The 57539-nt window shown below is 62.8% G+C and carries 49 protein-coding genes and 1 pseudogene (2 of these 50 cut by a window edge); 17 read left to right on the top strand and 33 right to left on the bottom strand.

What is annotated here, in order from left to right; all coding sequences use genetic code 11:
• Positions 1 to 1085, bottom strand: partial view of a TldD/PmbA family protein gene (locus tag NKJ73_RS13840; protein ID WP_352457105.1) — the 5' portion only. 259 nt of this gene lie to the left of the window's left edge; the window shows 1085 of its 1344 coding nt (coding positions 1–1085); its start codon is at positions 1083 to 1085; the stop codon falls past the left edge of the window.
• Between the two features lie 167 nt (positions 1086 to 1252).
• Entirely contained in the window at positions 1253 to 2299 is a 1047-nt protein-coding gene (epmA, locus tag NKJ73_RS13835) for an EF-P lysine aminoacylase EpmA (RefSeq protein WP_023674375.1), read from the bottom strand.
• Between the two features lie 114 nt (positions 2300 to 2413).
• Here epmA and efp point away from each other — a divergent pair, with 114 nt between their 5' ends.
• Positions 2414 to 2980 carry an elongation factor P gene (efp, locus tag NKJ73_RS13830; protein ID WP_352569791.1) on the top strand — a complete coding sequence of 189 codons (567 nt, stop codon included), beginning with the start codon at positions 2414 to 2416 and terminating at the stop codon, positions 2978 to 2980.
• A 131-nt stretch (positions 2981 to 3111) separates the two neighbouring features.
• On the opposite strand, the gene NKJ73_RS13825 is transcribed toward efp, so the two are convergent.
• Positions 3112 to 4119, bottom strand: a complete 1008-nt coding sequence (locus tag NKJ73_RS13825; protein WP_023674373.1) for an AraC family transcriptional regulator — start codon at positions 4117 to 4119, stop codon at positions 3112 to 3114.
• Between the two features lie 224 nt (positions 4120 to 4343).
• Here NKJ73_RS13825 and NKJ73_RS13820 point away from each other — a divergent pair, with 224 nt between their 5' ends.
• Both NKJ73_RS13820 and NKJ73_RS13815 read left to right on the top strand, forming a co-directional pair.
• Positions 4344 to 5726 carry an FAD-binding oxidoreductase gene (locus NKJ73_RS13820; RefSeq protein ID WP_352569790.1) on the top strand — a complete coding sequence of 461 codons (1383 nt, stop codon included), beginning with the start codon at positions 4344 to 4346 and terminating at the stop codon, positions 5724 to 5726.
• Positions 5727 to 5936: 210 nt separating this feature from the next.
• A complete protein-coding gene (locus NKJ73_RS13815; RefSeq protein WP_352569789.1) occupies positions 5937 to 6677 on the top strand; it encodes a gamma-glutamylcyclotransferase in 741 nt (246 codons plus the stop codon).
• On the opposite strand, the gene NKJ73_RS13810 is transcribed toward NKJ73_RS13815, so the two are convergent.
• The 7 genes from NKJ73_RS13810 to NKJ73_RS13780 all read right to left on the bottom strand — a co-directional run bounded on the left by NKJ73_RS13810 (position 6664) and on the right by NKJ73_RS13780 (position 19114).
• Positions 6664 to 8646: a glycoside hydrolase family 127 protein gene (locus NKJ73_RS13810; RefSeq protein WP_352569788.1), complete on the bottom strand. Its 1983-nt coding sequence runs from the start codon at positions 8644 to 8646 to the stop codon at positions 6664 to 6666. The genes NKJ73_RS13815 and NKJ73_RS13810 overlap by 14 nt on opposite strands.
• A 27-nt stretch (positions 8647 to 8673) precedes the next feature.
• Positions 8674 to 9531, bottom strand: coding sequence for a carbohydrate ABC transporter permease (locus tag NKJ73_RS13805; protein WP_254817449.1), 858 nt, complete (start codon positions 9529 to 9531; stop codon positions 8674 to 8676).
• Positions 9531 to 10460 carry a carbohydrate ABC transporter permease gene (locus NKJ73_RS13800; RefSeq protein ID WP_352452309.1) on the bottom strand — a complete coding sequence of 310 codons (930 nt, stop codon included), beginning with the start codon at positions 10458 to 10460 and terminating at the stop codon, positions 9531 to 9533. The genes NKJ73_RS13805 and NKJ73_RS13800 overlap by 1 nt, the downstream gene beginning before the upstream one ends.
• A gap of 297 nt (positions 10461 to 10757) precedes the next feature.
• Positions 10758 to 12011: an ABC transporter substrate-binding protein gene (locus NKJ73_RS13795; protein ID WP_352569787.1), complete on the bottom strand. Its 1254-nt coding sequence runs from the start codon at positions 12009 to 12011 to the stop codon at positions 10758 to 10760.
• 83 nt (positions 12012 to 12094) lie between these two features.
• The gene (locus NKJ73_RS13790; protein WP_352569786.1) at positions 12095 to 13150 is read right to left on the bottom strand and encodes a LacI family DNA-binding transcriptional regulator; all 1056 of its coding nucleotides are present in this window, start codon (positions 13148 to 13150) and stop codon (positions 12095 to 12097) included.
• A gap of 316 nt (positions 13151 to 13466) precedes the next feature.
• Positions 13467 to 17972 (bottom strand): NACHT domain-containing protein, encoded by a 4506-nt coding sequence (locus NKJ73_RS13785; RefSeq protein WP_352569785.1) that lies wholly within the window; start codon positions 17970 to 17972, stop codon positions 13467 to 13469.
• A gap of 242 nt (positions 17973 to 18214) precedes the next feature.
• Positions 18215 to 19114 (bottom strand): HNH endonuclease, encoded by a 900-nt coding sequence (locus NKJ73_RS13780; RefSeq protein ID WP_352569784.1) that lies wholly within the window; start codon positions 19112 to 19114, stop codon positions 18215 to 18217.
• Positions 19115 to 19332: 218 nt separating this feature from the next.
• On the opposite strand from NKJ73_RS13780, the gene NKJ73_RS13775 reads away from it, so the two are divergent.
• From NKJ73_RS13775 to NKJ73_RS13765, 3 genes are all read left to right on the top strand, one after another.
• Complete coding sequence (locus NKJ73_RS13775; protein WP_352569783.1) at positions 19333 to 19653, top strand: dihydrofolate reductase family protein; 321 nt, start codon at positions 19333 to 19335, stop codon at positions 19651 to 19653.
• A 107-nt stretch (positions 19654 to 19760) separates the two neighbouring features.
• On the top strand, positions 19761 to 21491 hold the full coding sequence (locus NKJ73_RS13770) for an adenylate/guanylate cyclase domain-containing protein (RefSeq protein ID WP_352569828.1): 1731 nt from the start codon (positions 19761 to 19763) through the stop codon (positions 21489 to 21491).
• A gap of 230 nt (positions 21492 to 21721) precedes the next feature.
• Positions 21722 to 22264: a dihydrofolate reductase family protein gene (locus NKJ73_RS13765; RefSeq protein ID WP_352569782.1), complete on the top strand. Its 543-nt coding sequence runs from the start codon at positions 21722 to 21724 to the stop codon at positions 22262 to 22264.
• A 172-nt stretch (positions 22265 to 22436) separates the two neighbouring features.
• On the opposite strand, the gene NKJ73_RS13760 is transcribed toward NKJ73_RS13765, so the two are convergent.
• Positions 22437 to 23342, bottom strand: coding sequence for a LysR family transcriptional regulator (locus tag NKJ73_RS13760; protein ID WP_352569781.1), 906 nt, complete (start codon positions 23340 to 23342; stop codon positions 22437 to 22439).
• Positions 23343 to 23372: 30 nt separating this feature from the next.
• Complete coding sequence (locus NKJ73_RS13755) at positions 23373 to 23504, bottom strand: hypothetical protein (protein ID WP_023674354.1); 132 nt, start codon at positions 23502 to 23504, stop codon at positions 23373 to 23375.
• On the opposite strand from NKJ73_RS13755, the gene NKJ73_RS13750 reads away from it, so the two are divergent.
• Positions 23482 to 24378: an MBL fold metallo-hydrolase gene (locus NKJ73_RS13750; RefSeq protein WP_352569780.1), complete on the top strand. Its 897-nt coding sequence runs from the start codon at positions 23482 to 23484 to the stop codon at positions 24376 to 24378. The genes NKJ73_RS13755 and NKJ73_RS13750 overlap by 23 nt on opposite strands.
• 168 nt (positions 24379 to 24546) lie before the next feature.
• On the opposite strand, the gene NKJ73_RS13745 is transcribed toward NKJ73_RS13750, so the two are convergent.
• The 5 genes from NKJ73_RS13745 to NKJ73_RS13725 all read right to left on the bottom strand — a co-directional run bounded on the left by NKJ73_RS13745 (position 24547) and on the right by NKJ73_RS13725 (position 30731).
• Positions 24547 to 25416 carry a patatin-like phospholipase family protein gene (locus tag NKJ73_RS13745; protein ID WP_352569779.1) on the bottom strand — a complete coding sequence of 290 codons (870 nt, stop codon included), beginning with the start codon at positions 25414 to 25416 and terminating at the stop codon, positions 24547 to 24549.
• Positions 25413 to 26663: a M16 family metallopeptidase gene (locus NKJ73_RS13740; RefSeq protein WP_502905374.1), complete on the bottom strand. Its 1251-nt coding sequence runs from the start codon at positions 26661 to 26663 to the stop codon at positions 25413 to 25415. The genes NKJ73_RS13745 and NKJ73_RS13740 overlap by 4 nt, the downstream gene beginning before the upstream one ends.
• Before the next feature lie 166 nt (positions 26664 to 26829).
• A complete protein-coding gene (locus NKJ73_RS13735) occupies positions 26830 to 28194 on the bottom strand; it encodes a M16 family metallopeptidase (RefSeq protein WP_352569777.1) in 1365 nt (454 codons plus the stop codon).
• 97 nt (positions 28195 to 28291) lie between these two features.
• Positions 28292 to 28846, bottom strand: coding sequence for a 16S rRNA (guanine(966)-N(2))-methyltransferase RsmD (gene rsmD / locus NKJ73_RS13730; RefSeq protein ID WP_352569776.1), 555 nt, complete (start codon positions 28844 to 28846; stop codon positions 28292 to 28294).
• Positions 28827 to 30731, bottom strand: coding sequence for a pseudouridine synthase (locus NKJ73_RS13725; RefSeq protein ID WP_352569775.1), 1905 nt, complete (start codon positions 30729 to 30731; stop codon positions 28827 to 28829). Before NKJ73_RS13725 ends, rsmD begins: the two co-directional genes overlap by 20 nt.
• A gap of 76 nt (positions 30732 to 30807) precedes the next feature.
• Here NKJ73_RS13725 and NKJ73_RS13720 point away from each other — a divergent pair, with 76 nt between their 5' ends.
• Positions 30808 to 31260 (top strand): nucleoside deaminase, encoded by a 453-nt coding sequence (locus NKJ73_RS13720; RefSeq protein WP_352479909.1) that lies wholly within the window; start codon positions 30808 to 30810, stop codon positions 31258 to 31260.
• Between the two features lie 85 nt (positions 31261 to 31345).
• Here the strand turns inward: NKJ73_RS13720 and NKJ73_RS13715 are convergent, their stop codons facing one another.
• Both NKJ73_RS13715 and ileS read right to left on the bottom strand, forming a co-directional pair.
• Entirely contained in the window at positions 31346 to 32026 is a 681-nt protein-coding gene (locus tag NKJ73_RS13715; RefSeq protein WP_352458053.1) for a hypothetical protein, read from the bottom strand.
• Between the two features lie 194 nt (positions 32027 to 32220).
• Positions 32221 to 35211 (bottom strand): isoleucine--tRNA ligase, encoded by a 2991-nt coding sequence (gene ileS, locus NKJ73_RS13710; RefSeq protein ID WP_352569774.1) that lies wholly within the window; start codon positions 35209 to 35211, stop codon positions 32221 to 32223.
• Between the two features lie 298 nt (positions 35212 to 35509).
• Here ileS and NKJ73_RS13705 point away from each other — a divergent pair, with 298 nt between their 5' ends.
• Positions 35510 to 35725 (top strand): antitoxin Xre/MbcA/ParS toxin-binding domain-containing protein, encoded by a 216-nt coding sequence (locus NKJ73_RS13705; RefSeq protein WP_352569773.1) that lies wholly within the window; start codon positions 35510 to 35512, stop codon positions 35723 to 35725.
• 35 nt (positions 35726 to 35760) lie between these two features.
• Here NKJ73_RS13705 and NKJ73_RS13700 read toward each other — a convergent pair whose 3' ends face one another.
• The gene (locus tag NKJ73_RS13700; protein WP_352569772.1) at positions 35761 to 36573 is read right to left on the bottom strand and encodes a MipA/OmpV family protein; all 813 of its coding nucleotides are present in this window, start codon (positions 36571 to 36573) and stop codon (positions 35761 to 35763) included.
• A 198-nt stretch (positions 36574 to 36771) separates the two neighbouring features.
• Positions 36772 to 37677, bottom strand: a complete 906-nt coding sequence (locus tag NKJ73_RS13695) for an alpha/beta hydrolase (protein ID WP_352569771.1) — start codon at positions 37675 to 37677, stop codon at positions 36772 to 36774.
• A 343-nt stretch (positions 37678 to 38020) separates the two neighbouring features.
• Here NKJ73_RS13695 and NKJ73_RS13690 point away from each other — a divergent pair, with 343 nt between their 5' ends.
• Positions 38021 to 38575 (top strand): HdeD family acid-resistance protein, encoded by a 555-nt coding sequence (locus NKJ73_RS13690; protein WP_352569770.1) that lies wholly within the window; start codon positions 38021 to 38023, stop codon positions 38573 to 38575.
• A gap of 78 nt (positions 38576 to 38653) precedes the next feature.
• On the opposite strand, the gene NKJ73_RS13685 is transcribed toward NKJ73_RS13690, so the two are convergent.
• Complete coding sequence (locus NKJ73_RS13685) at positions 38654 to 39637, bottom strand: bifunctional riboflavin kinase/FAD synthetase (RefSeq protein ID WP_352569769.1); 984 nt, start codon at positions 39635 to 39637, stop codon at positions 38654 to 38656.
• Positions 39638 to 39646: 9 nt separating this feature from the next.
• Complete coding sequence (locus tag NKJ73_RS13680) at positions 39647 to 40507, bottom strand: TIGR01459 family HAD-type hydrolase (RefSeq protein WP_352569768.1); 861 nt, start codon at positions 40505 to 40507, stop codon at positions 39647 to 39649.
• Between the two features lie 331 nt (positions 40508 to 40838).
• Here NKJ73_RS13680 and NKJ73_RS13675 point away from each other — a divergent pair, with 331 nt between their 5' ends.
• Positions 40839 to 42794 (top strand): pilus assembly protein TadG-related protein, encoded by a 1956-nt coding sequence (locus NKJ73_RS13675; RefSeq protein WP_352569827.1) that lies wholly within the window; start codon positions 40839 to 40841, stop codon positions 42792 to 42794.
• A 119-nt stretch (positions 42795 to 42913) separates the two neighbouring features.
• On the top strand, positions 42914 to 43546 hold the full coding sequence (locus tag NKJ73_RS13670; protein WP_023674336.1) for a LysE family translocator: 633 nt from the start codon (positions 42914 to 42916) through the stop codon (positions 43544 to 43546).
• Positions 43547 to 43552: 6 nt separating this feature from the next.
• Here the strand turns inward: NKJ73_RS13670 and NKJ73_RS13665 are convergent, their stop codons facing one another.
• On the bottom strand, positions 43553 to 44377 hold the full coding sequence (locus NKJ73_RS13665; protein WP_352569767.1) for a DUF2189 domain-containing protein: 825 nt from the start codon (positions 44375 to 44377) through the stop codon (positions 43553 to 43555).
• 133 nt (positions 44378 to 44510) lie between these two features.
• Positions 44511 to 45260, bottom strand: coding sequence for an SDR family oxidoreductase (locus tag NKJ73_RS13660; RefSeq protein ID WP_352569766.1), 750 nt, complete (start codon positions 45258 to 45260; stop codon positions 44511 to 44513).
• A 95-nt stretch (positions 45261 to 45355) separates the two neighbouring features.
• Between NKJ73_RS13660 and NKJ73_RS13655 the strand changes: the two genes are divergently transcribed.
• Positions 45356 to 45727, top strand: a complete 372-nt coding sequence (locus NKJ73_RS13655; protein ID WP_352569765.1) for a winged helix-turn-helix transcriptional regulator — start codon at positions 45356 to 45358, stop codon at positions 45725 to 45727.
• 101 nt (positions 45728 to 45828) lie between these two features.
• Here the strand turns inward: NKJ73_RS13655 and NKJ73_RS13650 are convergent, their stop codons facing one another.
• Positions 45829 to 46533 carry a glutathione S-transferase family protein gene (locus NKJ73_RS13650; RefSeq protein ID WP_352569764.1) on the bottom strand — a complete coding sequence of 235 codons (705 nt, stop codon included), beginning with the start codon at positions 46531 to 46533 and terminating at the stop codon, positions 45829 to 45831.
• 108 nt (positions 46534 to 46641) lie between these two features.
• On the opposite strand from NKJ73_RS13650, the gene NKJ73_RS13645 reads away from it, so the two are divergent.
• Positions 46642 to 47007 carry a winged helix-turn-helix transcriptional regulator gene (locus NKJ73_RS13645; RefSeq protein ID WP_023674333.1) on the top strand — a complete coding sequence of 122 codons (366 nt, stop codon included), beginning with the start codon at positions 46642 to 46644 and terminating at the stop codon, positions 47005 to 47007.
• A gap of 276 nt (positions 47008 to 47283) precedes the next feature.
• Here NKJ73_RS13645 and NKJ73_RS13640 read toward each other — a convergent pair whose 3' ends face one another.
• On the bottom strand, positions 47284 to 47733 hold the full coding sequence (locus tag NKJ73_RS13640; protein WP_352569763.1) for an SgcJ/EcaC family oxidoreductase: 450 nt from the start codon (positions 47731 to 47733) through the stop codon (positions 47284 to 47286).
• Between the two features lie 62 nt (positions 47734 to 47795).
• Between NKJ73_RS13640 and NKJ73_RS13635 the strand changes: the two genes are divergently transcribed.
• Together NKJ73_RS13635 and NKJ73_RS13630 are read left to right on the top strand one after the other, a co-directional pair.
• A complete protein-coding gene (locus NKJ73_RS13635) occupies positions 47796 to 48290 on the top strand; it encodes a MarR family winged helix-turn-helix transcriptional regulator (RefSeq protein ID WP_051406070.1) in 495 nt (164 codons plus the stop codon).
• Positions 48291 to 48485: 195 nt separating this feature from the next.
• Positions 48486 to 49004 (top strand): CAP domain-containing protein, encoded by a 519-nt coding sequence (locus NKJ73_RS13630; RefSeq protein ID WP_352569762.1) that lies wholly within the window; start codon positions 48486 to 48488, stop codon positions 49002 to 49004.
• Positions 49005 to 49048: 44 nt separating this feature from the next.
• Here the strand turns inward: NKJ73_RS13630 and NKJ73_RS13625 are convergent, their stop codons facing one another.
• The 6 genes and pseudogenes from NKJ73_RS13625 to NKJ73_RS13600 form a co-directional block, all read right to left on the bottom strand.
• Positions 49049 to 51736, bottom strand: a complete 2688-nt coding sequence (locus tag NKJ73_RS13625; RefSeq protein WP_352569761.1) for an EAL domain-containing protein — start codon at positions 51734 to 51736, stop codon at positions 49049 to 49051.
• Positions 51737 to 51909: 173 nt separating this feature from the next.
• Complete coding sequence (locus NKJ73_RS13620) at positions 51910 to 53445, bottom strand: DHA2 family efflux MFS transporter permease subunit (protein WP_352517860.1); 1536 nt, start codon at positions 53443 to 53445, stop codon at positions 51910 to 51912.
• 304 nt (positions 53446 to 53749) lie between these two features.
• A complete protein-coding gene (locus NKJ73_RS13615) occupies positions 53750 to 54928 on the bottom strand; it encodes an HlyD family secretion protein (protein WP_352569760.1) in 1179 nt (392 codons plus the stop codon).
• On the bottom strand, positions 54925 to 55404 hold the full coding sequence (locus tag NKJ73_RS13610) for a MarR family winged helix-turn-helix transcriptional regulator (protein WP_352517870.1): 480 nt from the start codon (positions 55402 to 55404) through the stop codon (positions 54925 to 54927). Before NKJ73_RS13610 ends, NKJ73_RS13615 begins: the two co-directional genes overlap by 4 nt.
• Before the next feature lie 156 nt (positions 55405 to 55560).
• Entirely contained in the window at positions 55561 to 56181 is a 621-nt protein-coding gene (locus NKJ73_RS13605; RefSeq protein WP_352453719.1) for a LysR substrate-binding domain-containing protein, read from the bottom strand.
• A 148-nt stretch (positions 56182 to 56329) separates the two neighbouring features.
• A pseudogene (locus NKJ73_RS13600) lies at positions 56330 to 56410 on the bottom strand (LysR family transcriptional regulator); the annotation flags it as partial.
• Between the two features lie 197 nt (positions 56411 to 56607).
• On the opposite strand from NKJ73_RS13600, the gene NKJ73_RS13595 reads away from it, so the two are divergent.
• Positions 56608 to 57539, top strand: the 5' portion of a protein-coding gene (locus NKJ73_RS13595) for an FAD-binding oxidoreductase (protein ID WP_352569759.1). The gene runs 457 nt beyond the window's last position; 932 of the gene's 1389 nt are visible here — the first part of the coding sequence; it begins with the start codon at positions 56608 to 56610; its stop codon lies off the right edge, out of view.

The following is a 57539-nucleotide window of genomic DNA, read 5'->3' as shown; positions in this document are numbered from 1 at the left end:
ATCAGCTCTTCCGGCGTATTTTCCCCGGGCTCGATGGCGAGATTGGTCGACGACGGCGAGACCGACGAGCCGCTGCGCGAGCCGCGCCCATTGGTGACGAGGCCGAGTTCCCGAGCCGCCGAAGTCGACAGGAACCAGTGGTTGAGCACGCCCTTGTCGACCATGAACAGTTTTTCGCCCTCGACGCCTTCGCCGTCGAACGGGCGCGAGGCCTGTCCACGGCGCCGGAGCGGCTCGTCGGTGACGGTGATTGCGGCCGAAGCCACCTTCTTGCCCATCATGTCGCGGAGAAAGCTGGTCTTGCGCGCGACCGCGGCGCCATTGATGGCACCGGCAAGGTGGCCGGCAATGCCGCGCGCCACACGCGGATCGAACACCACGTCGACAGGCCCGGTCGCCGCCTTGCGCGCGCCAATGCGGCGTACGGCGCGCTCACCGGCCTTGCGGCCGATGTCTTCCGGCGCGTCGAGATCGGAAAAATGCTGGCGCGAGGAGAATTCGTAGTCGCGCTCCATGCCGGTGCCCTCGCCGGCGATCACGCTGGTCGAGCGTGAAAAACGCGAGGCGACGTAATGGCCGACGAAGCCGTGAGAGGTGGCGAGCACCAGGCCGCCGAGCCCGGCACTGGCGCCACTGCCGGCCGAATTGGTGACGCCCTTGACGGCAAGCGCCGCCGCTTCGGCGGCAAGCGCTGCTTCCTTCAACTGGTCCGCCGACACCTCGGTGGCGTCGAACAGATCGAGGTCGCGCGGTTTCTTGACCAGCAAGGCCGGGTCGGCGAGGCCCTGATAGGGATCTTCGGGGGACACCTTGGCCATGGCGACGGCGCGCTCGGCCAGCATATTGGGGTCGGATGCCGCCGTTGCCGAAACGCTCGCTACCCGCTTGCCGACGAAGACGCGCAGCGAGACGTCCTCGCTCTCGGACGCCTCTGTGCCTTCGACCTTGCCAAGCCGCACCGACACGCCGGTCGAGCGGCCGCGTACCGCAACGGCATCGGCGGCATCGGCGCCGGCCCGTTTGGCAGCCTCGACCAGGGCCGCGACGCGATCGGTCAGTTTCGCTGCGTCGAGCGTATCGGTCATGCGCATGATCCTGTTATTTCCGGCCGGCTGAAGGGCAGCCGCTGCTGCACCATCTATTGTCCCGATGCGCCTTCTGCAATGGCGAAGCGGGCAAACCGGGTGCATCAAGCGCCGAAACAGGACCGCAGGCCGCAGGCGGATGAACGGCGAGCGAGATCGACAATCCCTCAGGAAGCGGCCACCGGCGTCCAGATCACGTCGTCGATCCTGAGCGCGCCGGTGGCAAGCATCACCAGCCGGTCGAAGCCGAGCGCGGCGCCGCTCGCCTGCGGCATGATGGCGAGCGCGGCGAGGAAGTCCTCGTCGATCGGGTAGCGTTCGCCATAGACGCGCTGCTTCTCATCCATTTCGGCGGCAAAGCGCAGGCGCTGCTCGGCCGGATCGGTCAACTCGCCAAAGGCGTTGGCGAGTTCGACGCCGCAGCAATAGAGCTCGAAGCGCTCGGCGGTGCGCGGATCGTCGGCGCTCGGCCGGGCCAATGCCGCCTCCGAGATCGGATATCCGAAAAGAATGGTGTTGCGCCCCTGCCCAAGCGCCGGCTCGATTTTTTCGACCATCACCCGGCTGAACAGGTCGGCCCAATTGTCGTCGGGCGCGGTCCGCAATCCGGCCTGGACCAGGGCGGCATGCAACCCCGCGCGGTCGGTGCTGCCATCGGCTGCAACCGTCGCCAGCAGATCGATGCCGGCATGGCGCATGAAAGCTTCGGCGACGCTCAACCGTTCCGGCTCGGCGAACGGATCGGCTTCACGGCCGCGGAAGCTAAAACGCTTCGCTCCGGCCCGTTCGGCCGCCAGCGCTACGAGCTCGGCGCAATCGCGCATCAGGCTCTCATAGGTCTCGCCGACGCGGTACCATTCGAGCATGGTGAACTCAGGATGGTGCAAGGGGCCGCGCTCGCGGTTGCGCCAGACAGCCCCGAGGCTGAAGATGCGCTCCTCGCCGGCGGCAAGCAGCTTCTTGCAGGCGAATTCCGGCGACGTGTGGAGGTAGAGCGGCTGGCGCTGCCCGTCCGGCCCGATCGCCTCGGTGGCAAAGGCCGACAGGTGCGCTTCATTGCCGGGCGAGACCTGCAGGGCCGATGTCTCCACCTCGACGAAGTCGCGGCGGCCGAACCAATCGCGCATCCCGGCGGCAATGGCATTGCGCAGGATCAGCCGCGGCCGGCGGTCGGCGTGGACATGCGGCGTCCACCACGGCGAGGCGGCGGTCATCGGCTTCAGGGGAATTGCACAGAGGGCTGGCGATTGCGGCCAAGATGCGCTAGGCCGCACGCAACGGCCTCTCCAGCCGATTTGCGCCAACAAATTTTATCAGGATGGAAACCCGTGAAGGTCATCGCCAGCTCCTTACGCAAAGGCAACGTCGTCGAAAAGGACGGCAAGCTTTATGTGATCCTCTTTGCCGAAAACATTCATCCTGGCAAGGGTACGCCGGTCACCCAGCTCGACATGCGGCGTATCTCCGACGGGGTAAAGGTTTCCGAGCGTTACCGCACCACCGAGCAGGTCGAGCGCGCCTATGTCGAGGAGCGCGAGCACACGTTCCTCTACCGTGACGGCGAAGGCTTTCACTTCATGAATCCGGAGAGCTACGACCAGGTCGCGGTGCCGGAAAGCGTGATCGGCGACATGGCGCCCTATCTGGTGGAAGGCATGCCGGTGCAGATCTCGCAATACAACAACATCGCCATCTCGCTGGTACTGCCGCAGCGCGCCACTTTCGAGGTGGTCGAGACCGAGCCGGTGACCAAGGGCCAGACGGCGTCCTCGTCCTACAAGCCGGCAACGCTGTCCAACGGCGTGCGTACCCTGGTGCCGCCACACATCAGCGCCGGCACCCGCGTGGTGGTGATGACGGCCGATGGCGCCTATGTCGAGCGCGCGAAGGATTGAGGCGCGAAGTCTGACACGCCTCGCCGAAAGCGTCGCGGCGGCCGGTCATCGTCTACCGCTTTGTGCCAGGGGCTTTCGAGCATTGGGACGCTGCACGCAGACCGAAGCGTCAACGCCCTGCCAGTTCTTTCCTATTGTACGACGCCAGCGGGCAATCTCTGAGCCTCGAGCAACGCCGACCGTCCCTTTCGCCAGGTGCCAGGTGGAATGCCGACGAACTTTTTGAAGGCGCGATTGAAGGCGGCTTCCGACTCGTAGCCGACCTCGGCACCCGCTTGCGCGATGCTCATTTCGGGCCGTTCGAGCAAGCGTCCTGCCAGTTGCAGACGCCAGCGAGCAAGATAATGCATGGGGGAGACCTCGACATAGTGGGTAAAGCGGCTCGCAAACGCCGTGCGCGAGAGCCCTACTTCGCGGGCGAGCCGGTCCAATGTCCATTCCTCCCTTGGGCGAGCGTGGATGAGCCGGAGCGCCTCGCCGACGTGTGGATCCCGTAGGCCTGACAGCCAGCCGCGCGAATCGTCGGGGAGGGTCTCGAGATGGCGGCGGATGATCTCGACAAACATCAGCTCGCTCAGCTTGGCGAGTATCGTTTCACAGCCCGCCCGCCCACTGCCGCCTTCGGCCAGCGCCAGCCGAAAAAGGTCGATAACCCAACTGCTTCCATCGGCGGGCTTGCGGGCACACAGGATGGCCGGCAATGCGGCCAGGAGAGGATTGAAGGGACGCGCATCGCAGCCAAGATACCCGCAAATGAATCGGGTCCGCTCGTCTCCGCCGCCACCATGGATCACCGCGAACGGCAGGCTCTCGTCTATCGGCCGATAATACATCGCCATATTGGGTTCGCCCCGCGCCCCCGGCGAGGAGCTCAACACGTTCGGAACACCACCGGGGAAGACAACGACATCACCGGCGTTCACGAGCACCGGCGGCACCGAATCGTCTCCCAGCGCGGCCCAGCACGAGCCCGACATCACGGCATGAAAAGAAATGATGTGCTCTGCCTCCGGCATGACGGCGGCGGCAATGTCGGCCGTGCCCGGCGACTCGCCAACCCAGGGAGAGCTGGCGTCGACGTCGAAATAGATCGCACCGGTGAGGCGAACGGCTCGGAGCACATCGGAAAGGACATCCATGCACTGCACCTCCGGAAACGATCGGCTACTCCCTTTGACAACGAGTTTTTCGGTCAGGCATCGAACTATCCGGCAATATGGCCGCCCGGGCAACCATCCATCTGGTCTAATCCTACTCTGAACGATCGGGCAACAGAAATGGACGATGTGACATTTGCGGGAACAGCGGACGAGACTAGCGTTTCATCGACCGGCCGACAGGTCCAATAATAGGGAGGAATGTCATGAACGATGAAGACATCACCAAATTCGCAGCAAGCCTGCGAGGCGAAGTCATCCACGCCGGCGACGCCCGCTATGACGAGGCCCGCAAGCTCTACAACGGCATGATCGACAAGCGGCCGCTGATCATCGCCCGCTGTGTCGACGTCGCCGACGTAATCACAGCGGTGAATTTCGGCCGCGACAACAATTTGCTGGTTGCGGTACGTGGCGGCGGCCATAACGGACCAGGATTGGGGAGCTGCGACGACGGTCTGGTGATCGACCTGTCGGCGATGAACGGCGTGCGCGTCGATCCGGATGCCCGCACGGCGCGGGTAGGCCCGGGCTGTACTCAGGGCGACCTCGACCATGCCACCCATGCCTTTGGCCTGGCCGTACCGGCGGGCATCATCTCGACCACCGGGGTCGCCGGACTGACGCTGAGCGGCGGCCATGGCTATCTGACGCGCAAATATGGCCTGACCATCGATAATCTGATCGAGGCCGATGTCGTGCTTGCCGATGGAAGCTTCGTCACCGCCAGCAAGGAGCGGAACCCCAACCTGTTCTGGGCGCTTCGCGGCGGCGGCGGCAATTTCGGCATCGTCACCAGCTTTGTGTTCAAGCTCCACCAGGTCAGCATGGTCTTTGCGGGGCCGATCGCATGGGATCAGCGCCACGCCCGCACCATCATGCAGCATTATCGCGAGTTCCTGCCGAACGCGCCCGAAGAACTCGGGATCTTTCTCGGGCTCAAGACCGTCCTCTCGAGCGCACCCTTCCCGGAAGAGTTTTGGGGAAAGCGGATGTGTCTGCTGATGTGCTGCTACAACGGCCCGGAGGAAAAGGGCAGAGAGGCGCTGGCCCCGCTGCTCGATGCGCTGCCCGCGCCCTGGTTCAACTGGATGGGAACGATGCCCTATCCCGCGGTGCAGAGCATGTTCGATGGGCTCTACCCGAAGGGAATGCAGTGGTACTGGCGGGGCGATTTCGTCAAGACGCTGTCCGACGAGGCGATCGACGCCCATCTCGCGCAGGCGGCGAAGACGCCGAGCGAGCTATCGCTCATGCACCTCTACCCGATCGATGGTGCGGTCCATCGCGTCGGCAAAGACGAGACACCCTGGAATTACCGTGATGCGACCTGGTCGATGGTCATCGCCGGGATCGATCCGGACCCACAGAAAGCGGGGCCGGTGACGCGCTGGACCAAGGCCTACTGGGAGGCCGTGCATCCGTTCGATCTGGGCGGCGCCTACCTGAACTTCATGATGGATGACGAGGGCGATGCAAGGCTCAAGGCGGCTTATGGCGACAACTATGAGCGCCTGGCTACGCTGAAGAAGAAATACGACCCAAACAACCTCTTCCGGGTGAACCAGAACATTCGACCGGCTGCTTGACGGCGGTGGCGGCCGGCCAGATCAGCCTCCGCACTGAAGCGCGTCGCGCTGAAATGGGTTCAGTCGACGCGCTTAAGCCCGCTGGGTATTTCGTCGAATCCAGTCAAGCTGTTGTACATGACAGTTCGGATGCTGATCCGCGCTGGTGTACTCGGCCCTTGAGAATCCTTCAGCCTTCGGCAACATGGCGGCAAGGCTGAGAGCATGAGGATGAGCAAGGTCATTTCCGCCGCATCACGGCGTTCGCCGCGCAAGACACCGATGGCGCTGACCGAGGCGCTGGTCGCCCGCACCTTGCGTGCGGTCGAGGATGCCGGGCCGACGCCGGGCATGGTCTATATGACCGATGCCGATTACGCGCGCATTCGCGACGAGGTGCTAGCCGGCGCGCCGGCCGGGCCGGTGAAGCTGTTCGCCTATGGTTCGCTGCTGTGGAAGCCGGCCGGCGAGGTCAGGGGTGGCGAACGGGCCGTGGCGACGGGCTGGCACCGTTCGTTCTGTTTTACGGTGCAACGCTTCAGGGGCACCGTCGAGCAGCCCGGCCTGATGATGGCGCTCGACCGCGGCGGCCAATGTCAGGGCATGGTGTTCGAGGTCGCCGAGCCAGTGGGGGCCAATCTCGAAACGCTGCTGCGACGTGAGATGACCATCCTGCCGGCCGTCAACGTGCCGCGCTGGCTGCAGGTCAGGACGGGCGACGGCACGGGCCAAGCGCTTGGTTTCGTTGTCGATCCCGCCAATCCGCGCTATGCCGGCAAGCTCGAAAAGCGAGCGATAGCGGCGACCCTGGCCACGGCCGTCGGCCATTGGGGTTCGGGCGCCGAATATCTGTTCGAGACCATTCGCCATCTCGACGCCTGCGGCATCCGCGACCGCAATCTCTGGCAGTTGCAGGAACTTGTGGCCGAGGAGATCGGTCGGGCGCTGCGGTCGGGCTTCATTCGTCCCTGAGCCAGACCAGCATCTCGCCGGGGTCGCGGTTGTCCCAGGCGAAATACGGCACGGCGGTGATTTTCGCGTCCTCGACCGCCGGCGGTTCGGTGCGGTAGAGCCCCTCTTCCCAGTTTTCGAAAGCCTCCTTTTTGGCAATCGCCGAAAGTATCACGACGCCGCCCAGAAGGTTCGGCTGCTGACGCGCCTCGATGTCGGCCGTTCGCGGCAGAGCGATGCGGTGCAGCTGGCTGGAATTGTCGGTCTCCTCGACGCAATAGATCAGCGGGCCGCGCGCCAGTGCGACACGGCCGATATCCTGCCGCACCTGTGGATCGGCGTAGAGGCGGTCGACGGCCATTTCGAGGTCGAGCTCGACGCGGTCGCCCTTGCGCCATTCGCGGCGGATCGCGGCATAGCCGTCGCTGCTGATGGCAGCCAGATCGACATCGGCGCCGTTGACCTTGAGCGCTGCCTTGCGGCACCAGGCCGGCAAGCGCAGGTGCAAAGTGAACTCGGTCGGAGCTTCCGGTTCGACAGAGATCGAGACCGCGCCGTCCCATGGATAATTACTGGTCTGGGTGAGCTCTATTTGCCGGCCCGCGATATCGAAACGAGCCGTGCCGTTTCCATAAAGATGGACGGCGAGTGCGTCGTCCGACAGGCCGTAGAAATAGCTGCCGATCGAGGCGACCATGCGCCCGACATTGGGCGGGCAGCACGGGCAGCGGTGCCATTTCCAGCGGTGGTGGGCGCCGCGGCTTTCGAGCGGATTTTCGTAGAAGAACAGCGAGCCGTCGAGCGACAGGCCGGAGATCGAGCCGTTGTAGAGCGCCCGCTCCATGATGTCGGCGTAGCGCGCGTTGGGGCCCATGCCGAGCATGCGGCTTGCCCAGAACACCAGGCCGACCGAAGCACAGGTTTCGGCATAGGCGGTGTCGTTGGGCAGGTCGTAATCGGCAGTGAAACCCTCATTGTGCGAGGACGGCCCGAGGCCGCCGGTGACGTAGAGGTTCTTGGTCATGAGGTCGTCCCACAGCCGGTCGAGCGCCACCCGCAGCGTGTCGTCGCCATATTCGGTGGCGATGTCGGCCATCCCCGAATAGAGGTACATCGCCCGCACCGCATGGCCGACGACCTTGTCCTGTTCGCGCACCGGCTTGTGCGACTGGTTGTATTCGTAAGTCTTGAAATGATAGGCCTTGGGGTCGGCGCCGCGTGCTCGCGCCTCCTCGTCGAAATAATGCGGCTGCTGGCCGCGCTGATCGATGAAATATTTGGCAAGCTCCATGTATTTGCGCTCGCCCGTCACCCGTGCCAGCTTGACCAGCGCCAGCTCGATCTCCTCATGGCCGCAATAGCCCTTCTTCTTGCCGGGCTCGGGACCGAACGTCTCGGCGATGTGATCGACATAGCGGCACATGATGTCGAGCAGCTTGCGTTTTCCCGTGGCCTGGTAATAGGCGACCGCGCCTTCGATCAGGTGGCCGGCGCAATAGAGCTCGTGGCAATCGCGCAGATTGGTCCAGCGCAGGCCGGGCTGGATGCGCTGGTACCAGCTCGACAGATAGCCGTCGGGCTGCTGCAGCTTGCCGTACATGTCGATGACGGCGTCGATCTTCTTCTCCAGCTCGTCGTTGCGGCGACGGTAGAGCGAGTAGGCGGCGGTCTCGATGGTCTTGCCCCAATCCGAGTCCCAGAACATCTGCGTCGTCACCGTCGATCCGGTGAACTCGTTGCCGGCGGTCGCCGCCTCGTCCGGCGAGGGTGAGTGGAACGGAATGACGACGCCGGGCGATGGCCGGTCCGGGTCGATCTGCTCGAGCATGCGCGCCTCGACGCAGCGGTCATAGAGGATGCCGGCGGTTTTTGAGGCGACGGCATCGACGCGGTCGCCCCAGAAGCCGCGCACGTCGACCTGCGGCACCGGCAGCGGGCGGAAGGCGAGTTTCGGCTTGACGCCCTGACTGGCGGATTGCGATGCGGTCATCAATTTACTCCGGTTCGGTTCGATTGGTCACTTCACGGCCCCTGCCATCAGGCCGCGGATGTAGAAGCGCTGCAGCAGCAGGAAGAGCACCAGGCACGGCACCATCATCACGGTGACGCCGGCCTGCACGGCGCCCCAGTCGATCGCGCCGAAGCGGCCGGACTGCAGCGCGGTCATCATGATCGGCAGCGTGAATTTGGACTGGTCTGTCATCAGCACGAGGGCCGCCAGAAACTCGTTCCAGGCGCCAAGGAAGGCGAACAGCGCGATGGTGACGATGCCCGGCCAGACCAGCGGCAGCATCACCCTCAAGAGCATGGTGACGTTGTTGGCGCCGTCCATGCGCGCGGCCTCCTCGATCTCGCGCGGCACCGCATCGAAGGCGTTGCGCATCATGAAGATCGAGAACGGCAGCTGCAGCGTGACATAGACGCAGACCAGCCCGGTCAGCGTGTTGTGCAGGCCGATTTTTGTCAGCACCAGGAAGATCGGCGTCAGGATCGACTGGAACGGGATCATGATCGTCGACAGGATGACGACGAAGAGCAGGTTCTTCAGCGGAAAGCGGAAGCGCGAGAAACCGTAGCCGGCGAGCACGCTGACGATCACCGACAGCACCACGGTCATGACCGAGACGTAGATGCTGTTTTGCGCCGGCAGCCACAGGCCGTCGCCGAAGGTGTTGAGCGTGGCGTAGTTCTCGAGCGAGATGCCGCTGGTCGGCCACGGCGGCAGCGGCGGCTGGCGCGCCTCCTGCGCCGGCTTGAAGGCCGAAAGCACCGTCCAGGCGATCGGCGCCAGGAACAGTATGGACGCGATGATGCCGGTCGAGTGCTCGGCGATCTGCATGCCGATGCGGCGTTTGCGGCTCCTTGCCTGCGCCATCAGTCGACCCCTTCCGGATTGCGCAGCAGCCGCAGCTGGATCAGGCTGAGCGCCACCAGGATGACCAGCAGGACCATCGAAAGTGCTGCGCCATAGCCGAGCTTGAACGATACGAAGGACTGGTTGAAGATCCAGTAGACGGCGGTCAGCGTCTGGTTGCGCGGGCCGCCGCGCAGGATGATGTAGAACTGGTCGAAGGCGAGGATCGAGCCGGCAACCGACAGGATCAGCGCCAGCGCCAGCGTGCGGCGCATCAAGGGCAAGGTAATCGCCCGGAACCGCGCGAATGGCCCTGCCCCGTCGATCATCGCCGCCTCCTGCAGGTCAGGCGGGATCGATTGCAGGCCGGTCATCAAGATGATCATGGTGAAGCCCGCCACCTTCCACACGACCATGGCGATGATCGACCAGAAGGCCGGCTGGAACGTCGCCAGCAGGTTGAATTTCTTCTCGGTCAGGCCAAGCTCGAAGGCGGCCGGGCTGAACAGGCCGGAATCGACATTGAGCAGCCACGACCACAAAAGGCTGGCCGAGGCGAAACCGATGACCGCCGGCATGAAGAAGGACGTCCGGTAGAAGCCGGTCAGCTGCCGCGGCCTTTCGATGAACAGCGCCAGCGGAAAGGCGACGGCGAAGATCGCGATCGTGACCACCACCGTGTAGTAGCCGGTGAACTTCAGCGCGTTCCAGAAGCGGGTGTCGCGCAGGATCGCCCAGTAATTGTCGAGGCCGATGAAGCTATGCGCGCCCATCAGCGGCCAGTTGTGCAGCGACATCCAGGCGGTCATGCAAAGCGGCACGATGAAGAAGACGACGACAAGCGCGACGGCGGGCGCGACATAGAGCAGGCCGATCCACTGCCGGCGGCCGGCGCCGACCAGTTTGTATGCGCGCGCTGGCGCGGCGGTAGTTGCTGTAATGGTGGTCATGCCGTGGTCTTCCGTTAGCGCTACGTCCCCCTCCCCCTTGAGGGGAGGGTCCGGCCGAAGGCCGGGGGTGGGGTCCTCCGCGAAGCGCGCCGACATCAAAAGAGCGTCGAGCACTGCCGCGATGACCCCACCCGGACCTGCGGTCCGACCTCCCCTCAAGGGGGAGGTTAAGGGGCTGCGGGGGTGGCGTCGTCTGCGAAGTGCGCCGACGCTTCTTTCCGTCGGCGCGTTTCACTTAGGACCCCACCCGGACCTTCGGTCCGACCTCCCCTCGAGGGGGAGGTGGGCGCCGGCGCTTTACTTCTGCGGCGCCGAATCGATGATCGACTGCATGGTCTCCTGCGCATTGGCGACGGCGCCGTCGACGTCTTCACCGAAGAAGACCTCGTTCATCATCTGGTTCCACGGACCGTTGGCCGAGTTGATCAGGTCATTGAACACCACCGAATAGGGCGTGCGGCCCTTGGCCATGGCTTCGGCGGCGGTCTGGTAGCGCGGGTCGAGGTCTTTCAGCGCATCCTTGGCGATGTCGCCGCGCACCGGCAGGCTGCCGTATTTCGCCAAAATGGTCTGGCCCTCGAGCGAATAGGCAAAGTCGAGGAACTCCTTCACCACCGCGACCTTGGTGGTGCCCTTGGTGACGACGAAATTATCGCCGCCGGCAAACGACGACCAGCCGCCATCCTTGCCCGGCAGGAAGGTGATGCCGTAGTCGATGTCGGGATATTGCGTGTTGAGCGCGCCGATGGCGAAGGCGCCAGACGGCGAGATGCCGATATTGCCGGTGGCGAAGGCGGCAAAGAAGTTGGAGCCGGTGTCGGTCTGCGCGCCTGAAGGCACCAGGTCCTTCTTGACCATCGAACGGTAGAGGTCGATGGCGCCGCGCATCTGCGGCGTGTCCAGTGTCGCCTTGGAGCCGTCCTCCGTCAGGATGTCGCCGCCCGACGCCCAGATCAGCGGCGTGAAGGTGAAGATGTTGCAGCCGCCGCAATTGCCGGAGAAGTAGAAGCCCTTGATGTCGCCGCCGAGCGCATTGACCTTTTCGGCGTCGGCTTCGATCTCGGCCCAGTTGGTCGGGCCCTTTTCCGGGTCGAGGCCGGCCTGCTTGAACAGCTTCTTGTTCCAGATCAGCACTGAAGAGTCTGCCGAGAACGGCAGCCCGTAGATGCGGCCCTTATAGGTGCCGGTCTTGACATGCGCCGGCGACAGGCTGGCGAAATAAGGCAGCGATTTCGCCCAGTCGGTGATGTCTTCGAGCTGGCCGGCAGCGGCGAAGGACGGCGTGTAGATCAGGTCGAGCGACAGCGCATCGGGTGCTGTGCCGCCGGCGGCGGCCGCACCGTATTTCGGGATGATTTCGGCATTGGGAATGATGTCCAGCTTGATCTGGTTCTGATGCCCCTTGTTGAAGGCATCGACGACGCGCGGCATGAAGTTCGAGCCGTCGGCGCGAACCCAGATGTTGGCGGTGTCGGCGGCGGCCGAGCCGACTGTCGCCAGCGTGCCGAAAATGCTCGCGGCGATGGCGAGCCCGGTAATGGTGGTTCTCATGCTTCTCCTCCACATGGTTTTAATTTAGCGTCTTAATTTAGCCGCGCCCCCAAGCGGGTGACTATCGACACGGCCCGTTTCGTTCAGCCGTCCGGCGGACGGCCGCATGACTGACGCACCACCAGCCGGCACGGCAGTTTTCTGATGCCCGGCAAAGCGGGTTCGCCGCCGACGAGCGAAAGCAAGGCAAGGCCGGCCTCGCGCCCGAGCGCGGCCAGGTTCATGTCGACCGAGGTCAGCGGCGGGCGGGTTGCTTCGGCGACGATCTGCCAATTGTCGAAGCCGATGACGCCGACCTCGTCCGGCACGCCGATACCGCGCTCGCGCAAGGCGTCGATAACGCCGCGCGCGATCTGGTCGTTGCCGCAGAAGACGGCATCGGGCCGCTCCCGCGTGCCGTCGAACCCCTCACCGTCGAACAGCTTCTTGACCGCCTCATGCCCCCAGGCCTCCGACCACGGGCCGAGCAGCGGCTCCATCACCGGCAGGCCGTTCTCGGCCAGCACCGCGCGATAGGCCTCGGCGCGGGCATGCACCACGGCAAAGCTCGCGGGACCGCTGACATGGGCGATGCGCCGACGCCCCAGCCGGCAAAAGTGCTCGACCGCCAGCCGCGCCCCGCCGGCATCGTCGGAGACGAAGGCGATGGCGCCGGGATCGGGCTCGGTGAAGGCGTAGATCGCCGGAATGCCGAGATTGGCGAGGTCGACCGGCAGATGGCGGTCGATGCGCTTGCCGGTGGCGATGATGCCGTCGACGCGCTTGTCGAGCATGGCATCGACATGCAGCTGGGCAAGGCGCGGGTCGTCCTCGACATTGCACAGGAACACGGAGACGCCGGCATCGACCAGCGCATCGGAAACGCCGGCCATCAGCGGCAGCGAAAAGCGGCCATAGGTGTCGTTGGTCAAAAGCCCGACGGTAAAGCTGCGCCGCCGCAACAGGCTCTGCGCCAGGCTGTTCGGGCGAAAGCCAAGCCGCTGCGCCGTCTCGCGAATACGCGTCCGCGTCTCGGCCGTCATCCGCCCCTGCCCGTTCAGCGCTTTGGAGGCCGTCGCGACGCTGACGCCGGCAAGTGCCGCCACCTCGCGGAGGGTGACGGGCTGCTTGGCGGGCGTTGGCTGCGCATCGGACGCCATGATTTGGATATCGATCCTCCCAGGTGGGAAAAGCTTTTCTCTTGTGGGCCTGCAGGGTGCTGAGGGGTGAGGTCAGCGGATGCCGGCAGAGTTGGGAAAAGGTTTTCTCAGTGGGAGATTAGGGGAGAGATGTGGAGATGGCAAGGGGGATGACAAGCAGGCGATGCGGTTGTTCGTAGATGGCCGCCTTACGCCAGAAGCGCCATTGTCAAGGGTCGAACAGATTGTTCGTAGCCAACCTATACACCGGGTAGCTAGCTGAGCCGATGATTCACCGTGATATGGGCAGCAGCGGGTGGCATCTCTTGAATCAAGACTAAGCCGGCGGCCAAGATTCGCCGGAAGCGAGATCAGGGTGACGCGGCTCGTCCGCCGGTCTGCCTTGCTCGAGGCGCCATACCTCGATCCATCCTAGAAGCATGAAGGCGGATTTTTGACGCTTGCCGTCCTCATGCGCCATCCGAAATAGCCGGACGCGGATTTCGTTGGCGGCTCGTGCGTGTCCGGTGAAAACGGTGAGACGTTGCCCGTAGGGGGGTCGCTCGACTAACGCGCTTTTGAGTTGGTCCCACACGCCTTGGGGAACTGGCGAGGGCTTAGTGTCATCGATCAATTTCAAATTGGCGACTAGGGCCTCGGTTGTCCCGAGCCAGCCCATAACTTTCGACAGGATCTGCCGATTGACTTCCGCCAGGTCACGTTCGCATAATTCCAGCAACCGTGCGGCCGCGTCCGGCTTCCGCTGGGCGAGTTCAGCGAGCCGCGCCACCAGCACATCCTCGCGACTAGGACGACGCTTCAGCGGAGCGACTACGCGTATGTCCGGATCGACAAAACCCAGGAGCAGCTCGCGGGCGCGTGGTGTATCGAGCGCGGCGACGGCGTTGATGATAATATCCTCGCATTGGTCGAATGTCTTCGCATCGGAGACAAACTGGTACAGAAGATCGATGGCTGCATCCGATCGGCACTCGCCGAGAGCGGTGATGATCTCGCGCAGTTCGTATCCCCAGAGTCGCCGCTTGCCGAGTACGGAGTGTATCTTGGTGATCCCCGCCGCAGCGTCGTCAACGAAGGGGCAGAGCGCGAGAACGCGGCGCAGAAGGTATCTGTCTGAATCCTGCATCCACTTCTCTGTCCGCTCGAGGACAGAATCGACAAGAGCAAACGCGGCGGTCGCAGGCAAGACAACGCCAGCCATCAACAAGCGCTCAGCGACCTCAAGACGGGTGTATTGGTCCCATTGACCGGGCAACGCAATTGCATCGAGGACCGCCTCCGTTGAACCACGTCCGTCAATTGCAGCGAGCGCCGTTGCGAGTCCTTTCAGGCCCGCGGCAAGTTTCCCGTCATGGTTCTGCTTTCTTAGGCGATTCATTTCGGCATTTAGTGCAGCGGCGAACCTTTTGCGCCGCTGGTCGTCGCACGGCGGCGGAGTGCGGCCTTCGCGAGAGGCCCACATCAAGTCGCACCGGAACTGGCGATCCAAGGAACGCTCCGACTTTGGCACGAAATCGCGCGCCATCGCGGCCGCGGCATCGGCGGCATATTCTGGCTCGGGAAGCAGTTCGATGAGCACCTGCTCGGCTCCGGCGGGATCGAGGTCCATAACGGCGGCGATGTGCCATCCTGCGTAGGTCATGCTCGCGCCATTGCTGAGAGGCCCACGGTCGCCCGCCGCACGCGAGGCCCGTCCGCGGCGCATTCTGTCGATGTCGGCGCGGATGAGGGTCACCAAGTCCGCCATATCTTCGGGTTTTCCGACCTGCGCAATCGACGAGCCCAAGTTGGCTTTTTCCTTGCCGCTAAAATCGTCCTGGCGAAGTACGAGGTCGACGCTGCCTTTGAGGTACGCGCGGAGGCTTGCCTTCAACTCGTCGTCCGCGATACGCAGCGGTCCCATGTCTGGCCTGGCAACCCTGCTGAGAATGTCGGCGGCAACCTCGGTGTCGAGAACGTCCCCGCTCGTTACGGACGAGAGGACGCCGGCCGCAGTTACGTCGTCGGGGAGCAGGCGGAACACGTCCTCCAACTGGTGCATCACCTGGTACTCAAATTCATGCCGCTGGCCGGGCTCCACATCCACCTTGCGTCGCAGCTCGCGCAGCCTCGTGAACACGCGCGCCGCAAGATTGGCGTCCGCTACTTTGGCGATGACGGCAACCATACCGCCTAAGTTCCTGTTCCTGAGGTCTTCGGTTTCGAGGCGCTGCAGATATTTTTCGATGAAGCCATCGGGAATGGCGACCGCGAACGGTAACCAGTATTCGTGCCCGTAGAGCACGCCCTCGGCAACTTGGGTGGCCACCCATTCGCTCATCCACGAAGGGTCGATGCGGCGCAGATACTCAAGCGCCGGCTGGACATTGTGCGAATTCAGGTTGCGTGTGTTGCTGCCGGTCAGCGCTGCCATCGCATCCTTGACGACGCCATCCAGGCCTGGCTCGCCGAGCTCGATCAGATCCAGCGCGGTTCGCAGGCGTGCGGGTTGGTCGATGGTGGTCTCAATGAATTTGCGCATCGAAGCGATGGCCTTGGCTATTAGCGCCGACGGCATTCGATCGCCGTTTCTAAGCGCAACATCCTCGAATGTCTGGGCATCCATCGACTCAAGGACGCGGATCAGTGCCTCGTCAAACCCGGTCCACATTAGGCCGGAGACCGCCGCGTTCTTCACAGCGACGCTGTTGTCTTCCACAGCGAGAGCCGCAATCTCGCCATCGACGCGATGATGAAGCAGTTCGGAGACGAAATCCGCTCGCGCCTCGTCGCTCCAGCCACTGATCTGCTCGCGCCAGTTCGGTCCAAGCGAAGAGACCTGGATGTCCGGCCAGAGCCTGTACGTGTGAAGCCGCGTTTGGTGGTCTTGCCCCGACAGAAGGGGTACGACAATGTCGCTGAAGTCGCCTGCGCCGGAGGCGAGCATGGCCGCGAGGGCATACTGCCGAAAGTTGTCGTCTCGAAGCGCGTACACAGCGCGGAATCGCTCCCCAACGGCCGCCCGAACTTGACCCCAGACGGACGCTCCGCAGAGCTGTGCAACTTCGCCTGCGAATACGAGGTCGACGGCGAGCGCCATCTCCACCAGCTTCCTACCAGCCCAGGTGTTTCGCTCGTCAGTTCCGCCACCGGCAGTGTTCTCGGCAAATGTCTCGGCGATCATGCGCAGCGGTTCGGCCCAAGCCGGATTGTCCACATAGTCAGTCATAAAGTGGCTGGTGGCGTCGCGGTTATCGCCCTGCAGCTCGAGAAGCTGAGCGCGAACGTCCAGCGCAGCGTAGTACTCCTGAAGCTGCTGATGCTCGAATTGAAACGTTGTTTGCGGGTAGTCAACGCGCTCGAGAACGTGGTGCGCCGTCAGTGTCGCGATAACCATCGGCGCTGGTACCGGCTCAATCTGGCCACGATGCGTAAGCCCTCGCACGACGGCAGCAACGGCAGCGCGGGCATCAGCCTCGGACAATGCCACCGCACCGCGGCGGGTCATCTCAATTGCAAGAGCTTTCAGGTATTCCGTTTGCTCGCCGAAGATCGGAGCCGTTTGTAGCGCGTTTCTGTGCTCGTCTCGTTGTTCTTGCAAGCGAAGAACTTCGGCGAGAATGCCCATCTTCGTGGACGGAATTTCGACGCCGGCTTCAAACAGCGAAGCGACTTCCGAAAGGATGAATGGCGTGCGCGTTAGTTCATCGAGCGACGGGTCGGCATCGATGCGGGCGCGGAGTTCGGCGCCTTGGGCGCCAAGGCGGGCCATCAGATAGGCTGCCCGCTGCACGCGCCGAAGGCGCAATAATCTCAGTCGCAATGCGCCTGGAAGCGGAGGGGTCAAGTGGTGCGTGCGGGTTGCGACCATGATGCCCGCGCTGGGAAAATCCCGTTCGAGCTCCCGGAGTGCTTCGTTGGCATTCGCAGAATTCGACTCCGCAATTTCATTCCAGCCGTTCAACAACAACAAGAAGGGTTCCGCCTGCTGCACGTGCGCGAGGTCGGCGGGCGTCAGACCTTCGGCCTGGAACGCGGGCATGCCGGCAATGTATTCGAGGATGCCCCGGCGCGACGACGTCCAGGCCGGCAGTTCGACAATGAACGGTGTGCCGGCGGTACGCTCGACTTGCGCGAGCTGTATCAGCGTGGTGGTCTTTCCGCGACCGGCAGGGCCTTCGAGAACGATGCGGCCGCCTTGCGACAGCGCCAGGTCGATCTGCTCGAGCGACAGTTCATCGATAGACTCCGCGCCCTTCGGCTCCAGCCGGACCGCCGCGAGTTCTATGAGCGGATGCCCTTTGATCTTGTCGGACCAAGTTCGGGTGACAACGTCGGCCGCGCGTCTCACTCTGGCAATGAGGTCCGCGTTCCGCGGTTCGGCATCCATTTCGAGGTGAAGGAAGCTGGCCCGGAGCGACGCGTTCTCCGGGAGCAGCATTAGCGTGATGATTTCTTCACGCTCGATGACGTGAAGCTCGATCCCATGGTCTTTCAGAATTGCCTCTTCCCATCGCTTTCGCTCGGCATTGCCAACTTTGGCGGACGTTACAAACAGGAGGGCCTCCAGGTCAGAAAAGTTCTTCTTGGCAGTCGCCGCGTCGTCAGCAATCTTCTTCAATGTTGGTGTGATCGAGGCAGCAAGTCCTTTGCCAATCTTTTCCGGCGTCAGGCTTGAGGGCGCGTAGGCATCGAGGCCGTGATCCTTCTTGCGCTGGCGGGCGATGAGTTCGGGCCAGCGCTTCTTGCCGAGTACTACCGCCAGCCCCTGAAAACGCATCCCCTCCTCTTGAGAGGCGAGCTCATCGAGCGCTCTTTCGATGTCGGTTCTCAGAATGCCCATGCCGATGCAGCTCTGCCCGTCAGAAAAATCTGGCGGAACATGCCACGGCCAGCTCGACAGTGCCAGGCGCCCGACATACCGCTGCCACTTGTGCGCGACAATCCCGCGATTGCGAGGTCGGCCGGCCCTCTCCAAGAGGGTTTCTCGCGCCGCACTGCCTCACTTAGTTGGGCGACAATCGACGGCATCGTCCGTTGCAAGGTGGCGAACATCGGGTTGAGCGAGGTCGCACGCTAGACACTTCACTGCTTAAGACAGTGCTCGCGGTGCCACTGCAGGAACCGGGGATGCGGGCGTTCAAATTGCCGGCGGGGGGGAAGCGCCCGACCAGTTTTGTTTATGAACCCCTGCACACTATCGAGGTCGTTAACCTGTCGCGAGATCAGGATTTCCAGGTTATCGGATAGGCTGATCAACCCGCGATCGAACATCCAGTGCGCGGTGCCGGACAGTGCGATCCCGTTGTTGATGACATCCGGGCCGTTCGCTTCGACCGATCGAATATGGGCGGCTGAAACTTCTGCTCGGCCGCCGCCATTTATCAGCTTCAGTCCCGTGATCGCGCAGCGCTCGTCATAGGCGCGCAAGACGATGCGACGGAAAATGCGGTCCCGCACAATTCGCGATCCGATGTAGTTTACGCGATCGCGGCTCTGCTCGAATTCGAATGGCGCTTGCTCCTCCTGAAAGCCGGAAGATGTGCCGACCTCATCTACGCGCGGTAGCAACGACCCGTTCGTGTCCAGGCCCAAATCGATGATGCGGTTGAAATCGGCCGGGCTAATTGGGCGGACGGCCGATTGGGCGCGACCGGAAATTCGTCCCTGATCGTTGAGCAAGCCTCGCTCAACGAGACCATCGGTTCCATTAAATGGAACAGGGTTGACGAAATCGAGATAGGTTCCAGGCTCAATCAGAGCGAGGTACATATCAGGCGTCACAGGATCGGGAATGATCTGTTGGACTTTGGCTACGGCGTAATAGCCGCGGGTATCGTCTACCTTGCTGGGCTCGTAATAGATGATCCAGTCGCCAACGCATGCTTCGACGCGGCGCAGATACGGGCGAGGAAACTGGTATTGCTCGGCGGGGCGGTCATTGTAGATCGAATCTGAGCGATGAATGAAAACCCCGAATCCCATGATCTTCCTGCAATGCGTTCTTTGGGGATATCTGCCTCAGAACACCAAAATCCGATCTTGGGAGGTTAGTCCAGGTCGGAGAAGCTTTTCCCCGTGGTATCGGTCTTTTGGAACCGTCTAGGGAAAGCTCCTCCCCCTAACAAAGCGCCGCGCTCTTTTCCACGGAGCGTGTCGCAAAAGGCCACCGCCGTCCGTTCTCTGCCAGAAAGGAACTCGCCATGAGAAACCTCATCGTCGCCGAATTCATCAGCGTCGATGGCATCGCCGAGGTCGAGAAGCTGCCGGGCGTGACCTGGAACGATGAGATGCAAAAATTCAAGGAGGACGAGCTGGCCGACAGCGGCGCCACGCATCTGGGGCGCACGACCTATGAGATTTTCGCCGGCTCGTGGCCCAAGGAGACCGGAGACTTCGCCGACCGCTTCAACGCGCTGCCGAAATATATCGCCTCGACGAGCTTGACGCCGCGCGCATCGGGGCGTCTTCCGCGATTGATGCGATCGAGTTGGCAGCACCAGGCGGAAGGCGGAAGGTTCTGATCGGCCCTTTCTTGCTGCTGCGGTAGAAGACGTCTTGATTCAGCCAAAAGCCCAAATTGCTGGATTTGGCAGCCCAGGAAGTATAGGCTTGGTTTTTGGTTCAAGCGATGGAACAGAGACTAGCCGCAATTCTGGCTGCCGATATGGCGGGCTACAGTCGGCTAATGGAGGCCGACGAATCCGGCACGCTCGCACGCCTTCGGACCCATCGCATAGAACTGGTCGATCCCGCCATCGCTAAGAACAAGGGCCGGATCATCAAGACCACCGGAGACGGCATGCTCGTTGAGTTCCAGAGCGTGACCGATGCCGTGAAATGCGCCGTGGAAATCCAACAGCGCATGAAACGGCGCAATTCGGATGTGCCGCAAGAACGGCGTATCGAATTCAGGATCGGCATAAATCTCGGCGACATCATTTTCGACGATGAGGATATTTTCGGCGACGGCGTCAATATTGCCTCGCGCATCGAGCAACTCGCCGACGTCGGCGGTATCTGCGTGACCGCAGCGGTGGCGACCCAAATTGCCGACCGTCTCGAAATTGCCATGGAGGACCTGGGCGAGAAGACGTTAAAGAACATCAGCCGCCCGGTTCGCCTCTATCGCGTTGGGTTTGATAGTTCTGTCCTGCCAGAAGTCGAGGCAAAGCGATCCATCTCGAAACCTTCGATAGTGGTGCTGCCATTCACCAACATGAGCGGCGACCCCGAGCAGGAATTTTTCGCGGACGGACTGACCGAGGACATCATCACCGAACTGTCCCGCCACCATGAGCTGTTCGTCATCTCGCGCAATTCCAGCTTCGTCTACAAGAACCGCGCCGTGAATGTGCGCGAGGTGGCCGAGAAACTCACCGTCCAATACCTGGTGGAGGGAAGCGTCCGCAAGATCGGCGACAGGGTGCGCGTGACGGTTCAGCTCATCGACACGGCGAATGACGCTCATATTTGGGCAGACAAATATGACCGGAAGCTGGACGACATATTCGCGATTCAGGATGAGGTGACCGCGGCGATCGCAGCCACGCTGCCCGGTCGTGTCGAGGCGGCTCAGCGGGACCAGCTCGCGCGGGCGAAACCTGCAAACATGGCCGCCTATGAATGTGTGCTTGCCGCCAAGGTGCTGCATCACCGAAGCACGATTGCGGATAATGAACGCGCGCAAACCTTGATAGAAAGGGCCGTCACGCTCGACCCCGATTATGCCCATGCCCATGCCTGGCGGGCCTGCATTCTTGGCCAGGCCTGGGTCCATAACTGGTGCGAAGACAGGGATGCCGTCTGGAACAATATCATGGCGGCGCTGGACAGGGCGCTGGCGCTGGACAACAACGATGCCGATGTCCACCGCATCCTCGCGGCAGTGAACGTGAACAACAATGAGCTGACCACAGCGCGCTACCATCAAGAGCGGGCGCTGGCCCTCAATCCCAATTACGACCTCGTGGTGGTGCAGCAAGGCGAGTTGTTGACGTGGCTGGGGAGGCCGGAAGAGGGAATTGAATGGATCCGAAAGGCGATGCAGTTGAACCCGCACCACCCGGAGAGGTTCTGGAGCCATCTGGGAAAGGCGCATTTCGCCGCGCGCCAGTATGGCGAGGCGATCGAAGCTTTCATGCATCTGTCAGCCATGGACTCGGCTCAGCACGCTTTCGCCGCTGCCTGCTACGGCTGGCTCGGCGACGAAATCGCGGCCGCGGCGCATCTAGGCAAGATCAGAACGCTCGATCCCCAATTCGACCTCGATTCATTCATCGCAACCCTGCACTTTGCCCAAGAGTCTGATGTGCAGCACGTCCGCGAAGGACTGCTGAAAGCCGGTATTGCCCACCTGTAGCCAGCCCGTAACTACGAACCAGATCCAATCTGGGACAGAAAAAAAGACCGGCCCCCGATGCGGACCTTGTCGCATGACCGAACGACGGGCAGGTCGGAGAAGCTTTTCCCACGGTATCGGTCTTTGGAAGCGAACAGGGAAAACCCTCCCCCTGAAAAAGCGCAGCGCTAGTTGACGGCGCATGTCGCATAAGGCCCGCGCCACTCGGCCCTGCCAGAAAGGAACCCGCCATGAGAAAACTCATCATCACCGAATTCATCAGCGTCGATGGCATTGCCGAGGTCGAGAAGCTGCCGAGCGTGGCCTGGAACGATGAGATGCAGAAATTCAAGGACGACGAGCTTGCCGACAGCGGCGCCATGCTGTTGGGGCGCACGACCTATGAGATTTTTGCCGGCTCGTGGCCCAAGGAGACCGGAGACTTCGCCGACCGGTTCAATGCGCTGCCGAAATATGTCGCCTCGACCAGCTTGCAGGCGCTCGACTGGCAGCCGGCCGAGCTGCTGCAGGGCGCGTTGCCGGAAGCGGTCAGAGGGCTGAAGCAAGGCAGCGGCGGCAACATCTATGTGCATGGCAGCCTCAGCGTCGCGCAGGAATTGCTGCGCCACGGCCTGGTCGACCGCATCAGGCTACTCAGCTATCCCGGTGCCGTCGGCCAGGGCAAGCTGCTGTTCCCGCCCGGCGCACAATTGCCGCTCGAGCTGATCTCGGCCACGCAATTCAGCAACGGCGTGGTGGCGCTGGAGTATGCGGCTGGGATAGGCAAGCCGTGATGACGGCCAATCTCCCCCCTCGAGGGGGAGATGCCCGGCAGGGCAGAGGGCGGCGTCTCGCGTAATGTGCCAACCCCCACCGACGCAAGAGGCAGGCCACGCCCGGTCGAACCGACCCCCTCTGGCCTGCCGGCCATCTCCCCCTCAAGGGGGGAGATCGCAGCTTCGCCCATCAGCGCCCCCGCCCGCCTGCCTCCAGCTTCTGCTCGGCCGCGATCAGCATCTCGACAAACCTCGTCACCTTGGGCGGGCGGAAGCGGGCGGCGGGGTAGACTGTGTAGATGCCGCCGGAGGGCAGCCGCCACTCGGGCAGGATCTGCACCAGCCGCCCGGCGGCCAGTTCGTTCCGCACCAAAAAGTCCGGCAGCACCGACAGGCCGGCGCCGGCGCGGACCGCTGCCAGCACTGCCGGCGTTGCGTCGATCGAAATCGTTGCCTGCATGCGCACGGTCTGCTGCTCGTCATCGCCGCGCGAAAATTGCCATAGCAGCGGTTCGCGCAGCGCCATGTTGGCGACGAAGGGCAGCCCGGCGAGGTCTTGCGGTTCGCCGGCGGTGAACCGGCCTGCAAAGCCGGCGCCGCATACCATGAATTGTTGGAAGGTGCCGATGCGCCGGGCCTGCAGGCTGGAATCGGCCAGCCAGCCGACGCGGATGGCCACGTCGATGTGGCCGGAAACCAGGTTGATCGTCTCGTCGCCCAGCGTCAGCTCCACCCGGCAGGCGGGATAGCGCGCGCTGAAGGCGGCGACCACCGGCACCACCGCCGATGTGCCGTAGTCGTTGGACGCAGCGATGCGCAGCGTGCCGGTCGGCTCGGCGGCGGCCTGCGCGAGCTCGTCGAATGCATCCTCGGCCTGCTGCAGGACCTGCAGGCAGCGGGCATGGAACGTTCGGCCGGCCTCGGTCGGATGGACGCGCCGCGTCGTGCGGATCAGCAGCGTCGTTCCGACATCGCGCTCCAACCGCGCCACCTGCTGGCTGACCACCGCCTTGGTGATGCCCAGCCGCTCGGCGGCCCGCGTGAACGAGCCGGCATCGACCACCGCCGCGAAATAGGCCAGCCGGTTCAGGTTCATGCTTCTCTCATGGCAGAGGCAGTCTCATTGTCAGGCAATGGCATACATTACGTCTATTTTGTCGGCCTTCAATACGCATTCCGCTTTTGCCATCTTGCGGGCATCGAGACCGCCGAATTCCGGATCCCAGGAGACATCCATGTTCACACGGAGAAGCATCATGAAAACCACCCTCGCCGCCGGCGCTGCCGCGGTCTTTGCTCCCGCCGGGCTTGGCCATGCGGCCGGCGGGCTTTCCTGGAAACATTTCCCCGCCGGGCAAAACGGCTTCTTCCGCGCCCCGGTGCTGGTCTCCGGCGCCACCGAAGCCGTGCTGATCGACGGCGGTTTCACCTACCCCGACGGCCGGGCCGTGGCCGAGGCGATCAAGGCGACCGGCAAGACGCTCACCACCATCTATGTCAGCCAGTCCGACCCGGACTATTATTTCGGCCTCAAGCCGATCAAGCAGGCGTTCCCGCAGGCACGGGTGATCGCCGCAGCCGAGACGGTGGCCGCCATCAACGGCAATGTCGAAAAGAAGCTCGCCGTCTGGGGGCCGCAGCTCAAGGAGAATGGCCCGCAGGCGCTGGCCGACGTCGTCATCCCCGAAGCATTCGACGGCAAGACGCTTAGCGTCGATGGCGAGACCATCGAGATCGTCGCCGCGGAAGGCCTCGCCAACCGGCGCTATCTCTTCGTGCCGTCGCTGAATGCGGTGTTCGGCGGGGTGATGATCTTTGCCGGCGTGCATGTCTGGACCGCCGACACGCCGACCAGGGAACTGCGCGCCGCCTGGCTCGCCAATCTCGAAAAGATCGCGGCGCGCAAGCCGGCAATCGTCGTGCCCGGGCACATGACGCCTGAGGCCGCTACGGACCTTTCAGGCGTCGAGCACACCAAGACCTATCTCATCGCCTTCGAGGAAGAACTGGCCAAGGCCAAGGACGCGGCCGCACTGAAGGGCGCCATGGAAGCCCGCTTCCCCGGCCTCGGCATGGGCGTTGCGCTCGACATCGGCTCCAAGGTTGCCACCGGCGAGATGAAGTGGGGCTGAGATGGCCGCCAATCTCCTCCCTTGAGGGGGAGATCGCAGCTTCGGCTTTCGGCGCGCAAAGCTCGCCCGTCTCGGCAAGGGCGCCTCGCCCAAACTTACCGCCCCTGCCCGCCTGATTTCGACACGCTCATGGTCCAGCGGGCGCTGACGCCCGACGACTGATGGCTGTCATCCGCCGAGACGGTTGGTGCGCTTGCTGGCTTCGGCTTTGGCCCGGGCCTCGACCGCCTTCTCGATCTCGCGCTTCAGCTCGTCCTTGATCGCCACCGTCTCGGCCATCAGCGCCTCGACCTTCATGAAATCGAGCACCCGGTATTTCGACACCGCTGGCCTTATCAATATGTCGGGCCGGCTCTGGTTCAGCTTGCTGGCGATGATCGACTGCATCATCAGCTGCGTGGCGCCGAACATCAGGTCGACGGAGGTCGGGAATTTGCGGCCCGCCTCGGTCGGCGCGCCGACCACGTCGACGGCGATGATGATGTCGGCGTCGAGCTCGATCAGGTCGAACGGCACGGGATTGTAGATGCCGCCGTCGATCAGCAGCCTGCCGTCGCGCATCACCGGGCGGAACACCGCCGGGATCGCCGCCGAAGCGGCCAGCGCCGAATGCAGCTCGCCTTCGTCGAACACGGCGAGCTGGTGGCCATAAAAGTCCGTTGCCGTCACCTTCAGCGGTATCTTCAATTCGGCGAAGGTTTCGGGAATGGCGTCGGGCAGGAACGCCTTGAGGATGCGCTCGACATTGAACTGGCTGACCCGCAAGCCGCCCTGCAACGCTTCGGCAAAAGTGCCGGGCCGCGCCCGCCACATGCGCGTCGCCACTTCGGCGCGGCGGCCGAGGATCGAGCGCGTATAGTCGTGGATGTCCTTGCCGGTCATGCCCGAAGCCATGCCGGCGCCCATGATGGCGCCGATCGACGAGCCGGCGATTGCTGCCGGCCTTATGCCCAGCTCGTCCAGCGCCTCGATGACATGGATATGCGCCAGCCCACGCGCCCCGCCGCCGCCAAAGGCGATGCCGAAGCTAGGGCTCATCCCTTGTTGGCCGCGCCGAGCTTCGGCCCGACCACCATGACGGCCGGCTCGGCGGAGAGCAGCTTTTTCGCCACCGCTTTCACCTGGTCCAACGTCACCGCGTTTATCAGGGCGGCGCGGCGCTGCATGTAGTCGATGCCGAGCTTGCCGAGCTGAATCTCGAGCAGCGTTGAGGCGATCGCGCCGGAGGAATTCAGATTGTTGATGGCATAGGCGCCGATCATGTGTTTCTTGGTCGCCGCCAGCTCGGCTTCGGTCGGCCCCTCCTCGGCCATGCGCTTGACCACGTCGCGCACCACGGCCAGCGTCTCGGCCGCCCTATCGGCGCGGGTCGAGGTGGTGATGGACAGCGCCTCGGAATGCTGGTGGTCGACGAGGTCGGAGCTGACGCTGTAGGCCAAGCCGCGCTTCTCGCGCACCTCGTCGAACAGCCGCGAGGTGAAGGTGCCGCCGCCGAGGATCTCGTTCATCAGCACCGCGGCGAAGAAATCCGGCGCATTCCGCTTCACGCCGGGATAGGCGAGTTGCAGCGAGGCCTGCGGCTGGTCGTAAACGACCTCGAGCTGCTGGCCGAGCTTCAGGTCGATGTCGGGAACGGGCGTAAGCGCCTGCTTTTCCGGCAGGCTGCCGAACACCAGGTCGAGCTTCTGCTTCAGCGTCTCGGCGTCGATGGCGCCGACCACCGCGACATGCAGGCCGTCACGGGCGAAACTTGCCTTGTGGAAGGCGCTGAGATCGGCCGGCGTAATCGTCGCGATGCTTTGCCTGGTGCCCTGGTCGGGCCGCGCATAGGGATGCGTGCCGTAGATCGCGTCCAGCCATTTGCGTTGGGCGAGCGTATCGGGATCGCGCTCGTTGGCGATGATGCCGGACAGGATCTGCGCGCGGATGCGGTCGATCGGCACCTGGTCGAAGCGCGGCTGGTTGACCGCCACCCGCAACAGGTCGAAGGCGCCGTCGCGCTGCTCGGCCAGCATGCGCATCGAGCCGTAGATGCCGTCGCGCTGCGCATCGAAGCTCATCTCGGCGCCGACATCGTCAAGCTTGATCTGGAAGGCCTCGCTGTCGAGGTTGCCGGCACCTTCGTCGAACAGGCCGCTCATCAGGTTGGCAAGCCCTTCCTTGCCGGGCGGATCCTGCGTCGCGCCGCCATCGAAAACGAAGCGGATAGCGACGATCGGCACCGAATAATCCTCCACCAGCCAGGCGGTGATGCCCTTCGACGAGGTCACCTCCTGGATGTTCACGGCGGCGCGAGCGGAAAGCGCCGGCAGGATGACAAAGAGAAGGGAGAGGAACAGGGTTGCTAGAAGAGGGCCGGCGTGCGGGCGCTTCCCTTCTCCCCTTGTGGGAGAAGGGGAGGAGCCCACGAGGGGAGAAGGCAGAGCGGGACCATGCTGGCTCATCATCAAATCAATTCCCAGCTTGGGTTTGCGGCAGAAGATAGCCGGTCGTTGCGTGGTCGAGATTGAGATAGCGGGCAGCGACCGCCTTGACCTGGTCGGCGGTGACCTTGCGGATGCGGTCCGGCCATTGCTGGACGTTCTGGACGTTACCGCCTGTGGCGAGCGTCGAGCCGTAGATGTTGGCCATGTCCTCCTGCTTGTCGCGGGCAAAGATCATCGAGCGTACGAAACGGTCCTTGGATTTTTCCAGCTCGTCGCTGGTGACGCCGTCTTTCGCGATGCGGGCGATCTCGGCGTCGACCGCGGCCTCGATGTCGGCAAGCTTGGCATCGCCGCGCGGCGCGCCGTAGACGGTGAAATTGGTGTCGTCGAGCATGGTGCCCTGGAAGAAGGCGCCGGCCTCGGCGGCGATGCCTTGCCTGACGACAAGCTCCTGGTAGAGCCGGCTGCGGTTGCCGCCGCCGAGGATTTCGGACAGCACGTCGAGCGCTTCGGCTTCGCCGGGCTTTGCCGTGTGATAGGACGGAACCACCCATTGCGTGGTAAAGCTCGGCACGCTGACGCGCCCGTCGGTCAGCGTCACCGTGCGCCTGGTGTTCTGCTCGGGCTCGACGGGGCGGATGCGCGGCGGCAAGTCCGGGCCGCGCGCGATCTTGCCATAGGTCTTTTCGGCCAGCGCCTTGACCGTTTTCGGCTCGACATCGCCGGCCACCACCAGCACGGCGTTATTGGGTGTATAATATTTGTTGTAGAAGGCCATCGCGTCGGTGCGGTTCAGCTTCTCCATCTCCTGCATCCAGCCGATGACCGGAATGCGGTACGGCTGGTTCTGCCACAGCGTGGCGTCGATCTCCTCGTCGAGCACCGCCTGCGGATTGCTATCGATGCGCGAGCGGCGCTCCTCGAGGATGACGTCGCGCTCGGTTTTGATGACGTCGTCGTTGAGGATGAGATTGCGCATGCGGTCGGCCTCGAAGCCCATCATCTCACCGAGCGCCTGAGGCACCACCGTCTCGTGAAAGGCGGTGTAGTCGTAGGAGGTGAAGGCGTTGTCCGAACCGCCGATGGCGGCGACGGCACGGTCGAGCTCGCCCGCCGCATGGTTGCTGGTCGCCTTGAACATCAGATGCTCGAAGAAATGGGCAATGCCGGACTTGCCCGGCGGCTCGTCGGCGCTGCCGATCTTGTACCAGACCATATGGGTGACGATGGGGGCGCGGTGATCGGGGATGACGACGACCTCCATGCCATTGTCGAGCAGGAAATCGGTGACGACGCCATCGTCAGGATTGTTATCCGCCAGAGCCGGCGCGGCCATCACCAGAGCCAGTCCCAAGAGCGTTCCGCGCAGCCATTCAGCCTGAAATGTCATAGATGGCTCCGGTTTGTAGTGGGACGATAGGCGGGGTTGCTGGTCGAGGCAAAACGAATTGTTCGTCATTTTGAAGGCGCCATCGTGGAAGCCGAACTCAGGCGGCCTCGATGAACCGGATGACCGTCTCGCCATAGTTGCGCTCGTCGACAACCGAAAAGCCCGACCCTGCCTCGAACGGCGCCGCCGCCGCTTCCTCGACGACGCAGAGCGCGCCGGGGGCGAGCCAGCCGCCTGCTTTGGCCGAGCGCAAGGCGCGTTCGCCAAGGCCTTTGCCATAGGGCGGATCGGCAAAGACCATGCCGAATGCGGCGATGGTGCCCGCCTCGCCCAAGCCCGTCGCGTCGCGGCGGAAAATCTTGGTGCGGCCGGTGAGGCCGAAGGCCTCGACATTGGTGCGGATCAGGCCGCGCCCTTCGGCGGATTCCTCGATGAAGACAGCGTAGGAGGCGCCGCGCGACAGCGCTTCGAGGCCGAACGCGCCGGTGCCGGCGAACAGGTCGAGCACGCGCGCGCCGTCCAGTCTTTCGGGAAAGCGATGCGCCAGCACGTTGAAGACCGCCTCACGCGTGCGGTCGGTGGTCGGGCGGATGGCAAAGGTGCGGGGCGTCGCCAGCGGACGCCCGCGAAACTCACCGCCGACGATCCGCATTGCTTCCTTTCGGGCCGCCGCGCGGCCGGTCGCCACCGCCATCCGGGCGCTCGCCGCGCGGTTTGCCGAACGGCTTTGCACCGCCGCCTTGCGGCTTGCCGCCGGGCTTGCCGTAAGACGGCTTGAACGATGCCTTGCGCGCCTTGTTTTCTGCCGCCTTGGCGGCGTCTGCCTCCGCCCTGCCCTTGCCGATCGGCCGTGCGCCCGGCGCCATCCAGACATTGGCCTTGCGCTGGCCCGGCGGCTCGATCGGCCGCTGCTCGCGTTCGGATTTTTTCCCACCGAAGCCGCCACGAGGCTTGTCGCCACGGGGTTTGTCCCCGAAGTCGCTGCGTTCAGGTCTGGGGCCACGCTCGCCAAAGCTCTTTTTTGGCCCAAAGCTCCTGTCAGGGCTTGTCGACAGCTTGCCGAGCGCTTCGTCGCGGCTGCCCTCGCGCCGCTTGCGGTTCTTGATCAGGCCGCCCTCGCCGATCGGCCGGCGTTCGCCGTCGCGGGTGAATTTCGGCCGCTCGGGCTCCTCCTCGCGCTCACGCCTGACCGGCTTGTTGGAAAACGGCTTGGCGATATCGGCATCGAAATTGGCGCCGGACTCTTCGACCAGGCGCTCGCCGAGCTGGTCGCGCAGCACGCGGCCCTTGATCTCCAGCACATGGCCTTCCGGCAAATCGTCGAGCTGGAACGGCCCGTAGGAAATGCGGATCAGCCGCGTCACGTCGAGACCGAGCGCGCCCAGGATGTTCCTGACCTCGCGGTTCTTGCCTTCGCGCAGGCCGAGTGTCAGCCAGGCGTTCGAACCCTGCTCGCGGTCGAGCGTCGCCTCGATGGCGCCATAAAAGACACCGTCGACGGCAATGCCTTCGCGCAGCCCTGCAAGCGCGCTTTCCTCGACCTTGCCGTGGACGCGCACGCGGTAGCGTCGCAACCAGCCGGTCGCCGGCAGTTCGAGCACGCGCGACAGGCCGCCATCATTGGTGAGCAGCAGCAGGCCTTCGGTGTTGATGTCGAGCCGGCCGATGGTCATCAGCCGCGGCAGCCCGGGCGGCAGCACGTCGAAGACGGTCTTGCGGCCCTCGGGATCGCGGTTTGTCGTGACCACGCCGGCCGGCTTGTGGAACAGGAACAGCCTGGTGCGCTCGATCGGCGGAATCTCCATGCCGTCGAGATGGATGATGTCGCCAGGCATGACGTTGAAGGCCGGCGAGGACAACACCTTGCCATTGACCTTGACGCGGCCGGCCGCAATCAGTTCCTCGGCGTCGCGGCGCGAGGCCAGGCCGGCACGCGCCAGCCGCTTGGCAATGCGTTCGCCGGCTTCTTCCGTTGCCTCGACGCGACGCGGGCGCGGCTTGAAGCCGCCTTCCGATGCCACCTGTGCCCTTTGTGCCCCTTGCGGTCGATCGCCGCCAAAATCACGCTTGGGACGGTCGAAGCGCCTCTCGCCGCGCTCGCTTTCGGCAGCTGCTGGCCGGTCGCCGCGCGGTGCGTAAGGCTTGCGCGGACCTTCGCGCTTTTCATAAGGCGTGCCCTCCGGACGCGGCCCTTTGCTGAACGGCCTGTCGCCGCCTTTGAAGTCGCGCTTCGGCCGCTCGCCTTCGGCAGCTGCCGGCCGGTCGCCGCGCGGCGCATAAGGCTTGCGTGGACCCTCGCGCTGTTCATAAGGCTTGCCTTCCGGACGCGGCCCTTTGCTGAACGGCCTGTCGCCGCCTTTGAAGTCGCGCTTCGGCCGTTCGCCTTCGGCCGCCGCCGGCCGGTCGCCGCGCGGAGCGTAAGGTTTTTTGGCGCCGAAGGGCGGCTTGCCGCCCTTGCCGGGAGCGCCATCGCGACCACGCGGCCCCCCCGGCTTCGGGCCGGCCTTGCGCGGGAATTTCTTGTTTTTGTCGTCCATGTGGCCTTTGCTCGTTTGCGCGGGTAGTAACAGGATCGCGCTCTAGTGGCGAGGAGATAATCGGAATGGAAACCGCGTGAAGCGGCAGGATTTCATGGCCCTGGCGCTGAAAGAAGCCGAAGCCGCCGCCCAGCGTGGCGAAGTGCCGGTTGGCGCGGTCGTCGTCGGCGGCGATACGGTCGTTGCGAGTGCCGGCAACCGCACCCGCGAGTTCGCCGATCCGACCGCCCATGCCGAGATGCTGGCGATCCGCGAGGCCTGCCGCAAGCTTTCCAGCGAGCGGCTCAGCGGCCACGATCTCTATGTGACGCTGGAGCCGTGCGCCATGTGTGCCGGCGCCATCTCCTTCGCCAGGCTGCGCCGGCTTTATTTCGGCGCTGCCGACGAGAAGGGCGGCGCAGTGGTCAACGGCGTTCGCTTCTTCACTTCACCGACCTGCCACCATGTGCCCGACATCTATCCGGGCATGGCCGAGAACGCTGCAGCAGCATTGCTGAAGGACTTTTTTCGCGAGCGACGCGGACCCTGATTTTCTGGTCCGGCAGACGGTCCAAATCCAAGTCAGCCAATCCAGCCAGCCAATTCAGGGCAAGGACGTCTCTGGCGCCGTCAGCCTACCAGGGCAGCCAGTCGAACATGCCGCCGCTCTTACTCTTGGCGGCCGCCTCCCTCTTGAGGCGGCGTTCCTTCTTGTACTCGTCCTCGCCGAGGTCACCCTGCGGCGCGGTGGCGGCGGCAGCGCGGTATTGCACCGGCGGCTCGCTCAGATATCTGCGGGTGGTCGGGTCGCCCTGTTTGCCTTCAGCCCGGCGGCGCATGATTTCCGCGGCGCGGCTCTTGTCCGAATCGGCCGGAGTCCAGGCTGGCGGATGGCTCGAGCCCGACTGCTTCAGCGCGGCCTTGACCGACGCCGGATCCGTCTGCACGTCATCGATGACCTGCGCCTGGTAGGCCGGGTCGTCCTGATGCAGGGTGGCATCGGCGCGCAGGCGGGCACGGCGCTGCTCCGGCGATTCGGGCCATTCGGCGCTTGCCGTCTCGATGCTTTCCTGCGGCGGCGGCAAGACTTCCTTCTGCCCCGGCCCTGGCTTCACCAGCGTGGGGCGCGGCTTGTAGTCGATACTATCCTTGCGCTTGGGTGCGAAGGAAAAAGCCCCGGTGAGGTCGCCGGCAAGCTGCGCGCCCGCGGTCTTGTCGGTCCCGTAAGTGGGCGAGCCCATGCAGCCGGACAAAGCGAGGCCCGATACGACAAGCGGCGCCAGCAGCGCAACGCGCGCGTAAGTTCTCTCGGTCATGCCAAAAAGTCCCACTGTAGACAGCCTCTCGATTGCCGCCGGCCAAAGAAAGGTCCGGTCCCCATCGCCTATGCTCTTCCGACGGAATTCCGGCGACAATTTGTCGTCCGGAGTTTCGCGTGTTTACCTCAACCACTCGTTAAGGGCAACGCGCGAGGGCCGATCGGCCCCCGCCGTGGCATTTGTGCACCGCCTCAAAGACGGCTCAAAGCCTTCAGCTCATGCAGAACAGCGGCGTCACGGGCCGAAACATCCGGGAATTCCGGATCTGAGCCGACATCGGCGGTGTAGCGCCAGGAGCGCGCGCACTTCACCAGGCCACGGTCCTCCGCCTTCTCGACGACCACGGCGACGCCCTTGACGTCGTCGAGGGTAAAGCTGCCCGCCGGCGCTTTGCCGTGCATGATAACCAGATCGCTGGTGATCGCCATCTCGGCCATGTCGACATCGGCGATCGCCGCTTCGAGCACGGCATCGTCGAGGGTGACGACCGGCACCGCTTCCAGCGAAGAGCCGATGACCTTCTGCGCACGGGCGATTTCCAACGCCCCGGTGACGACACGGCGGACCTGCCGCACCTTGCGCCACTTCTCCGCCAGCGCCTCGTTCTTCCAGTCCGCCGGGATCTCCGGGAACTGGTCGAGATGCAGAGAGACCGCATCCGGATGACGGTCGAGCCAAGCCTCTTCCATGGTGAAGGGCAGCATCGGCGCCAGCCATTTCACCAGGCAGTCGAAGAGATGGCGCACCACCTGCACGGAAGCCTTGCGCTTCACGCTGGAAGGCGCTTCGCAGTAAAGCGCGTCCTTGCGGATGTCGAAATAGAAGGCCGACAGCTCGACCACCATGAAGTCGAGCAGCGCGCGGGTGATGCGCTTGAATTCGAACGCGTCGTAGCCCGAGCGTACGACTTCATCGAGTTCAGCGAGCCGGTGCAGCATCAGCCGCTCCAGCTCCGGCATCTTGTCCAGCGGCACCTCCTCACCGTCGTCATGGGCGAGCGTGCCCAGCATCCAGCGGATGGTGTTGCGCAGCTTGCGGTAGGCGTCGATATTGGTCTGCAGCACGTTCTTGCCGAGCCGCTGGTCTTCCCAATAATCGGTCGTCACCACCCACAGCCGCAAGATGTCGGCGCCGGACTGCCTGATGACGTCCTGCGGCACGACGGTGTTGCCGAGCGACTTCGACATTTTCCGCCCCTCCTCATCCATGGTGAAGCCATGGGTGACGACGGTGTCGTAGGGTGCCCTGCCCCTGGTGCCGCAGCTTTCGAGCAGCGAGGAGTGGAACCAGCCGCGATGCTGGTCGGAGCCTTCGAGATAGACGTCGGCCGGCCATTTCAGGTCGGGCCGGTCCTCAAGCGTGAAGGCATGCGTCGAGCCTGAATCGAACCAGACATCGAGGATGTCCATGACCTGCTGCCATTTCGAGGCATCGTGATTGCCGAGGAACCGCTCCTTGGCGCCGGCGGCGAACCAGGCGTCGGCGCCTTCTTTCTCGAAGGCGTCCATGATGCGCTGGTTGACTGCCTCGTCGCGCAGCACATTGCCGTCGGCATCGGCAAAGACGGCGATCGGCACGCCCCAGGCGCGCTGGCGCGACAGCACCCAGTCGGGGCGCTCCTCGATCATGGCGCGGATGCGGTTCTGGCCGGCGGCGGGCACGAAGCGGGTATCGTCGATGGCTTTCAGGGCGCGGCTGCGCAGCGTCGTGCCGTCGCCAAGCTCCTTGTCCATATAGACGAACCATTGCGGCGTGTTGCGGAAGATGATCGGCTTCTTCGAGCGCCAGGAATGCGGATAGGAGTGCTTCAGGCGGCCGCGCGCGAACAGCGCGTTGCGCTTGATCAGCTTGTCGATGACAGCCTGGTTGGCGTTGCCCTTCTTGCCATTGTCGTCGATGACGCGCGCCGCTCCACCCTCGCAGTCCGGGCCGAAGCCCGGCGCGTCCTTGGTGAAGAAGCCGGCATCGTCGACGGTGAAGGGGATCGCGGTGTCGATGCCACGCTGGCGAAGATCAGAGGCAGCATCCATCCAGGCGTCGAAGTCTTCGCGGCCATGTCCCGGCGCGGTGTGGACGAAACCGGTGCCGGCATCGTCGGTGACGTGATCGCCGGCGAGCATCGGCACGGGAAAATCGTAGCCGCCGCCCAGAGCTTTGAGGGGATGCGAAAGCGTAAGGTTTTCAAGCTCTTCGGCGCCAACGCTGCGAAGCCGATTCAGAGTGACCTTGGCCTTCGCGGCAGCGTCGTCCGCAAGCTTCTCGGCAAAGATCAGCTTTTCGCCGGGCTGAGGACCAAAGGCGTTCTCGGCCGCGGTAACCTCGTAGAGACCATAGTTGATGCGCGGCGAGTAATTGACGGCGCGATTGCCGGGGATTGTCCACGGCGTCGTCGTCCAGATGACGACGTTGGCATCAAGCAGATCGAGCGACGTCTGCGTCAGCTTGGGATCCAGGGCTGGCTGCCCATCCTCGATGTTGATGACCTGGCGAGCGAGGCTGACGACCGGAAACTTCGCCCAGATCGTGTCCGACTCATAGTCCTGGTATTCGACCTCTGCCTCGGCCAGCGCGGTGCGCTCGACCACACTCCACATAACCGGTTTGGAGCCGCGATAAAGCTGGCCGGACATGGCGAATTTCAGCAGCTCGCCGGCGATGCGCGCCTCGGCATGGAAAGCCATTGTCGTATAGGGATTGTCGAAGTCGCCGACGACGCCGAGCCGCTGGAATTCGGAACCCTGCACCTTGATCCAGTGCGCCGCAAACTCGCGGCATTCCTGCCGGAACTCGTTGACCGGCACCTCGTCCTTGTTCTTGCCCTTAGCGCGGTACTGCTCCTCGATTTTCCATTCGATCGGCAGGCCGTGGCAATCCCAACCGGGTACATAGTTCGAGTCATAGCCGCGCATCTGGAACGAGCGGGTGATGACGTCCTTGAGGATCTTGTTCAGCGCATGGCCGATATGGATGTTGCCATTCGCATACGGCGGCCCGTCGTGCAGCACGTATTTTTCGCGGCCGGCTGCGTCTTCGCGCAACTTGCGGTAAAGGTCCATGTCCTGCCAGCGTTTGACCAGCAGCGGTTCCTTTTCCGGCAAACCGGCGCGCATCGGGAAATCCGTCTGCGGCAGGTAGAGCGTTTTGGAATAGTCGATCGTCTCGGCGGTCTCGGTATCAGTCATTCGTCTGCCATATGCGTTGCCCGGCGGCAAAAGAGCCCGGGCGTTGAACTATCATGATCTGGAAAAAGCGCGAGAGGCGCGCGCAAGATTCCCGGCGGCTCCGGCGGCGGTCAGGCCGCCCGGAACACCGGGCCTGTAATTCGTATCGCAGTCGCGAATGCGCTGATAAAGTGCGTCATGACCGGGCTTTTAAACGAGGCCGGCCCTATTGAAAAGCCCGAACTCTGATGCTTCCTCCTAGGAGCATGTACCAACTGCGGTTTACATTTCACAGTTAGCGCGCCGGAAGGAACGAAATGTGACTCTGACGATTACCGAGTCCGAACGCGCCCTGCGACTTCGTATTTCAACGATGGCGGATCGTGTTTTCGGCAACCATGAAAGGGCGCAGCGCTGGCTGCGCAAGCGAAGTCGGGTGCTCAACGAGGCGCCCATCAATCTCCTACAATCCGAAACAAGTGCGATGCTTGTGGAAGAGGAACTCAACCGCATCGCCTACGGCATAGTCGCCTGAGCCATGCGGCTGCGCGCAGTATATAACCTGCGACATCACATCGAGAAATCGAAGCGATAGGTCGTCGACATGCCGATCATGAACTGATCCCTGGAGCCGCGCTCCTTGACCAGGCTGGAATCGGCGGCCGGGCCCATCAGGCGGGAATATTCGCCGAACAGACTGGCCGTCATCGGCTCGGTCACCTTCCAGGTCACTGCGCCGCCCAGGCCCGCCGACTTCACCCCGCCACCGGGATGATATTCGCTGAGCCCCGAGGCCAGGGACTCCTCGGCATCAACGCCGTAATTGGCGTCGAAATAGTCCGATGAGGCGAACGAAACGCGCGGTCCGGCCGAAATCCTGACGTCGGGCGTCACATCGTAAAAGGCGTCGGCGGCGATGTCGGCGACAAAGCCGTTATGGGCACGAATGCCGTGCCGCAATTCGGCGCGGGCACGCAGCCAATCCAAAGGATAGAATTCGAAGAAGCCGCCGGCCTCGCCGCCCCAGCGCACCGGGTCGAGGCCTTTCAATTCGTCGGCGTCACCACCGTCGCGGGAAAACAGGAACTTGCCCGTCAGGCCGGCGCGGACGCCGCCATCGTCGATCAATGCCAATGAGATATTGTCGTTGCGCGAGGTGAAGCGCGCCGCGGGACCAGCCTTGCCGAGCGAGATGATCGGCGAGGCGCTGAGCAGGTACTTCTTGCCGCCCTCGAAATTCGGGGCAATCATGCCGGTGGCGCCGACCGTCAGGTACCAGTCTCCGGACAGCCAGCCGAAGGTGCCCTCGCCGGCCTTGGCAACGCCGCAGGTGGCGAGCATGAATGCGGCCAGGACCGCCGGGATCGTCGGGACAGACCGCATCGTTACTCCATACGTCGAACACATTGGCCGATACAACCAGCCTTGACTGAAGCCATGGCGCCAGTTCGGTAAAATTTGACTTAATATCCATGACATCGGCGGCGTTGGCCGGCCTGTTCCGCATTGCAGTCGACTGTTTGGCGCACCAAGATTCCAGATCAAGTGTTTGGAATACGATAGCAGTTGCCTCGGCAGGGGTTACAAACATTCGCGGACAAACATGCCTGCGCCGTGAAGAGCGCGGCGACCGGCGCTCAACCCCGCATTCCAAACCGGCCAAGCGTGAATCATATGCGGCCAAATTTCGAGACGTACTTTGACGTCCGCCGCGCCGGCGGCTTCGGCGAGCCGAGTTGCGTCAGACATCAGCGTCTCGGCCGAACCGGCTTGTATCAGCATTGGGGGAAATCCGCTCAGATCGGCGAACAAAGGCGAGATCAGCGGATCGCGCCGACCAACGCCATTGGGAACATAGGCCGTTGCCAGTTCCTCCAAATACGCCCGGTGGATGATAGGGTCGATTGCGTCGTTGGTTGATAGTGTCGCGCCGGACATCGAAAGGTCCGTCCAGGGCGAAACCAGCCAAAGACATCGCGGCAACGGCTCGCCTGCCGCACGCAATATACTGACCAGGCACAGGGTAAGGTTGCCGCCCGCACTGTCTCCGCCAATCACGATGCGGTCCGGCGCGATGCCTTGCCGCCTCAGAAAGCGCCATGCGGTGAGTGCGTCTTCATGTTGCGCAGGGAAAGGATGTTCCGGTGCGCGGCGATAGTCGATCGCGAGGGTGCGTATTCCCATTGCCCGACCTGCCTCGGTAACCATTCGACGATGACTTTTAAGGGAGCCGGAGCAGTAGCCACCACCGTGGAAAAAGAGCAGAACCTTATCCCTGTCACTCCCAGGCGCCAGGGACCACTCGCCCGCGAGGCCATCGAAAACCACATGCTCGCATCGGATGTCCTCCGCGACTGGCCACACCGAACCGACTTCGTCGAGCCGTGCCCGGCGTTCGTCCCAGCGGACCGTTCGAGGCTTTGAGGTCAACAACCTGCGGACGGCGTTGATCTCCGTCAGATCGAGGTGTTCGTCCGCATCGCTCATTTTGCTTCCCTAGCCTCATCAAGCGTAGAAAACGGCATATAGCAGCAGCACACGTCATCGTATAAAGGGCCAATGCCAGCACTGGGAATTTTCGTTACACTTGCGCCGCGGCGAATACACGGGACGACGGGTCGCCCGTAAACCCGCTTGTTATCTTTTAGCACTGGCTCACCCCCCACATGATCGAATTATTCCATCTGGTATTTGGCCGCTTCGGGTCAAAAACGGAGGTCTAGCGGATCGCTCGGGAGTGTGGCGCTCACAGCCTGCTCGCTGGACGGGCAAGGCGATCGGCGCTACCTTCCGGAACAAAGAAGCTAGGCAACCTTGAGGGAGAAGGGCAATGACCGTGCACAGCGATGCCATGAAAGACGCCATTGGCCAGACGCGGGCGAAATGGGGATGGTTCGTCGCGCTCGGGGTGCTGCTGCTTGTCTTCGGCGGCATTGCCTTCGGCAATCTGTTCATCGCAACCGTCGCCTCGGTCTTTGTCGTGGGCTGGCTGATGCTGATGGCCGGCATTGTCGAGATCATCCATGCCTTCGGCGTGAAGACATGGGGCCGCTTCTTCTATTGGCTGCTCAGCGGCCTCCTCTACGCCGTCGCCGGCTTCTTCGCCTTCGACAATCCGGTCCTCGCCTCGACGGTGCTGACCTTCCTCCTGGCGGTCGCGCTGCTTGCCTCAGGCGTGCTCAGGGCCTGGGTCGGCTACAGCCACCGGCCGCAGCCGGGCTGGGGCTGGGTAGTCGCGGCCGGCGTCATCAGCGCGCTGGCGGGACTGGTCATCGCCATGGGCTGGCCGGTCAACAGCGTGTGGGTTCTGGGCCTGTTCCTGGCCGTCGACCTGATCTTCCAGGGCTGGACCTTCATCGCCCTTGGCTTGGCGCTGAAGAGATAAATTCTGGTTGAGCATGATCTTAATCGGAAAACCGGATCCCACTTTTTGCTTCGCTGACCTTCGGTTCGGGACCATGCTCTAAAAAGCTATGGCCGCGTCCAGCCCGGAAAGCGGCCTGACGCCGGCGAGCAGTGCCTTCGCCTCGGCCTCGTCGCGCTTCATCTGGGCGACCAGCGCGTCAAGCCCGTCGAACTTCACCTCCGAGCGCAGGTAGCCGAAGAAGGACACGGCACAAATCTCGCCGTAGAGGTCGCCGGAAAAGTCGAAGACGAAGGTCTCCAGCAATGGCGCGCCATTGTCGTCGACCGTCGGCCGGCGGCCGAAGCTGGCGACGCCATCGTGTAGCGAACCGTCGGCGCGGCGGAAGCGGACGGCATAAATCCCTTCATTGAGGGTGACTTCCGGCGAAAGCCTCATGTTTGCGGTCGGAAAGCCGAGTGTCCGGCCGAGCTGCTGGCCGCCGATCACCTCCGCCTCGACGGTGAAACGGTAGCCGAGCAAGCCGGCGGCCTCGGCCACATTGCCCTCGCACAGCAGCGTGCGTATGCGGCTCGACGACACCACCTCGGCGCTTTCGTCGCGAAACGCATCCACCAGCGTGACGCCGAAGCCGTGGCGCTCGCCGGCAGCCATCAGATAGGCCGGACCGCCCTGGCGGTCCTTGCCGAAATGGAAATCGAAGCCGGTGACGGCGTGGCTTATGCCGAGGTTGCGCTCGAGCACGCCGGTGACGAAAGCCTCCGCCGACAAGGAGGCGAACTCGCGTGTGAACGGCTGTTCGACCAGCGCCGCAAAGCCCAGATGCGACAACAGCCGCGCCTTCATCGGCGGCGGCGTCAGCACGAACAACGGCATGTCCGGCCTAAACACCTTTCGCGGATGCGGTACGAAGGTCAGCACCAGGGCGGGTACGCCGCGACGCTCCGCTTCGGCGCGCGCGCGTTCGAGCACCGCCTGGTGGCCGCGGTGGACGCCGTCGAAATTGCCGATAGCCACCACGCCGCCGCGCAGATGGGCCGGCAGCGGTGCGGTTGCGGAAATGCGTTCGAACATGGCCGTCATGGCTTGAACCTATTGCAGCCTGGGAATCACCGCGACCGGCCTGTAGCCATATTTTTCCAGGAAGGCCGCGAGCCTGGCCGGATCCGGCTGCAGCGTCTCACCGTAATCGCGGGCATGGATGCCGCCCGATACGTAGAGCACGTCGAAGCCATTGTCGGCCGCGCCCTTGATGTCGGTCATCATGCCGTCGCCGATGGCCAGAACTTGCGAACGCTCGACCGGGCGGCCGAGAATGACGGCGATCTCCTTCATGGCGACGTCATAGACCGGCGCGTAGGGTTTGCCGGCGATCAGCGTGCGTCCGCCAAGCTGTGCGTATTCGCGGGCCAAAGCGCCTGCGCACCAGATCATGCGTTCGCCGCGCTCGACGACGATGTCGGGATTGGCGCAAATGAAGGGCAGGTTCCTGGCACGCAGCCTCTGCAGAAGATCGGCATAATCTTCCGGCTTCTCCACCTCGTCATCGAACAGGCCGGTGCAGACCACGCCGGATGCTTCGAACTCCTCGACGAGTTCGACGTCGAGGCCCTCATAGAGCGTGAAATCCCGATCGGCGCCTATATGGAAGATCTTTCGCGGCCCTTCGGCGATCAGGTCGCGGGTAACGTCGCCGGACGTCACGACACGGTCGTAGGCGGCGGGCGGAACGCCGATGGCGCTCATCTGTGCCACCACGTCGGCGCTGCGACGCGGCGAATTGGTGATCAGCACGACAGGTATTTTCGCCGCGCGAGCAGCGATCAGCGCGGCAGCCGCCGCCGGGAAATGCCATTCGCCATTGTGCACCACGCCCCAGACGTCGCACAGGATGGCTGAATAGGCTCCCGACAAGTCTGCGAGCGAACCGATGATGTCGGGCGAATCCGCCATGCCGTTGTCCCTGTACCATGATGCTTGCAAGCGCCGCGACCGACGGTCCGTAGCGGCCGGCCCGGATTAACCGAAGCGCTTCGCTCTGTCACCAGCTTTCGTTGTGCCCGCAAGATTGCCGCCCGGGGACGCCGGCGAGGACGTGATGGCGAAAGCCTTCTTTTTCAGAGCCTTATCGGGCTTTGCCGCGGAGCAGCATTGCCGATTGCGGACGTGTGGTTAACGGGCATTGAAAAACCGTGCCGACCTTGAACGTATTTTAGCAATCGGAAATTTAAAAATGCGTGGCATCGTCCGGAAAAAAACGGGGCGGGCGGGAATGCTGAAGGCAATGATCGGAAATTTCCGACGCGACAGACGTGGCAACTACTCCTTAATGACCGCAATCACCATTGTACCGCTGATGGGCGGGTTGGCGCTCAGCGTCGATTACGGGGAGTTGTTGCGCCAGAAGCACGAAACGCTGAATGCCCTTGACGCGGCCGGCCTCGCCGCCGCCCAGCAGATCGTCGCCGGCGCCAGCGACGACGACGTCAAGGCCTACGCCAAGACATTTTTCGAAACCAATCTCGCACGTGTCGATCCGGCGAACACAGCGCTGACCGTCACGCTGCCCAACAACAATGCCGGCGGCGGCACCTTGAAGCTCTGCGCCGGCCTCACCTTCCACCCCTATTTTCTACCGGCCGCCAGCCTGCTGATCGGCGGCACGGCAAGCGACACGACCTTCACCGAATGTTCGGAACTCCGCCTCAAGAACACCCTCGAAGTCGCGCTTGTGCTGGATAATTCCGGCTCGATGAGCGATCTCGGCTCCGGCACCGGCGAGAAGCGAATAGACCTGCTGAAGTCGGCCGCCAAGCAGCTTGTCGATACGCTGGCGCTTCAGGCGCAGCAGATGAAGCAGATCACCAAACCGGTGCAGTTTTCTCTCGTGCCGTTTGCGGCCTCGGTCAATGTCGGCCCTACCCACGACCAGGACGGCTGGATGGATCAGGACGGCAACTCCCCGATCCAGCACGAGGATTTCGACTGGACGACGATGAGTGCCGCCAACAATCCGGACAAATATGCCGAGAAGCTCAACGGCGTCTGGTACAAGCGCGGCACCGGCTGGGGCGAGACCAAGGACCAGCCGCTGACGCGTTTCAGCCTCTACGCCGACATGACGGTCGAATCGGGCCGCGAAGAGGTACCCAATTCGAAGCAATATGTCTGCGACACATACAAGAAGAACGGCACCTGCCAATACGGCCATTGGAGCGCACCGGAATATATCTACACCACAAGCCGCTATGCGAGCTGGCAAGGTTGCGTCGAGGCACGGCCATATCCCTACAATGTCGACGACACCACGCCCGATACAGCCGCGCCGGCCACGCTTTTCGTGCCGTTGTTCGCCCCGGATGAGGCTGGCACTCTGTGGCTCGATTTCAACCGTGACGGCATCAACGACGTCATCGGCACGTCCTACAATTACGGCAACAACTGGTGGGCCGATTGGCCCTATGTCGCCGGTCCTACCGCTTCCCAGCGCCAGTCTGACATGCGCAAATATTTCCTGGTAAAACCATACGGTTCGCAATCCGCAGCCGCAGGCGATGGGCCGAATTCCTCCTGCACCACCAACCCGATCACGCCGTTGAAGGACGTCAGCCAGGACGCAGAGAAGCAGGAGATCAAGGACGCCATCGACGCCATGGCGCCGAATGGCAACACCAACGTGCCGGAGGGCCTTGCCTGGGGCTGGCGAACTGTATCGAGCAACCCACCGTTCACCGATGGTCGGCCGAACAGCGAGAGGGGCAACGACAAGGTGGTCGTGGTGCTGACCGACGGAGCCAATACTTATAGTGCCGTCAGCGACGGCAGCTACGCCAACAACAGGTCGACCTACGCCGCCTACGGCTACACTGGGCTGACCTATCCGGGATCTGGAAGCGTAACCCGCCTGTTCATGAATACCAGCACCGATATCGGCAAGACCACCTATACCGGTGCCAACTACACGGCAGCACTCGACGAGCAGATGAAAACGCTCTGCGCCAATGCAAAGAATTCGAACATTCTGGTGATGACGGTGGCGCTCGACCTGTCGCCCACAGATGCCGGCGACAAGAAGGCAATCGATGCGCTGAAGGCGTGTTCGTCGGATTCGCGCTTCCGCAAGGATTCGGCCGACCCGAGCAAGCCGGCCAAGCTGTTCTGGAATGCGACGGGCGCGACTCTGTCGGACAATTTCAAGGAAATCGCCAACGAATTGTCGAACCTGCGCATCGTCGGCTGAAGGCGATGGGATTGGAGACTAAGGCAGGGGCTCCGGCGCACTGGCGCAAAGGCTCCTGCCCTCATGCCCTTGCGGGTGATGGAAGCATGTGGTGAGTGTCCTCATCCGGAGATGCGCTCTTGCCTGAACCCGCCAACCACCTTGCCTTTGCGCTGGTCTGCCTCGGCATGGTGCTGACGCCCGGCCCGAACATGATCTATCTGATCTCGCGCTCGCTGTCGCAAGGGCCGAAGGCCGGGCTGATCTCGCTGGGCGGTGTGGCGCTCGGTTTTTTGTTCTATGTGCTGTCGGCGGCGTTCGGCATCACCGCGCTGCTGCTCGCCGTGCCCTTTGCCTATGATGTGCTGCGCCTTGCCGGCGCGCTTTATTTGCTGTGGCTCGCCTGGCAAGCGGTGAAGCCCGGCGGGCGCTCGCCCTTCCAGATCCGCGAACTGCCGAAAGACAGGCCGCGCAAGCTGTTCGCCATGGGCCTGATGACCAACCTGCTCAACCCGAAGGTGGCAGTGCTCTATCTGTCGCTGCTGCCGCAATTCATCAGCCCCGGCAAGGGCCACGTGCTGTCGCAGCTTCTGGTGCTCGGTGCCACGCAGGTCGCGATCAGCCTGACCGTCAACGCCATCATCGCGGTGACGGCCGGCTCGATCGCCATCTTCCTCGCCGGGCGGCCGCTATGGCTGGTGATCCAGCGCTGGATGATGGGCACGGTGCTGACCGCGCTGGCCGTCAAGATGGCAACCGACGCGCAACGCTGATCGGTCCTACATCGGCCGCCTGACCTGCTGTGCCCGCTCCGGTTCGACCACCCTGCGGTAGAGATGCCAGGTCGCGTGGCCAAGGATGGGCATGACGACGGCAAGCCCGGCAAATAGCGGGATCGAGCCGATGACCAGGAGCACGGCGACCATCAGGCCCCACAGCGCCATCTGCAGCGGGTTTGTCATAACTGCACGCGCCGACGTCTCGACTGCCGAGACCGCGCCGACGTCGCGATCGAGCAACAGCGGAAAGGCGACGACAGTCGTCGCCAGCACGATCGCGGCGAAGGCGAACCCGGCTAGGTTGCCGAGCAGGATCAGCGTCCAGCCCTTGCTGGTCGTCAGCACTTCGCGAATAAAGCCGACGATAGAGGCCGGAGGCTGATTGCCGTACAGGCTGGTGTAGATCGATTGCGCGGTGAACAGCCAGAGCAGGAACAGTACCACCAGCATGATACCGATGACTGCAATCGCGGGCAGCGCCGGCGAGTGGCGCACGTCGAGCGCATGCCACCAGGATGTATCCATGCCGAACTCGCGCCGGCGGCTGATTTCGTAAAGGCCGATAGCGGCGAACGGACCGACCAAAGCGAACCCGGACATCAGCGGATAGATGAGTTGGATGGCGTTCGAGCCCGAGGTCCACTGCGTCAGGATCAGGCCGACCACCGGATAGATCAGGCACAGGAACACATAATGCGACGGCTTGGCCCAAAAATCCTCTACGCCGAGACGGAGCGCATCGAGCAGATCCTCGGTGCTGATGCGGCGCACCGTGGGCTGTACATGCATTCCACGTGCGTCCGCCATGACATGAAAGCCGGCCATAACCTTTCTCCCGTGGGTCGGGACGGCCGCCGCCAGGATGGCCGCCCGTAGCTGCCACTTCTCGTATAAGCACTATGATAGTCGATTTAGGGGTGATTGTCGCCAAGTCGATGGTCACGATGGTAAATCCCGGTTATAGATTTCCGACGCCACCATCGACGAGCAGTTCCGTGCCAACGACGAAGCTCGACTCATCCGATGCTAGAAACACCGCCGCCTTGGCGAGTTCCCAGGGTTTGCCCATCCGGCCGATCGGCACTAGCGCGCGTATCTGATCGCCAAGCGCCTTCTCGTCCGCTTCGGGCAGACCCAGCTTGCCCAAGGCCGGCGTCTCGGTCGGCCCGGGGCTGAGGCCATTGACGCGAATACCGCGCTCGATCATCTCACCCGAGAGGGTGCGCGCCAACGACAGGAGGCCAGCCTTGCTGGCGGCGTAGGCGCTACTCTGGGGCAGGCCGATATGGGCACTGACCGAACCGCACAGGATGATCGATGACGGGTTGGAGAACATCGGCAACAGGGCTTGGATCAAAAAGAACGGCCCCTTGAGATTGGTCTGCATCAGACGGTCATAGACCACCTCGTCCCAATCCTGCAGGGGCTGATGCATCACATCGCCGGCGTTGATGTTCAGTATGTCGAGCCGAGGCCAGCACTGCGCGAGTTCGGCGGCAAGCGCACGCTGATCGGCGAGGTTGCCGGCATCATTCCTGATCACCTGCGCCGATCCGCCCAGCTCGCGCTGCGCAGCTTCCAGCCCGGACGGGCTCCTGCCAGTGATTGCCACCGTCGCACCCTCGGCCAGGAACTGGCGCGCGGTTTCGAGACCGATGCCACTGGTTGCCCCGGTAATGAGGGCATATTTGCCTTTCAAGCGACCCATGATTTGCCTTCCCAAAGACGATGAGAATGGCATTGTCGACACGATAGTATGCTTTGTATAGTAGGCACCGAACGGGTACTAAAGGAAATAATTTCATGGCGCAGGCAAAAGCCATCGAGGTAACGCCAGTCGAAGGCGGAAATGGCACGACCGATCGTTGCCCGATGATCGATTTCGTCAATCTGGTTTCGGGAAAATGGGCCATTCCCATTCTTTATCGCCTGATCGTCACCGGTTGTCCGATCCGCTTCGGCGAGCTCCAGAGGGCCGTCGCACCGATTACGCAAAAGGAGCTCACGCGGCAGTTGCGCCTGTTCGAACATCGCGGTCTGGTCTATCGGAGGGTTTATGCCGAGATGCCGCCGCGCGTGGAGTATGAGATAACGCCGCTGGGTGGAACCTTGCGTGGCACGCTGGATTCGCTGGCCGACTGGATGCGTGTCAACGCATCCCACCTGATCACCTGACTAATCGTGCACGGATTGTTTGCCCTGCCCGGCTAAAGCCACGGGCGGTCACCGCGCGGCACCACACTTTGGCGCCGCGCGGCTGAGATGCGTGACAAAAGCTAGGCAGCGAAACGATCGATCACTTCGGCCAGCGGGACATGGCCAAGACAGGCACCCGAACCCGCCGGCTTTTCGCCACCCTCGATGGCCTGTGCGTAACGCACGGCCGGATCGGCTTCGATCCTGCCGCGCAACGCGGCCAGCTTGGGGTAGGTCGCGCTGTCGACCGCCTGGTGGAACTCCGCCCAGCGCGCCACGCCAATCAGCGTGGTATCGGCAAGCGTCAGCCGATCGCCGACCAGAAAGTCCGTGTCGGCGATCATCGCCTCGAGCTGGTCATGGCGGTTTGTAACGATCTTGCGGCCAAAGCCACGCAAGGTTGTCAGCAGCACCGGTTCCGCCGATTCCATTTCATATGCAGCCCAGAGAGGGGTGAAGGCGGCGGTGAAACCGGTGTTCACGAAAGCCATCAGCTGATGCATCCGGTCGCCCTCCGGCGAGCGAGGATCGAAGCTGATACGGCGTTGCGTGTCGCGGGCTTCGAGCCAGGCGGCAATCGCCATGGTCTCGGTGAGCACCCTGCCCTCGTCCGTGATCAACACCGGCGTTTCCTGACGGCCGTTGATGCTGGCATAGGCATCGTTCTTCATCTCAGAGAGCATGTCGACACGACACAGGCGGTAGCGTTGTTCGAGGCGTTCAAAAGCAGCGACAAGCCCCATCGAACTTCCCAGCGGGAAGCCGTAAAGGAGAATAGGTTCCATTTCTTTGTCTCTTCCATGATTTAGGGATCACGCTGCGCAGCGAAACTTGACCCTAAACGCTGGTCGCCCCATGTAAATTACGCACTATTCTGTAACCAGGTCCCCGCCATGAAAGATGTCGTCTCACGCTGCCCGATCGAGGAGACCATGCGTGTGCTCAGCGGTCGCTGGCCCACCTTGCTGCTCTACTACCTCAAGGACGGTACCAAGCGCTTCAGCGACCTGAGGCGTGACAATCCGACAGTGTCGCACCGCATCCTGGCGCTCGAACTACGCAAGCTGGAGGAAGCCGGGATTGTGCGGCGAACAGCGCATGCCGGCTATCCGCTACACGTGGATTACGACCTGACGGAGCCCGGTCTCAAGCTTGTGCCGCTCATCGACGCCCTGGGCGATTGGTGGGAAGATACCGAGGACGATCGGGCCAGCCGGGCTACATCGACGCCGGAAACCAAACTCGTGGCGGCGGAATAGCCGACCGGCGATCACCGCGCCGCCAAGAACTGCCGGCGAGAGCCCAGCGCTCCAAGCCGTTCATACATTAGATCCCGCAAGACCAAGGCGACCGGCTATGAGGCGCGCCATTGTGGTCGGCCAAACCGGACAAGGCACGGGCCATCCAGCACCAACTCCTGTAGCATAGCTCGCCAATCCCGATCACCTGACCCGCCGTTCGATCTCATTGCCCGATCAGATCGGCTTGACTATGCTGGATGGCTGTCGCTTTCGATTCTGACATGAATGAAGAGCCTACTTATCCTCTTGAAGTTTCTCCTGAGACTTTGCCATTTGATCGTCCCCAAGTTCCATATTGTGCATCGTTGCAATCAACCATTCATCATGATCCCGCGTCGCCACTACGCTGATTAATCCGCGCCGACGCGGCCATTCGTTTCCCATCGGATCGAGCGCGCCAGTCATGGACCACCGCAGGTCGAGCGTGGCAACATCAGGGCGAACAAGCTTGTTCCGCACGCTTTCGGCGGATAGATGGCTGTGCTTGAACATCTTCTCAAAAATTGGGGCATGGAACTGCTCGATCTTGTCACGTCCAGTCGCCTGCATACCGAAGACGTTTGTAAACTCGGCATCTGCCGCGAATACGGCGGCAAAGGCGCGAGCATCGTGACGATTCCAAGCTTCGATCAGCCTGTGCGCGACACTTTCCACCCCTTCAGTTCGGATGTTACCGGTAGCCATGCTGATCTCCTGTCATATAGTTCGGTTGCCATACTATATGGGCACCATATAAGTTTGGAAAGATGGATAATCAGCCATACACGCAGTCTCTGCTTCTCTATGCTTATCAATCGTCGGCGAGCGCTTTGGTCCAGGTTCTCCGGGAGAGCGGCCATTCGGCAATCAAGCCCAAACACGGCGCTGTATTCGCCAACATCGACGCGGAGGGAACCCGACCCAGCGTCCTCGCAGAGCGTGCGGGCATTGGCAAAGCATCGATGGGTGAGTTGATCGATGAACTGGAGCGCCTCGGTTATGTTCGGCGCTCGCATGATCCGAACGACCGACGGGCCAAATTAATCGTTGCAACTAACGCGGCGCTTGCGGTGATCCGGACCGTCCACGATTTCAATCAGCGTCTCGAAGACCAATACCGGAGGCTGCTTGGTGCTCAGGCGTACGAATCGCTCCGGTCGTCACTGCAAGCGATATCCCCCAGAGAAAATTTGCAACCGAGGATACCTCGCCAGCGCTCGTCAAGCCGCAAAGATGGGGCAAAAGAAACTCTCGGTCCGTGAATGCCTGACTGGGTATCGAGCCCCTGGGCGTATCGAGCCCGAACAGCCGCCTGGGCGAATGCCGCCATCCGAGCAAGCCTGTTTCGATTGAGCAGTGAAATCAATCTGACACAGTGCCATCACGTCGAAACCATCATCACGCATTTTCACCGCCCTGCCCGGCAAAAGCCATGATCGCGGTTATGTCAGGCGGGCATGACCGTTACGAAAATCGAAAATTATGAGGCCCAACCAAGCCTAAGCAGGCGCGTGCTGCTCAAAGCTGCCGGCCTTGGCGCCCTTGCCGGGCTCACCGGATGCGCAACCGCCGTGCTGCCTACCGGCGAAAGCGCCGGTGTCTCTGCTTCCGCCGCCGGCACGCTGGCCGGCATCCGCGCTTCGGCGGGTCTCGGGCCGCTTGTCCCCGATGCGCCGCTCGAGCAGGCGGCGCTCCAGCAGGCCGGCTATATGGCGCGCGGCGGCCGAATGAACCACACCACCGGCTGGGGCAAGGACTTTGCCTCGCGCGTCAAAGACAATGGCATTGCCGGCGCTGCCGCCGAAAACATCGCCGAAGGCCGCTTCGACCAGCAGAAGCTGTTTGATATCTGGGTGCATTCGCCAGGCCACCGCCGCAACATGCTCGACCCGCGCTTCACCCGCTTCGGCCTCGCCTATGTGCGCGACGGCCGCGACAGCACGCTTCGCTATTGGTGCCTTGTGCTCGGTAGATAATTTCCGCCATTTGGTCGGCGGAAGCCTGCAGGATGGCCGACCCGTCAGTCTTTGCGGCCGCCGCCGAGCAATTCCTCGACGTCCTGCGCACAAACCGGCCTGCTGAAATGATAGCCCTGCATTTCGTCGCAATTGTTCCTGCGCAGGAAAGCCACCTGATCATCTGTCTCAACGCCCTCGGCGATGACCCTCAGGTTGAGATTTTGCCCCAATGAAATCACCGCGCTGGCCACAGCCTGATCGTTCTCGTCGGCGGCGAGATCCTTGATGAAGGACTTGTCGATCTTCAGCCGCGCCACGGGAAAGGTCTTGAGTGCGCTGAGGCTGGAATAGCCGGTGCCGAAATCATCGATCGAGATCTGGACACCCAGGCTTTGCAGGGCGTTCATGGTGGCGACCGCCAGCTCGATATCCTGCATGATAAGGCTCTCGGTCACCTCCAGCTCGAGATACCTGGCCTCCAGGCCGCTGTCCTTCAGCGCGCTGACGATGCGATCGATCAGGTTGCGCTCCCTGAATTGCCGCGCCGACACATTCACGCAAACGGTCAAGGGCGGCAGTCCTGCGTCTTGCCAGGCTTTGTTCTGCCGGCACGCCTCATGCAGAACCCAGTCGCCGATCGATACGATCAGACCTGTCTCCTCGGCGGTCGGGATGAACATCGTCGGCATTACCGTGCCAAGCGTTGGGTGGTTCCAGCGTATCAGCGCCTCGACCGCAAAAACCCGACCTGACCGAAGGTCCACCTGCGGTTGGTAGAGCAGCGTGAATTCCGAACGCGCCAAGGCGTTTCGCAACTCTTCCTGAAGCACGAATTTTTCATGCGCCCTGGTGTTGAACTCCGGAGCGTAAAACTGGAAATTATCGCGGCCGAACTCCTTGGCGCGATACATGGCCGCATCGGCATTTGCCAGCAGCGTATCGGGATCCGTTCCATCCTTGGGATAGTTGGCAATGCCGATACTGGCCGTCGCCCGCACAAGATGCGCTCCGAGCCGAACCGGCTCGGCGAGTGCAGCCCTGAGCTTTTGCAAGGTCTCGGAAACGAGATCGACGTTCGCCGGCTGGTCGAAAAGCACGACGACGAATTCGTCGCCGCCAAGTCGCACGACGGTATCGGTCGCCCGGACGCAGTCGACCATGCGACTTGCGACGATTTTCAGGAGCTCGTCGCCGGCATTGTGGCCGAGCGTGTCGTTGACGAATTTGAAATTGTCCAGATCGATGAACACCACCGTCACCCAGCGATCGTATCGCTGGGCGTACAAGACCGCCTGTGAAAGCCGGTCCTCCAACAAGGCGCGATTGGGAAGCCCGGTCAGCACGTCATGATTGGCCATGAAGTGGATCCGGTCTTCGGCCTGTTTGCGTTCGATGGCGATTCCGGCGATGCGCGTGGTGAAATCGATGAGGCGAGTCTCGGCCTCGGTCGGTTCGCGCACCGTCATAGAATACATCGCAAAAACGCCGAGCACGGCGCCCTGATGCGACAGGATCGGCGTCGACCAGCATGAACGTAAACCGTGTGGTCGCGCGAGTTCGCGATAGTCCTGCCAAAGCGGATCCTGCATGATGTCAGCGACAATCACCGGCTCGCGCCGATAGACTGCGGTACCGCAAGACCCTGCCCTTGGGCCTACCGCGGCGCCGTCGACGGCGTCGGTGTAGTCTCTCGCCAGGCTCGGCGCGGCGGCGTGGCGTAAGTGGCTGCCATCCTTGTCGAGCAGCAAGACCGAACCGAATATCCCCGCCAGTTGGGACTCGACCAGACGCATGAGCCGCTCGAGCACGTCTTCGAGGGGAGCGCTCTTTGCGATCATCTCGAGGATATGCGCCTGCCCGTCGCGAAGAATTTCGGCCTGCTTGCGCGCAGTGATGTCGCGGGCAATGCCGACGAGGCCGAAAATGTTGTTCTGAACGTTGCGCAACGGCAGTTTCGTAGACAGGAACCATTTGCCGGTGCCTGACGCATCGACGACGAACTCCTCCTCGTCGATCATCGGCTGTCCGTCGCGCATCAGTTGCTGCTCGATGAGGCGAAATTTCTGCGCAAGATCCGGCGCGTGAAGGTCGAAGTCGCTCAGACCGATCATGTCGCTCGTGCTGTCTCGACCGCTGTCGGACGCAATGGCTCGGTTGGCGACGACGAAGCGGCTTTCGGTGTCCTTCACCCACATGTAGTCAGGCACCAGGTCGATCAGCGTCTGCAAGGAGATACGCTCGTCGACGACCAAGCGGTTGGCGCTGAGCTCGCTGATGTCCTCATGCGTGGCCACCCAGCCGCCGTCAGGCATCGGCTGATGGCAGACCTGAATTGTCCGGCCATCGGCGAGCTCCGCTGTCCAGTTCCCCGAAGCCGTGCCCGAATTGACTGCCCGGGCCAACGCCAGATAAGCGTCCGCATTCATTGCCGAGGTTCCGACAGCGACGCGCCGCTCGACGATTTCGCGCAGCGCCGCACCCGGCTGCAATTGCTCCGGTGCAAGGCGATAGATTTCCGCATAGCGTCGATTGCACAGGATCAGCCGTTCATCGGCATCAAAGAAACAGATGCCTTGCGAGATGTTCTCTATCGCGGTCTGGAACCGCAGTGCCTGGTCCTGAAGTGCCGCAATCGTGGCGCGAAGCTCGCGCTCGAGGGCCTCATATGAGGCAGTCGCCAGTTGTGCCAGCGTCGTCAAATTTGCGGATTCGGGCGCGTCGGCGGTTTGCCTGGATGACTTCGTGGCCAAACACAATTCCTCCCGCTGATGCTTGAGGCAGGCAAAGGAGGCTCGCCTTCAACCCAAAAGCGACTGCATATTGGTCCGGATATACTAATGGCAGGTGAACCTGGCTCAACGCCGACGCTACCGGCACAGGCAACGGAAGCCGTGAGCCGGTCGCGGTGCCGGAGCCGTGAGACTTAGTCCATATGCGCGGCAGGCGCGCCACCGGCGGGCGGCGCAGCCTTTGGCTTGCGCAGCAGGAAAACAAAGGGGACAGCAAGCAGTGTCATCATCATCAGCAGCTTGAAGTCATTGACGTAGGAGATCATCATCGCCTGGATATTGACCATGCGATCCATCAGCGACAGCGCCGTCGGATCGCCGCCCGCCGCTGCCGGCGATGCCGCCCAGAGGTTGGGATTGAACGGATTGATATAGGCCGAGAGCTCGGCGTGGTTGATCTGCGTGTTGCGTACCAGCAGAACCGTCACCACCGATACGCCGATCGACGAGCCAAGATTGCGCACCAGGCTGAACAGCGCCGTTGCATCGGTGCGGAAGCGTGCGTCGAGCGTGGCGAAAGCCACGGTGGACAGCGGCACGAACACCATTCCCATTCCAAGGCCCTGGATCACGCCGGAACTGAGGATAAGCCAGTTGTCCATCTGCGGCGAAAAGCTCGACATCGTGTAGAGCGATTGCGCGGTCAGCAGGAAGCCGATGACGACGAGGATCCTGGCATCGATCCTGTGCATGATCCGCCCGACGAACAGCATCGCGATCATCGTGCCGACACCGCGCGGCCCCAGGACGATGCCTATGGTGAGGGTCGGATAACCGAAGATGGTCGACAGCATTGGCGGCAGCAGCGACATGCTCGCCAGGATGAGCACGCCCATGACAAAGATGAACGCCAGCCCGGTGACGAAATTGCGATCGAGGAAGATCTTGGGGTCGATAAAGGGGTGCTCCGCCGTCAACGTATGTATGGTGAATACCCAGAAGCCGGTGATGGAAAGACCAAGCTCGATCCATATCTCGATCGAGGAAAACCAGTCGACCTCGCCGCCGCGATCGAGCATCAGCTGCAGCGCGCCGACACCGAGCGAGAGCATGGTGAAGCCGAAGAAATCGAAGCTGCGCACCCGACGGGCGACGCTGGGAAGATATGCGGCCATGCCAAGGAAGGCGATGATGCCGACCGGCAGGTTGATGAAGAACACCCAGCGCCAGTTGAAATTCTCGGTCAGCCAGCCACCCAGCGTCGGGCCAAGGATTGGTCCCAGCATGATGCCCGCGCCCCAGATAGCCATGGCCTGGCCGTGGCGTTCCCTGGGGTTGATGTCGAGCAGGAAGGTCTGCGACAGCGGCACGATGGCCGCGCCGAACACGCCTTGCATGAGCCGGAACAAAACGATGGTCTCAAGGCTCCAGGCGATGCCGCACAGCATTGAAAAGACGGTGAAACCGACCACGGCCGTCAGGAACAGCTCCTTGCGACCGAAGCGGTCGGCCAGCCAGCCGGTCACCGGCGTCATGATCGCGGCGGCAACGATGTAGGAGGTCAACACCCAGTTGATGTTGTCGGGGGAGGCGCCGAGATCGCCGGTCATGGTCGGCAGCGCAACGTTGGCGATCGTCGTGTCGAGCGCCTGCATGATCGTCGCAAGCATGAGCGCAACTGTGATCAGGCCGCGGTGCGGTACTTCGCGAAAGGGTTCTGGGCTGCTCATGACGTAAAACTTCCAGCAGGTAACAAAAACGTGTACATTAGGTTTCCGGACGGCGAGGCCCCGCTGTAGAGAGACCCTCATCGCGGTGGGACGCGAGCATCGATGTGGGGGTTACATCGACTGAGTGTCTCGACAAAGCGGGCGCCTGCCGCCCGGAAACCTGAGGACCGAAGATCCTGCGCGGCGTTGTCTGCTCAGGCAGGCTACAGCGCAGCCCGTCTACGCATTCAACTTTTCCTGCGCCTCCCTCGGACCAATCCTGCATCCATCTCGCTGTTTGCTATGCGGCCGCTACCAGGCCTCTTTACCTGGCCTCGCCTGCCGTGGCGCGGCGGAAAATGCTCGGCAGCCCGCGGGAAACGCCGGTGTCCACCGTGACGGTCGCGCTCATGCCGGTGCGCAGCGCCGCCTTGGCGTCGGCATCGGTCAATTCCAGGCGGACCGGAATGCGCTGCGTGACCTTGACCCAGTTGCCGGTAGCGTTCTGCGCGGGCAGCAGCGAGAACTCGGCGCCGGTGCCGGCGCCGATCGCCTTGACGGTGGCTTCGAACGTCTTGCCCGGATAAGTATCGACCATGATTTCGGCCTTCTGGCCGGGTTTCATGTTGGTGAGCTGGGTTTCCTTGAAATTGGCGTCGACCCAGGTGTCGCCGGTCTCAACCAGCGAAAACAGCGGCGTGCCCGAACCGACATACTGGCCGACCTTGAACGAAGCGGCCTGGCTGATGATGCCGTCGGCAGGTGCCTTGACCGTGGTCTGGACCAGATCGTAGGCCGCCTTGTCGCGTGCGGCGAGCGCCGCCATTACCGTTGGATGCTTGTCGGTCTCGATGTCGGGATTGCCGCCAAGTGCCGCCTTGGCGCTGGCGATCCCTTGCTGGGCCACGGCCAGCTGCTGCTTCGCCTTGTCGAGGTCGTTCTTGGCTTCGTCCAGAGACGACTTGGCGTTGATGCCCTTGCGGGCAAGGTCGGCGGCGCGGTCATATTGCGACTGCGCGTACTGGACCTGGCTTTCGTCGGACTTCTCCTGCGCCAGCGCCTGGCTGTAGGCCGCACGCAGCTGCTCGACATTGAGCCGTGCGCCAGCCACCGCCGCGTCGGCCTGGGCCAATGCGATCCGGTAGGGCTCGGGATCGATAGCGAACAACACGTCGCCCTGCTTGACAGACTGGTTGTCGAAAATGTCGACCTGAACGATGCGGCCCGCCGTATCGGCGGCTATCGACACCTTGGCCTGCTGCAGATTGGCGTTCTCGGTCTCCTGATAGCGGCCGCCGGTCACCCAGACATAGCTGCCGCCGGCGATCAACGCAGCGGGCAGCACAAACATCAAAAGGAAGCGGCCGGCACGGCGCTTCTTCTTCGGCGCCACCGGCGCCGGAGCTATCTGCGGAGCGACCGTTACCGGAGCTGCCGCCGGCTTCGCGGGAGCTTCCATCTCCAGCTTGGCCGCATTCTCATCTAGTTTGGCTACCGCGTTCATGCTGCTGCGCCTTCCGTATTCTTCACTTTTTCCGAGGGCGGCGTCTCACCATCTGCAAGATTCTGCACCATTGTCTCCAGCGCCCTGACCAGGACGTGGCGATCTTCCGGCGAAACGCCAACGAGCGATTCCTCATAAACCTCGCCGGCAAGGCTCTTGACGTGGGTGTAGGCCGCGTTGGCCTTGGCGGTCGGGAAAATCATGCGCACTCGCCTGTCGGTTGCGTCGGGACGGCGCTCGATCCAGCCGCCCTCCTCCATGCGATCGACAAGACGCGAGACGCTGATCGGCTCGATTTCGAGAAGCTCGGCAAGCCGCGCCTGCGCGACACCCGCCTCCTTGGCGACACGTACCAGAAGCCGCCATTGCGCCGAAGAAAGGCCGAAACCACTGGCGCGCGCCTCGAAGCGCTTGCGCATCAGGCGCTGCACGTCGTGGATCAAAAAGCCCAATCTGTCGATGCCGTCGGAAACCATGAGCGACATATATAATAAGCGTGCTCATAATTCAAGGAGCCGGATTGTGCCAGAAGCCGGCATGTGTGCATGGCAGTCGGTGCAGGGCGATCGTGGTTAGCAATTTATTACGCCGGGCGCTTGTGACGAGCATGCAGAAGATCGGCGTTCAGATGCTCAGACTATCGATCTCATCCAGGCGGAAAACGCTTCGATATGCGCTTGTCGGGGGTGATTGGCTACGCAGGCAAGGTAAAAGCCATAGCCTGGCAGACAGAGATCATGTGCCTTGACTAGCCTGCCAGCCTCGAGTTCGCCACTGACGACCACATCGCTGCAGATAGCGATACCTTGGCCTGCCGCTACCGCGTCAATCGCGTGCAGCTCTTCACGGAAGCTTAGGTCCCATGCCTGGTTGGCATTGGGGATGCTGGGATCGATCGAGCGTGCGATCGCCAGCCATCGTTGCCAAGTCGGCGCTTCCGGGTCGCGGTTCGTCCAATTGAAATGGATGAGTGGGTATTGCAGCAGATCGGCGGCGCGCTCGATCTGTCGGTCGCCTCCTGCGAACAGCTCCGGGCTGCATACCGGAAAGAATGCGTCCCGAAAAATTTCCTGCGCGGGAACATCCCGCGGCATCCTGCGCGCATAGCGGATCGCGACGTCGGCGTCACCGGCTCGCAGGTCCAGAACGGCGTCTGTCCCGATGATCTCCAGTGGAATGTTCGGATGCTGTTCGCGCCACTTCGACAGGCGCGGAACCAGCCATCGGCTGGCAAATGCATTTGGGCTCGTCACGCGCAACGGGCGTTGGCCAACTCCGGCCGAGGCTGATGCTATTGCCAGCGAAAGCGTCGAAGCCGCTGCAAATTACCGGGAATAGCCGTTCGCCCACGCCTGTGAGCACGAGCGGTCGTGGGCGCCGCCGGAACAGCAGTTGCCCACAGACCTCCTCCAGCAATCGAATCTGGTGGCTGATGGCCGTTGGCGTCACTCCGAGTTCCGTCGCGGCCTTCCTGAAGCTCATCAGCCTGGCAGCGGCTTCGAAGGCGCGAAGCGACCCGAGCGGCGGAAGTTTTCTCATCCAGGCAGTTTAGATGAATTTAGCTCATCCAGCGACTGAGATATTCGATTTTGCAGCGAATGGCGCCGCATGAGATCATTATGATCCGGTGAACGACAGCGTCCTGTCCAACCGTGCTGGATCACGAAGGGTATCCCTCGATGAGCATGTTCAAGCTTATAGACGGTTCCGAGCCGACGTTGCAGGCGCCAGATATCGCCCGGCTCAGGCAGGCGATTCGCGGCGATCTGATCCTTCCGGACGACCCTGGCTATGACCAGGCGCGCAGAGTTTGGAATGGCATGGTCGATAAGAGGCCGGCGGCTGTCTTCTATTGCGCCGAATCCAGCGATGTCGTCACGGCCGTCAACTTCGCCCGATCGCAAGGCTTCCTCGTCGCCGTCCGCGGCGGTGGTCATAACGTCGCCGGCAGTTCGGTATGCGACGGCGGCTTGGTGATCGATGTGTCACGCATGAAGCGGATCGAAGTCGACCCGATCCGCCGTGTTGCGCGCGCAGAAGCCGGCCTAAACCTGGGCGAGTTCGACGCAGCCACACAGGCCCATGGTCTTGCGACGACCATGGGTGTCAATGCGGATACCGGCATAGCCGGACTGACACTCGGCGGCGGGTTCGGCAAGCTTGGCCGCAAACATGGACTGAGCTGCGACAACCTTGTCGCTGTCGAAATCGTGACGGCGGACGGCCGGTTGGTCACGGCAAACGCGGCCGAAAATGCAGATTTGTTCTGGGGCATTCGGGGCGGCGGCGGCAATTTCGGAATAGTCACCACCTTCGAATACAAGCTCCATCCCGTGGGTCCGCTCCTCATCGCGGGATCGATGCTATACCGCTACGAAGAGGCACGCGAAGCGATGCGGTTCTATCGTGCGTTCTCGAGCGGCGCCCCGGATGAGCTGAGCCTGGATGCAGCACTTGTGACGGCGCCCTCGGGCGAACGCTTCTTCAGCATATCGGCGTGCTACATCGGCCCACTCGACGAAGGCCAGCAAATCATTCAACCTCTGAGAGAGTATGGCACGCCAGTTGAGCGCCGGATTGCTCCTGTCCCCTATCTTCAAATCCAATCGGC

This window comes from Mesorhizobium sp. M0074, assembly GCF_040322975.1.
Lineage (GTDB): Bacteria > Pseudomonadota > Alphaproteobacteria > Rhizobiales > Rhizobiaceae > Mesorhizobium.
The sequence above is the reverse complement of the archived record's forward strand: the minus strand, read 5'-3'. Positions and strand labels throughout refer to the sequence as shown.

Bases quoted from the DNA above. Each gene is read 5' to 3' on its own strand.
- epmA (WP_023674375.1), bottom strand. From the start codon at position 2,299: ATGACCGCCGCCTCGCCGTGGTGGACGCCGCATGTCCACGCCGACCGC.
- NKJ73_RS13825 (WP_023674373.1), bottom strand. From the start codon at position 4,119: ATGGATGTCCTTTCCGATGTGCTCCGAGCCGTTCGCCTCACCGGTGCG.
- NKJ73_RS13820 (WP_352569790.1), top strand. From the start codon at position 4,344: ATGAACGATGAAGACATCACCAAATTCGCAGCAAGCCTGCGAGGCGAA.
- NKJ73_RS13815 (WP_352569789.1), top strand. From the start codon at position 5,937: ATGAGCAAGGTCATTTCCGCCGCATCACGGCGTTCGCCGCGCAAGACA.
- NKJ73_RS13810 (WP_352569788.1), bottom strand. From the start codon at position 8,646: ATGACCGCATCGCAATCCGCCAGTCAGGGCGTCAAGCCGAAACTCGCC.
- NKJ73_RS13805 (WP_254817449.1), bottom strand. From the start codon at position 9,531: ATGGCGCAGGCAAGGAGCCGCAAACGCCGCATCGGCATGCAGATCGCC.
- NKJ73_RS13800 (WP_352452309.1), bottom strand. From the start codon at position 10,460: ATGACCACCATTACAGCAACTACCGCCGCGCCAGCGCGCGCATACAAA.
- NKJ73_RS13795 (WP_352569787.1), bottom strand. From the start codon at position 12,011: ATGAGAACCACCATTACCGGGCTCGCCATCGCCGCGAGCATTTTCGGC.
- NKJ73_RS13790 (WP_352569786.1), bottom strand. From the start codon at position 13,150: ATGGCGTCCGATGCGCAGCCAACGCCCGCCAAGCAGCCCGTCACCCTC.
- NKJ73_RS13785 (WP_352569785.1), bottom strand. From the start codon at position 17,972: ATGGGCATTCTGAGAACCGACATCGAAAGAGCGCTCGATGAGCTCGCC.
- NKJ73_RS13780 (WP_352569784.1), bottom strand. From the start codon at position 19,114: ATGGGATTCGGGGTTTTCATTCATCGCTCAGATTCGATCTACAATGAC.
- NKJ73_RS13775 (WP_352569783.1), top strand. From the start codon at position 19,333: ATGAGAAACCTCATCGTCGCCGAATTCATCAGCGTCGATGGCATCGCC.
- NKJ73_RS13770 (WP_352569828.1), top strand. From the start codon at position 19,761: ATGGAACAGAGACTAGCCGCAATTCTGGCTGCCGATATGGCGGGCTAC.
- NKJ73_RS13765 (WP_352569782.1), top strand. From the start codon at position 21,722: ATGAGAAAACTCATCATCACCGAATTCATCAGCGTCGATGGCATTGCC.
- NKJ73_RS13760 (WP_352569781.1), bottom strand. From the start codon at position 23,342: ATGAACCTGAACCGGCTGGCCTATTTCGCGGCGGTGGTCGATGCCGGC.
- NKJ73_RS13750 (WP_352569780.1), top strand. From the start codon at position 23,482: ATGTTCACACGGAGAAGCATCATGAAAACCACCCTCGCCGCCGGCGCT.
- NKJ73_RS13755 (WP_023674354.1), bottom strand. From the start codon at position 23,504: ATGATGCTTCTCCGTGTGAACATGGATGTCTCCTGGGATCCGGAATTC.
- NKJ73_RS13745 (WP_352569779.1), bottom strand. From the start codon at position 25,416: ATGAGCCCTAGCTTCGGCATCGCCTTTGGCGGCGGCGGGGCGCGTGGG.
- NKJ73_RS13735 (WP_352569777.1), bottom strand. From the start codon at position 28,194: ATGACATTTCAGGCTGAATGGCTGCGCGGAACGCTCTTGGGACTGGCT.
- rsmD (WP_352569776.1), bottom strand. From the start codon at position 28,846: ATGCGGATCGTCGGCGGTGAGTTTCGCGGGCGTCCGCTGGCGACGCCC.
- NKJ73_RS13725 (WP_352569775.1), bottom strand. From the start codon at position 30,731: ATGGACGACAAAAACAAGAAATTCCCGCGCAAGGCCGGCCCGAAGCCG.
- NKJ73_RS13715 (WP_352458053.1), bottom strand. From the start codon at position 32,026: ATGACCGAGAGAACTTACGCGCGCGTTGCGCTGCTGGCGCCGCTTGTC.
- ileS (WP_352569774.1), bottom strand. From the start codon at position 35,211: ATGACTGATACCGAGACCGCCGAGACGATCGACTATTCCAAAACGCTC.
- NKJ73_RS13700 (WP_352569772.1), bottom strand. From the start codon at position 36,573: ATGCGGTCTGTCCCGACGATCCCGGCGGTCCTGGCCGCATTCATGCTC.
- NKJ73_RS13695 (WP_352569771.1), bottom strand. From the start codon at position 37,677: ATGAGCGATGCGGACGAACACCTCGATCTGACGGAGATCAACGCCGTC.
- NKJ73_RS13690 (WP_352569770.1), top strand. From the start codon at position 38,021: ATGACCGTGCACAGCGATGCCATGAAAGACGCCATTGGCCAGACGCGG.
- NKJ73_RS13685 (WP_352569769.1), bottom strand. From the start codon at position 39,637: ATGACGGCCATGTTCGAACGCATTTCCGCAACCGCACCGCTGCCGGCC.
- NKJ73_RS13680 (WP_352569768.1), bottom strand. From the start codon at position 40,507: ATGGCGGATTCGCCCGACATCATCGGTTCGCTCGCAGACTTGTCGGGA.
- NKJ73_RS13675 (WP_352569827.1), top strand. From the start codon at position 40,839: ATGATCGGAAATTTCCGACGCGACAGACGTGGCAACTACTCCTTAATG.
- NKJ73_RS13665 (WP_352569767.1), bottom strand. From the start codon at position 44,377: ATGGCCGGCTTTCATGTCATGGCGGACGCACGTGGAATGCATGTACAG.
- NKJ73_RS13660 (WP_352569766.1), bottom strand. From the start codon at position 45,260: ATGGGTCGCTTGAAAGGCAAATATGCCCTCATTACCGGGGCAACCAGT.
- NKJ73_RS13655 (WP_352569765.1), top strand. From the start codon at position 45,356: ATGGCGCAGGCAAAAGCCATCGAGGTAACGCCAGTCGAAGGCGGAAAT.
- NKJ73_RS13650 (WP_352569764.1), bottom strand. From the start codon at position 46,533: ATGGAACCTATTCTCCTTTACGGCTTCCCGCTGGGAAGTTCGATGGGG.
- NKJ73_RS13645 (WP_023674333.1), top strand. From the start codon at position 46,642: ATGAAAGATGTCGTCTCACGCTGCCCGATCGAGGAGACCATGCGTGTG.
- NKJ73_RS13640 (WP_352569763.1), bottom strand. From the start codon at position 47,733: ATGGCTACCGGTAACATCCGAACTGAAGGGGTGGAAAGTGTCGCGCAC.
- NKJ73_RS13635 (WP_051406070.1), top strand. From the start codon at position 47,796: ATGGATAATCAGCCATACACGCAGTCTCTGCTTCTCTATGCTTATCAA.
- NKJ73_RS13630 (WP_352569762.1), top strand. From the start codon at position 48,486: ATGACCGTTACGAAAATCGAAAATTATGAGGCCCAACCAAGCCTAAGC.
- NKJ73_RS13620 (WP_352517860.1), bottom strand. From the start codon at position 53,445: ATGAGCAGCCCAGAACCCTTTCGCGAAGTACCGCACCGCGGCCTGATC.
- NKJ73_RS13615 (WP_352569760.1), bottom strand. From the start codon at position 54,928: ATGAACGCGGTAGCCAAACTAGATGAGAATGCGGCCAAGCTGGAGATG.
- NKJ73_RS13610 (WP_352517870.1), bottom strand. From the start codon at position 55,404: ATGGTTTCCGACGGCATCGACAGATTGGGCTTTTTGATCCACGACGTG.